General features: G+C 61.7%; 54 protein-coding genes and 1 pseudogene (1 of these 55 running past the window's edge). 26 read left to right on the top strand and 29 right to left on the bottom strand.

Annotated elements, in window-relative coordinates:
- The 8 genes from HX899_RS24570 to HX899_RS24535 form a co-directional block, all read left to right on the top strand.
- A protein-coding gene (locus HX899_RS24570; protein WP_138388306.1) for a hypothetical protein crosses the window boundary here: on the top strand, window positions 1-21 show its 3' portion. It extends 282 nt beyond the left edge of the window; 21 of the gene's 303 nt are visible here — the last part of the coding sequence; its start codon lies beyond the left edge, outside the window; the stop codon is at window positions 19-21.
- Window positions 22-353: 332 nt separating this feature from the next.
- Window positions 354-1,025 (top strand): class I SAM-dependent methyltransferase, encoded by a 672-nt coding sequence (locus HX899_RS24565; protein WP_181293628.1) that lies wholly within the window; start codon window positions 354-356, stop codon window positions 1,023-1,025.
- 19 nt (window positions 1,026-1,044) lie between these two features.
- Window positions 1,045-1,680, top strand: coding sequence for a TetR family transcriptional regulator (locus HX899_RS24560; protein ID WP_181293627.1), 636 nt, complete (start codon window positions 1,045-1,047; stop codon window positions 1,678-1,680).
- A 308-nt stretch (window positions 1,681-1,988) separates the two neighbouring features.
- Window positions 1,989-2,870: an aldo/keto reductase gene (locus tag HX899_RS24555; RefSeq protein WP_180194565.1), complete on the top strand. Its 882-nt coding sequence runs from the start codon at window positions 1,989-1,991 to the stop codon at window positions 2,868-2,870.
- 696 nt (window positions 2,871-3,566) lie between these two features.
- The gene (locus HX899_RS24550) at window positions 3,567-4,844 is read left to right on the top strand and encodes an alpha/beta hydrolase (protein ID WP_180194566.1); all 1,278 of its coding nucleotides are present in this window, start codon (window positions 3,567-3,569) and stop codon (window positions 4,842-4,844) included.
- A 181-nt stretch (window positions 4,845-5,025) separates the two neighbouring features.
- Window positions 5,026-6,276, top strand: a complete 1,251-nt coding sequence (locus HX899_RS24545; protein ID WP_181293626.1) for an FAD-binding oxidoreductase — start codon at window positions 5,026-5,028, stop codon at window positions 6,274-6,276.
- A gap of 9 nt (window positions 6,277-6,285) precedes the next feature.
- Entirely contained in the window at window positions 6,286-6,996 is a 711-nt protein-coding gene (locus tag HX899_RS24540) for an SDR family oxidoreductase (RefSeq protein ID WP_180194568.1), read from the top strand.
- Window positions 6,997-7,011: 15 nt separating this feature from the next.
- A complete protein-coding gene (locus HX899_RS24535) occupies window positions 7,012-8,049 on the top strand; it encodes a 4-hydroxyproline epimerase (protein WP_180194569.1) in 1,038 nt (345 codons plus the stop codon).
- Window positions 8,050-8,291: 242 nt separating this feature from the next.
- Here the strand turns inward: HX899_RS24535 and HX899_RS24530 are convergent, their stop codons facing one another.
- Window positions 8,292-8,954, bottom strand: a complete 663-nt coding sequence (locus tag HX899_RS24530) for a TetR/AcrR family transcriptional regulator (protein WP_180194570.1) — start codon at window positions 8,952-8,954, stop codon at window positions 8,292-8,294.
- An 81-nt stretch (window positions 8,955-9,035) separates the two neighbouring features.
- Here HX899_RS24530 and HX899_RS24525 point away from each other — a divergent pair, with 81 nt between their 5' ends.
- Window positions 9,036-9,776 (top strand): SDR family NAD(P)-dependent oxidoreductase, encoded by a 741-nt coding sequence (locus HX899_RS24525; protein ID WP_180194571.1) that lies wholly within the window; start codon window positions 9,036-9,038, stop codon window positions 9,774-9,776.
- 146 nt (window positions 9,777-9,922) lie between these two features.
- Here the strand turns inward: HX899_RS24525 and HX899_RS24520 are convergent, their stop codons facing one another.
- Window positions 9,923-10,738: an oxidoreductase gene (locus HX899_RS24520; RefSeq protein WP_180194572.1), complete on the bottom strand. Its 816-nt coding sequence runs from the start codon at window positions 10,736-10,738 to the stop codon at window positions 9,923-9,925.
- Between the two features lie 488 nt (window positions 10,739-11,226).
- Here HX899_RS24520 and HX899_RS24515 point away from each other — a divergent pair, with 488 nt between their 5' ends.
- The gene (locus HX899_RS24515) at window positions 11,227-11,859 is read left to right on the top strand and encodes a TetR/AcrR family transcriptional regulator (RefSeq protein ID WP_171599790.1); all 633 of its coding nucleotides are present in this window, start codon (window positions 11,227-11,229) and stop codon (window positions 11,857-11,859) included.
- A gap of 62 nt (window positions 11,860-11,921) precedes the next feature.
- Here HX899_RS24515 and HX899_RS24510 read toward each other — a convergent pair whose 3' ends face one another.
- The 6 genes from HX899_RS24510 to HX899_RS24485 all read right to left on the bottom strand — a co-directional run bounded on the left by HX899_RS24510 (window position 11,922) and on the right by HX899_RS24485 (window position 17,601).
- Window positions 11,922-12,218: a YciI family protein gene (locus HX899_RS24510; protein WP_138388285.1), complete on the bottom strand. Its 297-nt coding sequence runs from the start codon at window positions 12,216-12,218 to the stop codon at window positions 11,922-11,924.
- A 242-nt stretch (window positions 12,219-12,460) separates the two neighbouring features.
- The gene (locus HX899_RS24505; protein ID WP_246697176.1) at window positions 12,461-12,943 is read right to left on the bottom strand and encodes a TetR family transcriptional regulator C-terminal domain-containing protein; all 483 of its coding nucleotides are present in this window, start codon (window positions 12,941-12,943) and stop codon (window positions 12,461-12,463) included.
- Window positions 12,944-12,956: 13 nt separating this feature from the next.
- Complete coding sequence (locus tag HX899_RS24500; RefSeq protein ID WP_181293625.1) at window positions 12,957-14,501, bottom strand: bifunctional diguanylate cyclase/phosphodiesterase; 1,545 nt, start codon at window positions 14,499-14,501, stop codon at window positions 12,957-12,959.
- Window positions 14,502-14,967: 466 nt separating this feature from the next.
- The gene (locus HX899_RS24495; RefSeq protein WP_181293624.1) at window positions 14,968-15,642 is read right to left on the bottom strand and encodes a hypothetical protein; all 675 of its coding nucleotides are present in this window, start codon (window positions 15,640-15,642) and stop codon (window positions 14,968-14,970) included.
- A gap of 251 nt (window positions 15,643-15,893) precedes the next feature.
- Entirely contained in the window at window positions 15,894-16,370 is a 477-nt protein-coding gene (locus tag HX899_RS24490) for an RbsD/FucU family protein (RefSeq protein WP_181293623.1), read from the bottom strand.
- Complete coding sequence (locus HX899_RS24485) at window positions 16,354-17,601, bottom strand: ROK family transcriptional regulator (RefSeq protein WP_181293622.1); 1,248 nt, start codon at window positions 17,599-17,601, stop codon at window positions 16,354-16,356. The genes HX899_RS24490 and HX899_RS24485 overlap by 17 nt, the downstream gene beginning before the upstream one ends.
- A gap of 228 nt (window positions 17,602-17,829) precedes the next feature.
- On the opposite strand from HX899_RS24485, the gene HX899_RS24480 reads away from it, so the two are divergent.
- From HX899_RS24480 to HX899_RS35225, 8 genes and pseudogenes are all read left to right on the top strand, one after another.
- Window positions 17,830-18,849 carry a sugar ABC transporter substrate-binding protein gene (locus HX899_RS24480; protein ID WP_017958798.1) on the top strand — a complete coding sequence of 340 codons (1,020 nt, stop codon included), beginning with the start codon at window positions 17,830-17,832 and terminating at the stop codon, window positions 18,847-18,849.
- A gap of 155 nt (window positions 18,850-19,004) precedes the next feature.
- Window positions 19,005-20,069, top strand: a complete 1,065-nt coding sequence (locus HX899_RS24475) for an ABC transporter permease (protein WP_138388278.1) — start codon at window positions 19,005-19,007, stop codon at window positions 20,067-20,069.
- 2 nt (window positions 20,070-20,071) lie between these two features.
- Window positions 20,072-20,854 carry an ATP-binding cassette domain-containing protein gene (locus tag HX899_RS24470; RefSeq protein ID WP_062945140.1) on the top strand — a complete coding sequence of 261 codons (783 nt, stop codon included), beginning with the start codon at window positions 20,072-20,074 and terminating at the stop codon, window positions 20,852-20,854.
- The gene (locus tag HX899_RS24465) at window positions 20,851-21,483 is read left to right on the top strand and encodes a nucleoside triphosphate hydrolase (RefSeq protein WP_181293621.1); all 633 of its coding nucleotides are present in this window, start codon (window positions 20,851-20,853) and stop codon (window positions 21,481-21,483) included. Before HX899_RS24470 ends, HX899_RS24465 begins: the two co-directional genes overlap by 4 nt.
- A 72-nt stretch (window positions 21,484-21,555) precedes the next feature.
- Entirely contained in the window at window positions 21,556-22,602 is a 1,047-nt protein-coding gene (gene pyrC / locus HX899_RS24460; RefSeq protein ID WP_138332377.1) for a dihydroorotase, read from the top strand.
- Between the two features lie 179 nt (window positions 22,603-22,781).
- On the top strand, window positions 22,782-23,960 hold the full coding sequence (locus HX899_RS24455; protein ID WP_171599784.1) for a GGDEF domain-containing protein: 1,179 nt from the start codon (window positions 22,782-22,784) through the stop codon (window positions 23,958-23,960).
- Window positions 23,961-24,150: 190 nt separating this feature from the next.
- Window positions 24,151-24,687, top strand: coding sequence for a glyoxalase superfamily protein (locus HX899_RS35230; RefSeq protein ID WP_246697175.1), 537 nt, complete (start codon window positions 24,151-24,153; stop codon window positions 24,685-24,687).
- A 29-nt stretch (window positions 24,688-24,716) separates the two neighbouring features.
- Window positions 24,717-24,916 (top strand): annotated as a pseudogene (locus tag HX899_RS35225) (diguanylate cyclase domain-containing protein); the annotation flags it as partial.
- A 7-nt stretch (window positions 24,917-24,923) separates the two neighbouring features.
- Here HX899_RS35225 and HX899_RS24445 read toward each other — a convergent pair.
- From HX899_RS24445 to HX899_RS24435, 3 genes are all read right to left on the bottom strand, one after another.
- Window positions 24,924-25,484: a hypothetical protein gene (locus HX899_RS24445; protein WP_138332379.1), complete on the bottom strand. Its 561-nt coding sequence runs from the start codon at window positions 25,482-25,484 to the stop codon at window positions 24,924-24,926.
- A gap of 537 nt (window positions 25,485-26,021) precedes the next feature.
- Window positions 26,022-26,519, bottom strand: a complete 498-nt coding sequence (locus HX899_RS24440) for a DUF1772 domain-containing protein (protein ID WP_171599782.1) — start codon at window positions 26,517-26,519, stop codon at window positions 26,022-26,024.
- Window positions 26,507-27,331: an NmrA family NAD(P)-binding protein gene (locus HX899_RS24435; protein WP_181293620.1), complete on the bottom strand. Its 825-nt coding sequence runs from the start codon at window positions 27,329-27,331 to the stop codon at window positions 26,507-26,509. The genes HX899_RS24440 and HX899_RS24435 overlap by 13 nt, the downstream gene beginning before the upstream one ends.
- A gap of 100 nt (window positions 27,332-27,431) precedes the next feature.
- On the opposite strand from HX899_RS24435, the gene HX899_RS24430 reads away from it, so the two are divergent.
- From HX899_RS24430 to HX899_RS24420, 3 genes are all read left to right on the top strand, one after another.
- On the top strand, window positions 27,432-28,088 hold the full coding sequence (locus tag HX899_RS24430) for a TetR/AcrR family transcriptional regulator (protein ID WP_171599780.1): 657 nt from the start codon (window positions 27,432-27,434) through the stop codon (window positions 28,086-28,088).
- 71 nt (window positions 28,089-28,159) lie between these two features.
- The gene (locus HX899_RS24425; RefSeq protein ID WP_138388265.1) at window positions 28,160-28,849 is read left to right on the top strand and encodes an orotate phosphoribosyltransferase; all 690 of its coding nucleotides are present in this window, start codon (window positions 28,160-28,162) and stop codon (window positions 28,847-28,849) included.
- A 62-nt stretch (window positions 28,850-28,911) separates the two neighbouring features.
- Window positions 28,912-29,838, top strand: a complete 927-nt coding sequence (locus HX899_RS24420; RefSeq protein WP_138388264.1) for a carbohydrate kinase — start codon at window positions 28,912-28,914, stop codon at window positions 29,836-29,838.
- Between the two features lie 250 nt (window positions 29,839-30,088).
- Here HX899_RS24420 and HX899_RS24415 read toward each other — a convergent pair whose 3' ends face one another.
- Entirely contained in the window at window positions 30,089-30,448 is a 360-nt protein-coding gene (locus HX899_RS24415) for a metalloregulator ArsR/SmtB family transcription factor (RefSeq protein ID WP_181293619.1), read from the bottom strand.
- 169 nt (window positions 30,449-30,617) lie between these two features.
- Between HX899_RS24415 and HX899_RS24410 the strand changes: the two genes are divergently transcribed.
- Window positions 30,618-31,580 carry an acyl-CoA desaturase gene (locus HX899_RS24410; protein ID WP_181293618.1) on the top strand — a complete coding sequence of 321 codons (963 nt, stop codon included), beginning with the start codon at window positions 30,618-30,620 and terminating at the stop codon, window positions 31,578-31,580.
- A gap of 74 nt (window positions 31,581-31,654) precedes the next feature.
- Here HX899_RS24410 and otsA read toward each other — a convergent pair whose 3' ends face one another.
- The 3 genes from otsA to HX899_RS24395 form a co-directional block, all read right to left on the bottom strand.
- Window positions 31,655-33,070 (bottom strand): alpha,alpha-trehalose-phosphate synthase (UDP-forming), encoded by a 1,416-nt coding sequence (gene otsA / locus HX899_RS24405; protein WP_181293617.1) that lies wholly within the window; start codon window positions 33,068-33,070, stop codon window positions 31,655-31,657.
- 549 nt (window positions 33,071-33,619) lie between these two features.
- On the bottom strand, window positions 33,620-35,245 hold the full coding sequence (gene pgi, locus HX899_RS24400; protein ID WP_138332386.1) for a glucose-6-phosphate isomerase: 1,626 nt from the start codon (window positions 35,243-35,245) through the stop codon (window positions 33,620-33,622).
- A gap of 151 nt (window positions 35,246-35,396) precedes the next feature.
- On the bottom strand, window positions 35,397-37,097 hold the full coding sequence (locus HX899_RS24395) for a long-chain fatty acid--CoA ligase (protein ID WP_138332387.1): 1,701 nt from the start codon (window positions 37,095-37,097) through the stop codon (window positions 35,397-35,399).
- Window positions 37,098-37,343: 246 nt separating this feature from the next.
- On the opposite strand from HX899_RS24395, the gene HX899_RS24390 reads away from it, so the two are divergent.
- Window positions 37,344-37,736 (top strand): PRC-barrel domain-containing protein, encoded by a 393-nt coding sequence (locus HX899_RS24390; protein ID WP_011650296.1) that lies wholly within the window; start codon window positions 37,344-37,346, stop codon window positions 37,734-37,736.
- Between the two features lie 213 nt (window positions 37,737-37,949).
- Here HX899_RS24390 and HX899_RS24385 read toward each other — a convergent pair whose 3' ends face one another.
- The 7 genes from HX899_RS24385 to HX899_RS24355 form a co-directional block, all read right to left on the bottom strand.
- The gene (locus tag HX899_RS24385) at window positions 37,950-40,409 is read right to left on the bottom strand and encodes a glycoside hydrolase family 2 protein (RefSeq protein ID WP_181293616.1); all 2,460 of its coding nucleotides are present in this window, start codon (window positions 40,407-40,409) and stop codon (window positions 37,950-37,952) included.
- Between the two features lie 80 nt (window positions 40,410-40,489).
- Window positions 40,490-40,885: a VOC family protein gene (locus HX899_RS24380; protein WP_138332389.1), complete on the bottom strand. Its 396-nt coding sequence runs from the start codon at window positions 40,883-40,885 to the stop codon at window positions 40,490-40,492.
- 56 nt (window positions 40,886-40,941) lie between these two features.
- Window positions 40,942-41,691, bottom strand: a complete 750-nt coding sequence (locus HX899_RS24375) for an ABC transporter permease (protein WP_138332390.1) — start codon at window positions 41,689-41,691, stop codon at window positions 40,942-40,944.
- Window positions 41,688-42,632: an ABC transporter ATP-binding protein gene (locus HX899_RS24370; RefSeq protein ID WP_138388258.1), complete on the bottom strand. Its 945-nt coding sequence runs from the start codon at window positions 42,630-42,632 to the stop codon at window positions 41,688-41,690. The genes HX899_RS24375 and HX899_RS24370 overlap by 4 nt, the downstream gene beginning before the upstream one ends.
- Window positions 42,629-43,795 carry an ABC transporter permease gene (locus HX899_RS24365; protein WP_171599775.1) on the bottom strand — a complete coding sequence of 389 codons (1,167 nt, stop codon included), beginning with the start codon at window positions 43,793-43,795 and terminating at the stop codon, window positions 42,629-42,631. The genes HX899_RS24370 and HX899_RS24365 overlap by 4 nt, the downstream gene beginning before the upstream one ends.
- 87 nt (window positions 43,796-43,882) lie before the next feature.
- A complete protein-coding gene (locus tag HX899_RS24360) occupies window positions 43,883-44,791 on the bottom strand; it encodes an ABC transporter substrate-binding protein (protein ID WP_138388254.1) in 909 nt (302 codons plus the stop codon).
- A 285-nt stretch (window positions 44,792-45,076) separates the two neighbouring features.
- Window positions 45,077-45,262 carry an acetyltransferase gene (locus HX899_RS24355; RefSeq protein ID WP_210273837.1) on the bottom strand — a complete coding sequence of 62 codons (186 nt, stop codon included), beginning with the start codon at window positions 45,260-45,262 and terminating at the stop codon, window positions 45,077-45,079.
- 49 nt (window positions 45,263-45,311) lie between these two features.
- Between HX899_RS24355 and HX899_RS24350 the strand changes: the two genes are divergently transcribed.
- The gene (locus HX899_RS24350; protein WP_181293615.1) at window positions 45,312-46,532 is read left to right on the top strand and encodes a LysR family transcriptional regulator; all 1,221 of its coding nucleotides are present in this window, start codon (window positions 45,312-45,314) and stop codon (window positions 46,530-46,532) included.
- Window positions 46,533-46,560: 28 nt separating this feature from the next.
- Window positions 46,561-47,286, top strand: a complete 726-nt coding sequence (locus tag HX899_RS24345) for a copper homeostasis protein CutC (protein WP_181293614.1) — start codon at window positions 46,561-46,563, stop codon at window positions 47,284-47,286.
- Window positions 47,287-47,700: 414 nt separating this feature from the next.
- Here the strand turns inward: HX899_RS24345 and HX899_RS24340 are convergent, their stop codons facing one another.
- The 7 genes from HX899_RS24340 to HX899_RS24310 form a co-directional block, all read right to left on the bottom strand.
- Complete coding sequence (locus tag HX899_RS24340) at window positions 47,701-48,720, bottom strand: zinc-binding alcohol dehydrogenase family protein (protein WP_181293613.1); 1,020 nt, start codon at window positions 48,718-48,720, stop codon at window positions 47,701-47,703.
- A 63-nt stretch (window positions 48,721-48,783) separates the two neighbouring features.
- Complete coding sequence (locus tag HX899_RS24335; protein WP_138332396.1) at window positions 48,784-49,758, bottom strand: ABC transporter permease; 975 nt, start codon at window positions 49,756-49,758, stop codon at window positions 48,784-48,786.
- A gap of 27 nt (window positions 49,759-49,785) precedes the next feature.
- Entirely contained in the window at window positions 49,786-51,339 is a 1,554-nt protein-coding gene (locus HX899_RS24330; RefSeq protein ID WP_181293612.1) for a sugar ABC transporter ATP-binding protein, read from the bottom strand.
- A 107-nt stretch (window positions 51,340-51,446) separates the two neighbouring features.
- Window positions 51,447-52,436: an ABC transporter substrate-binding protein gene (locus tag HX899_RS24325; protein ID WP_181293611.1), complete on the bottom strand. Its 990-nt coding sequence runs from the start codon at window positions 52,434-52,436 to the stop codon at window positions 51,447-51,449.
- A 208-nt stretch (window positions 52,437-52,644) separates the two neighbouring features.
- Entirely contained in the window at window positions 52,645-53,091 is a 447-nt protein-coding gene (locus tag HX899_RS24320; RefSeq protein WP_138388242.1) for an RbsD/FucU family protein, read from the bottom strand.
- A 9-nt stretch (window positions 53,092-53,100) separates the two neighbouring features.
- Window positions 53,101-54,120, bottom strand: a complete 1,020-nt coding sequence (locus HX899_RS24315) for an aldo/keto reductase (RefSeq protein ID WP_138388240.1) — start codon at window positions 54,118-54,120, stop codon at window positions 53,101-53,103.
- A 44-nt stretch (window positions 54,121-54,164) separates the two neighbouring features.
- Window positions 54,165-55,667, bottom strand: a complete 1,503-nt coding sequence (locus HX899_RS24310; protein ID WP_062940023.1) for a UxaA family hydrolase — start codon at window positions 55,665-55,667, stop codon at window positions 54,165-54,167.
- Between the two features lie 341 nt (window positions 55,668-56,008).
- On the opposite strand from HX899_RS24310, the gene HX899_RS24305 reads away from it, so the two are divergent.
- Window positions 56,009-56,908 carry a GntR family transcriptional regulator gene (locus HX899_RS24305; protein ID WP_181293610.1) on the top strand — a complete coding sequence of 300 codons (900 nt, stop codon included), beginning with the start codon at window positions 56,009-56,011 and terminating at the stop codon, window positions 56,906-56,908.
- Window positions 56,909-57,026 lie beyond the last annotated feature (118 nt).

The raw sequence follows: 57,026 nt of genomic DNA, 5'->3' as shown, positions 1-57,026 counted from the left end.
AGCTCCAGCTGCAATTACTGACGAGACGCTCGGCCGTTCGCAACCACGAGCGGCCCCGTCTGAGCTGAAGGGCGGCCTCCGAGCCGCCCTCAGTTTGTTAGCAGACCTCGCTTTTCCCTCGGCGCCATCCTCGGCCTTGCCAGCGGGATACGGCATGTCCTTCCCCAATTGTCGTTCGTACGATGTTGCATCGAATGCAAAAATGCAATAAGTACAAAATCAGCAAGCTGTTGACGGTGGGTGTTGCGAAAAGCCGCAGCGACGAGCGATTGACGCCTCTGCCTTGGAATTGCCATGCTCGCCGCGATGGTCGCTTTTCACAATCAATCGAATTTCAGACGGGTGGGATAGTCATGACTGCAAAGGCCGCATGCTCCGATTTCCTGCATTTTTTCCGCTCCTGGGTCAGCAACCCGCTTCGGGTCGCGGCCATCGCGCCGTCGGGGGATTCGCTTGCCAGGATCATGACCAGTGAAATTGCCGCACTCGACGGGCCGATCATCGAGCTCGGCCCGGGAACCGGTGTCTTCACCCGGGCGCTGCTGGCGCGAGGGGTCAGCGAAGCGGATCTGACCCTGATCGAGTACGGTCCGGAGTTCATCACCTCGCTGCAGGCGCGTTTTCCGACGGCGCGCGTGTTGCAGATGGATGCCGCCCATCTCGCCCATGCCGATATTTTCGAAGGCGAACCGGTCGGCGCGGTTGTCAGCGGCCTGCCGCTGCTCTCCATGTCGCCGCGCAAGATCGCCTCGATCCTGGCCGGCGCCTTCGCCTATATGCGCCCGGGCGGCGCCGTCTATCAGTTCACCTACGGTCCGCGCTGCCCGGTGCCGCGGCCGATCCTTGACCGTCTCGGCCTGAAGGCGGTGCGCATCGGCGGCACGGTCCGCAACCTGCCGCCGGCCTCCGTCTACCGGATTTCGCGCCGCAAGCCGCTGGAACTGTCGCGCGAGCGCTTCAGCTATCGCGCGGGCGCGGCTGACATCGACGATGTCGCCGCCTTTTCCAACGAAACCGGCGGCTGAACGATGATGCCGGGCCGGAATGGCTGAGAACAAGCGGACGGAAACGACGGAAGGCAGGCGGGAACGCAAGCGGCGGCAGACGCGCGAGCGCATCGAGCAGGCGGCGATGACCCTCTTCCTGCAGCGCGGCTTCGAGGCCACGACGATCGAGGACATCACCGAGGCGGCCGATGTCTCCAAACGCAGTTTCTTCGATTATTTCCCCTCCAAGGAAGAGGTTGTCTTCGCCTGGCAGGATGCCTTCGCCGATCGCCTGATGGCGGCAATCGCTGCAAGGCCGGCGGACGAATCCTCCGTCACCGCGGTCGAGGCGGCGATCACCGCAACCGTCATCGCTTCCGTCGACGAGCCTGGTCTGGCGCGTGGGGACCTCATCCATCGCACGCCGGCGCTGAAGGCCCGCGACCAGCTGAAATATGCCAAGCTCGAACAGAAGCTCGCCGAGGCGCTACTTCTGCGCAAGGAAGGTGATCCGCTTGAACGGCCCCGCATGCGCGTCCTTGCGGCCATCGTCATCGGTGCGCTGCGCGTCGGGGCTGAGCTCTGGCAGCAGCGCCCGCCAAGTGCTTCGCCGCAGGATTTCGCCCGGGAGATTTTCACCGACCTCTGGAAGATGCTGGCGGAATTCGGCGACGAGGCAAAGACCAGGCGTTGACGCGGGACCGCCTGCGCCTCCGTGCGCACTTTCAACGACATCGGCTCGATGTCAATGTTTCCGCTCATCCCTGTCATCAGGCCCTGTTATCGGAACCGGGCCGTCCTATATCTGCAAGCGTCGCAGCGGCCACATTCTGATGATCCCGCGATAGGCGGATCATCACCATGCCGGGCATCGCTTTCGATCAGGGCAGACATTCGCGCTCGAAGGCATCTCCGAAAGCCTCGGCATCCGTGCCGCGGCTGTTCAACCGCCTCCGACCGTTCCACCGATTTCAATGATTGATTGATAAGAGAGGAAAGACCATGTCCAGTTACAACGCAGCCAAATCAGGTACCTTCAAGATCGGCGGCGATATCGAGATCAATCGTCTCGGTTTCGGCGCCATGCGCGTCACCGGCAAGGGCATCTGGGGCGAGCCTTCCGATCATGCCGAATCCATCCGCACGCTGAAGCGCCTGCCGGAACTCGGCGTCAACTTCATCGATACGGCCGACTCCTACGGCCCCGATGTCTCCGAATGGCTGATCAAGGAAGCGCTGCATCCCTATGGCGGCAAGTCGGTCATCGCCACCAAGGGCGGCCTGACCCGCCACGGCCCCGATATCTGGCTGCCCGTCGGCCGTCCGGAATATCTGATCCAGCAGGCGCATAAGAGCCTGCGCAATCTGGGCGTCGAGCAGATCGATCTCTGGCAGCTGCATCGGATCGATCAGAAGGTGCCGGCCAAGGAACAATTCGATGCGATCAAATCGCTGCTCGATAGCGGCCTCATCCGCCATGCGGGTCTGAGCGAAGTGTCGGTTGCCGACATCGAGGCCGCCTCGAAGCATTTCAAGGTCGCGACCGTCCAGAACCGCTACAATCTCGTCGACCGCACCAGCGAGGACGTGCTCGACTATTGCGCCAAGCACAATATCGGCTTCATCCCGTGGTATCCGCTGGCCGCCGGCGACCTCGCCAAGCCCGGCTCGCTGCTGGATACCATCGCCAAAAAGCACAATGCAGCACCAAGCCAGATCGCGCTCGCCTGGGTGCTGAGGCGCAGCCCGGTCATGCTGCCGATCCCCGGCACCTCCAAGGTCAAGCATCTCGAGGAAAACGTCGCGGCCGTCGACATCACCCTCTCAAACGAGGAATTCTCGGCCCTCGACGCAGAGGGAAGCAAGGTCTTCAAGGCTGCTTGACGGGCAAACCCAAGGCTTTCCGGTTTGCGCTAGTCGCTGCCCCTCACCCTAACCCTCTCCCCGTAAAAGATGGGGAGAGGGGACGTGCCCTGCGATGGGTGGGTGGGGAACGGAGAGGGTGCGGCATACCCCCTTCGCCCCGCGAGCGGGGCGAAGGTGCCGGCAGGCGGATGAGGGGCAACGCCGACGATCCAGGCCGAGGCCGCAATTTTCGGCATAAATTTGACCATCCGGTCAAACATGCTGCAAAATGAGGCGGCGGCCTGTTATTTTGAGGGCAAGCATTGCGTCCAGCGCATTGCTGCATTGCGGTATTTTCGCTATTCCGAATCAAAAGAATTGGCTATTACTATCTTCGTAAGCAGCGCACTCCTCCTCCCAGCGCTCTTACATCGGACTGACAACACTCCTCCTCCCAGTTGTCAGTCAGGATCAAGAGCCCGGCGCACCTCCTCCCGCGTCGGGCTTTTTTCTTTTCCCCCCAAGTCTTTCCCCACCAAGTCTTTCCCCACCAAGTCTCCTCGCCCTAAGTCGAAATCGACCAATTACCGATCCGGGCAACGCCGGTCCTGCGGTTTTCACGAGGGATTGCGCAAAACAAAGGCTTCCACGTCGGGCGGTTTGACTCGGCAAGCCTCGTCGGACTATTTGAACGGGCGCCGCCTGTCCGGTGCGTGAACCGATTGGAGTTTGGTCATGATCGGCAAAAGACGCGGCTTGCCCGCGGCTCTGACAGGTCTTCTGGTTGCAACGATGGTGCTTTCCGGCTGCGGCGGTAGGCCGGTCGGTGTCATGCAGGCGGCTGGCACCGCGGCCCCTGGCACCTCCAAGGTCGACCTGCTCGTCGCGACGACGCGCGCTGCCGACGACAATCCCGCCGTGCTTTTCTCCGGCGAACGCGGCACCGGGCTCGCCGTCAATGCCGTCGATGTCTCGATCCCGCCGGAAGCCAATCGCAAGGTCGGCCAGGTGCAATGGCCAAGCCGTCTGCCGGCCGATCCGTTGCGCAATTTCGTCACCGTTTCGGTCGATCCGCTGGAAGGCGAGCGAGCCGGCGAGACCTGGCTGAAGACCCATATGCCGAAGAGCCGCCGGGTGCTCGTCTTCGTGCACGGATTCAACAATCGTTATGAGGACGCCGTCTACCGCTTTGCGCAGATCGTCCACGATTCGCATGCCGACGTCGCCCCCGTCGTCTTCACCTGGCCGTCGCGCGGCAGCATCTTCGATTATAATTACGACAAGGAAAGCACCAACTATTCCCGCGACGCGCTGGAGGAACTGCTGACCCGCACCGCCGCCAATCCCGCTGTCAGCGACATCACCATCATGGCGCATTCGATGGGCACCTGGCTGACGGTCGAAGCGCTCAGGCAGATGGCGATCCGCAACGGCCACGTCGCTCCGAAGATCAACAATGTCATCCTCGCCTCGCCGGATCTCGATGTCGATGTTTTCGGCCGCCAGTTCGCAAGCCTCGGCAAGGAAAGGCCGCACTTCACCATCTTCGTCTCGCAGGACGATCGGGCTCTGGCGCTGTCGCGGCGCATCTCCGGCAATGTCGACCGGCTCGGCCAGATCGATCCTTCCGTCGAACCCTATCGCAGCAAGCTCGAGGCGGCCGGCATCACCGTGCTCGATCTCACCAAGCTCAAGGGCGGCGACCGGCTGAACCACGGCAAGTTCGCCGAAAGCCCCGAGGTGGTGAAGCTGATCGGCGACCGGCTGATTGCCGGCCAGACGATCACCGATTCCAATGTCGGGCTCGGCGAGGCCGTCGGTGCGGTGGCGATGGGCGCTGCCCAGACCGCCGGAAGTGCCGTCAGTGTCGCCGTCAGCACGCCGATCGCGATCTTCGATCCGCGCACCCGGCGCAACTACGACGCCCAGCTGAAGCGTCTCGGCCAGTCGATGAACAACACCGTCGGTTCGGTCGGCGACAGCGTCGGCGCCGGCCTGCCGGAAAGCCAGTAAAAATTCCACAGAGCAATTCCAGCAAAGTGCATAGCGGTTTTGCGTTTCGGAATTGCGAAAAACAAAGAGGTAGGGAATTTCCGTAATTCGGAGAAAACGGAAATTCTCTAGGCATCGCATCTTGATGTGATATATCAGATTCACGACGGCAATTCTGTCTGCCGTGCGATGGGTTGATGGCATGGCGGATGAGATGAAGAAGAGGGTAGCGGTCGTCGGCGCGGGCGTGATCGGCGCCTCGATCGCTTTCGAGCTGCAGCGGCGCGGCCTTGAAGTGACACTGATCGACAAGGGCGAGCCCGGCCGCGGCACCTCTTTCGGCAATATGGCAAGCATCGCGCTTGATTTTGCCGCCGGCTCCGGCCCTTCGACCTGGAAGAAGATCCCCGGCTGGCTGCTCGATCCGGAAGGCCCGGTCTGGCTGCGGCCTTCCTACGCCGCCAGGATGCTGCCCTGGTTCCTGCGCTTCCTCGCCGCCGGCCGGCCCTCGCGTCTCCGAGAGATCGAGGATGCCGGCATGAGCCTATCGAACCGCGCGCTCGGCGATTTCAGGCAGATGCTCGAAGCGATCGGCGCACCCGACTTGATGACCGAGGAAGGATGTCTGGCGATCTATGAGACGGAGGCGGAATTTGCCGCCGATCGCGGCCATCTCGCCATGATGCAGCGCTACGGCCTCGAATTCGAGGTCTTGAGCAACGGCGCCATCCAATATTACGAACCCACTTTGTCGCCGGCGATCGCCAAAGCCGTGCTGCTCCCCGACAACAAGTCGATCCGCGACCCCTACAAGCTGGTGGTGAAACTCACCGACGCCGCAAAGGCTGTGGGCACGACCTTCGTCTCCGGCACTGTGCGGAATATCGAGCGCCGGGGCGATGGCACCGCCGTCGTTCTCCTCGAGGATGGCAGGCGGATCGAGGCGGATTCGGTCGTGCTTGCCGCCGGCGTCCACACCCGTTTCCTTGCCGAAAAGCTCGGCGAGCCGATCCCGCTCGAAACCGAGCGCGGCTATCACACGCAGATCATGAAGCCCGGCATATCCATGCGCTATTCGGTGATCTGGCCGCATCGCGCTTTCATGGTGACGCCGACGGCGGGCGGCATCCGGGTCGGCGGCAATGTCGAACTCGCTGGCCTCGATGCCGCACCGGATTTCCGCCGTCCGCGGGTGCTGGTGCGCCACGCCCAGCGCGCGCTGCCCGGCCTGAAGGTCGAGGAGACGACGGAATGGATGGGGCATCGTCCGGCGCTGCCCGATACGATCCCGATCATCTCGCCGTCGCGGAAAATGCCCGGCGTTTTTTATGCGACCGGCCATGGCCATCTCGGACTGACCTTTTCGGCAACGACAGCGCTGGTGATCGCCGATATGGTGACGGGGCTCAAACCATCCCTCGATATGACCCCGTTCCGCATAGACCGCTATTAGGAGGCCCCGATGTCCGATACCACGAAACCCGTAGCGCTAATCACCGGCGGCGGCCGCGGCATGGGCGAGGCAATCGCCCGCGAGCTCTCGGCGCAGGGCTATCAGCTGGCGCTGATGTCGCCGTCCGAAAGCTGCGAGAAGCTGGCGGCCGAACTTGGCGGCGTCGCCGCGCGCGGCGTGGCCGAAAAGGCCGAGGATCTGAAGGCGATCTTCGACCTGACGATGAAGACCTATGGCCGCATCGACGCCGTCGTCAACCTGAGCGGCCATCCGCCGAAGGGCGACCTGCTCGATATTTCGGACGAGAACTGGACGCTCGGTTCCGACATGATGATCCTGTCGCTGGTGCGCATGGCCCGCCTGGTGACGCCGGTCATGCTGAAACAGGGCAAGGGCGCCTTCGTCAACATCACCACTTTCGCCGCCTACGAGCCGACGCTGGTCTTCCCGGTTTCCTGCACCTATCGCGCCGCTGCCGGCGCCTTCACCAAGCTCTATTCCGATCGTTATGCGGCCGATAATATCCGCATGAACTGCATCCTGCCCGGCTATATCGATAGCCTGAACCACAAGCCCGGGACCGCCGAGACGGTGCCGATGAAGCGCATCGGCCATGTGGAGGAGATCGCCAAGACCGCGGCCTTCCTGCTGTCCGACGGCGCGGGTTATATCACCGGCCAGAATATCCGCGTCGATGGCGGCGTCACCCGTCACGTTTGATCTGGAGTTTTCGATATGAGATGGAAGCGCACGATCCAGCTGCTGGATGTCCATGCCGAAGGCGAGATCGGCCGCGTCGCGATCGGCGGCGTGCCGAAGATCCCCGGCGATACCATCGCCGCCCAGCTGCATTGGCTGAACACCGATCCGAAGGGTGATGAGCTTCGCCGCTTCCTTTGCCTGGAACCGCGCGGTGCGCCGATCGGCTCGGTCAACCTGCTGCTGCCGGCGCGCCACCCGGAGGCGGACGCCGCCTTCATCATCCTGCAGCCCGATCAGGCGCATGCGAGTTCCGGCTCGAACTCGATCTGCGTCACCACTGCCTTGCTCGAATCCGGCATCGTCGAGATGAAAGAGCCGGAGACGATCGTGACGCTCGAAACTGCCGCCGGCCTCGTCAAGGCGACGGCGACCTGCCGCGACGGGCGCTGCGAGAAGGTGAAGCTCACCATGGTGCCCTCCTTCGTGCATGAGCTCGATGTCGGGATCGACACGCCGCATTGGGGAAGGATCAAGGCCGATATCTGCTATGGCGGCATCTTCTATGCCCTGGTCGATGTCGGTCAGATCGGTCTGACGATCGAGAAGGCCAATGCCGCCGGCCTCGTCCAGGCCGGCATGATCCTCAAGGAGCTGATCAACCGCGACATCAAGGTCGTCCATCCCGAGATCCCGGCGATCTCGGGCGTCGCCTATGTGATGTTCCGCGATACCGAAGCCGACGGCACGGTGCGCACCTGCACCACCATGTGGCCAGGCCGGGCCGACCGCTCGCCCTGCGGCACCGGAAATTCCGCCAATCTCGCCACGCTCTATGCCCGCGGCAAGGCCAAGGTCGGCGACGTTTTCACCTCGAAATCGATCATCGGCTCCGAATTCGAAGTCGGCCTCCAGGCGGTAACCGAAGTGGCCGGCCGCCCCGCCGTCATCCCCACCATCACCGGCCGCGGCTTCACCTTCGGCCTGACCCAGGTAGCGCTCGACCCCTTTGACCCGCATCCGAACGGTTTTGCGCTGACAGATGTCTGGGGGCCATCGGCTGGGGAGATTTGACTGCGAGAAGCATGATTCGCGCCGATGGCTGCCCCTCACCCTAGCCCTCTCCCCGTAAAAACGGGGAGAGGGGACGTGCCATGCGAGAGGCCAATGGGGAACGGAAAGGGCGCGGCATATCCCCTTCGCCCCGCGAGCGGGGAGAGGTGGCGGCAGCCGGATGAGGGGCAGCGGCACGCTCCAACGATCCCGCGAAGCTTCCGCGACCGACTGCCTAAAGGTTACGCATGATCGGCGTAAGTCTACCTGCGCTCAGCATCCCCGGTTCGAGTGTCCCAACCCAGCATGGCCAGCTCGGCCACGGCCTCCAGTTCGCCACGGGTCGCTCCGTCGCGGGCCAGGATCGACATGCCGTTCTGAACGGTCTGGACGAAACGAGAGAGTGCGTGGACGTCGGTCGAGACTGGAATTTCGCCTGCTGATATCGCCTGGTTCAGGCGCGCCTTCAGGCGCTCGAGCGTGACGGCGCGGGCGGCTCGCACGAGTTCGCCGAGTTCCACATGGCCCTCGCTGCCGACCGAAGAGAGCGCCACCATGCAGCCGCGGGGAATATCGACGACACAGCCGGTCAGGGCAGCGGCCGAGTCCATCAGAAATGACCTCACCGCGTCACGGGCCGTGTCTGCGGAAAAGAACCCTGCCCAGACGAGCGCCTCGTTGTTGTCGCGATAGTGGCGCAACGCCTCGGCATAGAGCGCCTCCTTCGAACCGAATGCCGCGTAAAGGCTCGGCGATCCGATCCCCATCGCCTCGGTGAGGTCGGCGATCGAGGTCGCCTCGAAGCCCTTGATCCAGAACAGCCGGGTCGCTTGCGCCAAGGCTGCCTCCCGGTCGAAGGCCCGCGGCCGCCCGCGACTGCGGGCAGGGGTTTCGTTGACGTTCGACATCTCATCCGATTTTTGCATCGATCATTATATAAACCCATTGACACCCCATCGCAACGTGCCTAGCTATTTATGTGTCGATCACTACAGAAAGAGAAGATCATGACAGAACTGGCTGGAAAGCGTGCCCTCGTCACAGGTGGCTCGCGTGGCATTGGCGCCGCCATCGCATTGGCGCTTGCCGACAAGGGCGCAGATGTCGCCATCACCTATGAGCGTTCGGCCGCTCGCGCCGCCGAAGTCGTCCGGGCGATCGAGGGCAAGGGCCGCAAAGCGCTTGCCATCCAGGCCGACAGCGCCGATCCGGCGGCGGTGAAGCGCTCGGTCGACGAGGCGGCCCAGGCACTTGGCGGTCTCGACATTCTCGTCAACAATGCTGCAATCGCGCTTTACGGTGCGATCGCCGACGTCAGCGTCGAGCAGATCGATGCGCTGCTTGATGTCAATGTGCGGTCGCCTCTGCTCGCTTCGCAGGCGGCCATTCCCTATCTGCAGGCGGGAAGCCGCGTCATCACGATCGGCTCGGTCGGCGCCGAACGCATCGTCGGCGACACCGGTACGGTCTATTACATGACAAAATCCGCGCTCCACTCGTTTACCCGCGGCCTCGCACGCGAACTCGGATCTCGCGATATCACCGTAAATCTGGTCCAGCCGGGTTCGACCGACACCGAAATGAATCCCGCCAATGGCGACTTCGCCGATTTCCAGCGTGCCCTGATCCCACTTGGACGTTACGGCGAGCCAGAAGATGTGGCCGCCGCTGTGGCTTTCCTCGCAAGCCCTGCAGCAAAGCACATCACAGGCACTATCCTCACAGTGGATGGCGGCTTGAACACCTGAATCGGGATCTGTTGCCTACGAACGGCAGAAGACAGGGGATCGACGGAGGTCGGTCCCTTCGAATGCGAGCCGATCGCCTATTAGTGTCTTGCCTGCGTCTCATGCCGGATACCGGCATGAGACGCATTGTTGAGCCGCAGGCTGTGTCAGACTGGCAGCTTCATCTGCTTGCGCAGGCTCTTGTCGAATGCACTGGCGGGAACGAAGCGGCGCAGGAAGTGCAATTGACGGGCGGCTTTGCTGGCGGGATAGCGCAGTTTCGGCGATTTCGCGGTGGCTGCCTTGACGACCGCTTCGCCAACCACTTCGGGCGCATCGCCTGCCTTGATCGCGCTGTTCCAGACAGCTTCTGTCGTCTTGCGGCCGCCGTCGTAGACACCAGTCATGCGGTCGGGCTGCGTCGAGTTATGGTCGAGAGCTGTGCGGGTAAATGCAGGTTCGACGAGCAGGACGCGGATCCCCAACGTGCGGACTTCGTGATCGAGCGATTCGGAATAACCTTCGACAGCATGTTTCGTCGCAGTGTAGAGCGCGCTGAACGGGCTCGGAATGAAGCCGACGACCGAACTGATGTTGATGATGCGGCCGTTGCGCTGGTTGCGCATGATCGGCAACACCTCGTTCGTAACACGAATGATCCCGAAGACATTCAGGTCGAAAAGTGCCTGAGCCTGTTCGATCGAGGACTCTTCCGCTCCGCCGATCAGTGCGCCACCGGCATTGTTGACGAGAACGTCGATGCGGCCAGCCTGTTTGATGACCTCGGCGATCATGCCCGCGACCGATTGACTGTCCGTCACGTCGCAGGTCAACATCGTGATGCCATTGGCAGACCCGGCTGTCGCCTTGCGGCTGGTTCCAAAGACGCGGTAGCCCGCGGTTACCAGAGCCTTTGCCGTGGCGCGGCCGATACCGGCCGCTGCACCTGTGACGACGGCGACGCCGCGGTTGTTGTTGCTCATTTCAATTTTCCTTCGGATCGTGCCGCCAACGGCAATGGGGTTGTGGGATATTACGGTCGTCGTTTTGGGTCGGGTGGCCTCGTGGGACCGCCCGGTCGGAACCTGATGTTGAAAGGGATTGCTGGTGTGACTTAGTTCAGCACGCCAGTGCCGGGGCGGAGTTCAAGCACACGACCGGTCCCCCGCGAAAATCTCTTGAGTGATCGCCGTGGCGAGATGCAAACTCGACGGAACCACCGATGCAGCGCGTAGGGGATTTGCGATCCAACCCACCCTCGAAAGAAGTCGATCTGTTCGGACGAGCGCAGACCTGCGAGGCCATTTGCTCTTCCTGGCCGATAAGGGCGACTGATATACTCATGGATGCAAATCCCTGAAGTTTCGGTTATGCGTGGACTGGACAGGCATGATCTATACACTGCATAAATCCCGTGTAAAGGGGAATTTATGCAGTGTATAGATTTCGGTGCAATTTTTGAGGAATTAACGTGAGCGTGACAATCCGGGAAAACTACCATCACGGCGAACTTCGCTCGGCTTTGATCGCGGCCTCGGATGAGATCATCCGGGAAAGCGGCGTCGAGGGATTTTCGTTGCGGGAGGCAGCCCGCCGGGCCGGCGTGTCACCCGGCGCGCCGAAACACCATTTTGGCAGCATCGTCGGCCTGCTCACCGAGGTGGCGATCGCGGCCTATGGGCAACTAGCTCGGTATTTGTCCGATGCTCTCGTTGCGAATCAAACTGCTGAGCAGAAGCTCCAGTCGCTCGGGACGGCCTATGTCAGATACGCCCTCGACAATCCCGGTCATTTCCGCCTGATCTGCCGCAGGGATCTGGTCAACCGCCATCACCCCGACTTCGAGCCTGCCGTCTATTCCGCCATGACTGGCTTCGTCCTTACCGCCGCAGAATATTATGGATCGACTTTTCCACCTGAAACGGACCAAGCCGTGCATCCCGGCATCGTCGCGGCTGTGTCGACGATCCATGGGATTGCCCACATGGCAATCGAAGACAAATTCTCCTTCGTGCTCAGAAGCGACGAGCCGGAAGCCGAGCTGCTGGGCACCTTGCTGCCGTCGATGTTGAACTTCCATTGGCCGGTGAGAGATCCGCAATGAGCCGGTCAACAGCTCGCTGAGAAAGTGCTCCCTCTCGGGCTGGCAACAGTGCCGATGCGACGTCAGCCACGCGCCTTCAGATGAAGCATTGGATGATGCTCATAATGGCCGGCGCCGTTCTTCACGATCGGATCTTCCGACGTGATCGCCTGAATGTCTTGATCATCGCCAATCTGGTAGAGCGATACGCCGTAGCCGCCGGCAGGATCCATCACCGGACCATGCGCGACGATCTTTCCTTCCTGGAGGCGCATATCGAGGAAAACCCCGTGCTGCTTCATCCATTCCTGCTCGTCGGCAGACATGGTCGCCAGAAAGTCTGGGCGGGGCGGAATGTATTTGCACAGGTAGTATTTCATATCTGACTCCTGAGTTGCCGGAACACTGAAGACGGTCCTACGCCCCCCACAGCTGAGCCTTGCCTCTTTCAGGCCGTCTTCTGCGATGGAACATCGACCCGCATTTGGTTACTATCAATTTAAGACTAAGTCACTATCAAAAAGATATCGATACGAAGAATCTTCGCGGGCCGAACGACCGTCGTCGCAGGCGCTTTGCTCGATGGTGAGCGCGGCGAAGGGCAGCACCCGTCGCTTGAGGTTTAGGGTGAATTTTCGGAGAGCGTGGAACGGTCGGTCGGCCAGGTGGACAGCGCTTGCTCGGCAACGGCCTCCAGCATCTCGCGGCTGAATCCGGCTTTGGCCAGCACCGCCATGCCATGCGTGAGAGCCATCACGAAGGCTGCAAGGGCATCGGCTTTTGCCGTCTCCGGCAAGTCGCCCTCGGCCTTCGCCCGTTCGAAGCGTTCACGAAGCTGCGCCTGGCCGGCCGCACGAAAATCGATCAACGCTTGCCGCACGGGTTCCGCTTCATCCGATCCCGCCACGGCGCCATTGATGCCGAGACATCCCGTATGGTCGGGATAACGCGTATTGAGATCGGCTGCATTGAAGAGGATATGGGCAGCAACCTGACGCGCTGTGGGGAGCTGAAGCGCCTCCAGAATGTAGTGCAGGAATCGTTCGGAATAGCGATCGAGCGCTAAGTCGGTAAGCTCGTATCGGCTCTGATTCAGAGCCGACATACCGCGGCCCCCATCAACCGCGTTGCAAAATTCTGGCGCTGACCTGACCTGTGGCAAGCTCCGCGGCCGGCGCTGGCCTACCAAGCAGATATCCTTGGCCGATGTCGCAACCCAGATCCTGAAGCCGCTGAAGTTGGCTCTCCTCTTCGATACCCTCGGCGGTTATCGTCACGCCAAGTCCGACGCCGAGAGCGATGATGGCCTTGATCACCTTGTCCTGCTTGTCATTGGTTTCGAATGTAGAGACGAAACTCCTGTCGATCTTGATCTTGTCGAACCGGTAGTTGGAGAGTTGTGAGAGGCTGGAATAGCCTGTTCCAAAATCGTCGAGAGCAATCCTGACCCCAGCGTTCACCAGATCGTCGAGCACGATTCGTGCAGTGACGGCGTCCTGGATGATGGCGCTCTCCGTCACTTCCAGCTCGACCCTGTGCGCCGGCAGACCGACATCGCCCAATATCTTGAGAATTCTGAGCCCCAGCAACCGATCGCTCAGCTGGATCGGAGAAAGGTTGAATGACAGGACGAGCTCACTTGGCCAGGAAAGCGCATCGGTGCAGGCGTGGCGAAGCAGTTGGTCCGTCAATTCGACGATCAGCCCGGCTTCCTCCGCCACCGGAATGAATTCGTTTGGCGGGATGAATTCGCCGGAGGCCGTCTTCCAGCGTGCCAGCGCCTCAAAGCCGATAATCTTGTTCGTCTTCAGGTCCACGAGCGGTTGATAGTAGGGAACGATCTCAGCCTTCCTGATGGCTGCTCTTAGATCGGCTTCCACCCGAATCCGTTTCGCCAACTCATCCTGCATCGAAGGGACGAAGGGCTTCACCAGATTGCGCCCCTGCTTTTTGGCGACATACATCGCACAGTCCGAATGTCGGATGACCTGGCTCAGGTCATCTCCGTTCTCCGGATAAAGTGCGAAGCCGACACTGGCGCCGAGATCGACGGCGACGCCATTGAATGTGAAGGGTTTGCCGATCACGCTCACGATGCGGTTCCCCAACGCGGCAAGATCGGGATTTCCAGTGCGCCGCGCCAGAACGACAAACTCGTCTCCGCCAAGACGAAAAACGTGCTCACGGGGAAAGAGGGAAGAGAGCCGCTGAGCGACAGTCTTCAGCACCGCATCACCGTGATCGTGTCCCAGGAGATCATTGACCTTCTTGAAGCCGTCGAGATCGATGCTGAAGACGGCGTAGGTTTCTTCCCTTTGATCGCTCATCGCCTGCGCGCAGATGGAATCCAGAAACCTGCGGTTCGGCAGTTCGGTCAGCGTGTCGTGACAGGCAATCCAGTCTACGTTCTTTTCGGCCTGCAGCCTGCGATGAACCTCCCTCGAAAGATCGCGGATCCTCAGCGCGGAATAAATCAGCCCGAGAAACCCGGAGATATTAAGGGCAAGGAGCGCGTGGTCGAGCGGATAGTCATGATGCTTCTCGATGAACGCATCCAGCCCCTCATGCCAGTCGAAGGACCACGATAGGCAGAAGAGAAGCAGGAAGGCCGCGAGCCAGACAACGATCTCCACCTGGGGTCTGGTCGGTTGGATGCGAGGCATATAACAGGCTCCTGTTGTGTGACGAGCCGTCATGGCCAGTTTGGAGAACCGCATCGTCCCCGACATGTTTTCAATCAACAGCCGACATGGCTGATGCTCGTATCACCGAATGCCGGGTCGGGCATTGCAGTCGTTGCAAGCTGCGCAGCACCGACAAGTCCGTAAGATTGTCTGACCTTCGAAGGTTAATGGCGGGTTGCATTGATGAAGGTGCGGGCGTTTCGCTGCGTGAATTGGATATCTTTCCCGTAAATCGGATCGGGCCTCGATTCCATGGTGTCTGCCGGTCGCCGCTATCTCCCATTCTTCGAACGGCTGAAGAACCCGCCGGAGGATTAAGTAGTCCTTGAAAAGGAATGGGTGTGATGGGTTTACAGCGCCCCCGCGTCTTTTCAGCATCTGCGCGTCGCCGGCGACCGCGGAGCGCTCGGCAGTCTCGCCAGGGTAGGGCGCATCCCCGAGCCGATCAATCTGCCAGCATCGTATCTCCCAGGCTGTAGCAGTGGCTCGCCTGATAGGCGTTCCGACCTCGGTTCATATGCGTCACATTGAAAGTCCGAATGGCGCACAAGATGCGGCGCTCCGCGAGGAATTTGCGGATCGAGGCCGAGCCCCGCACAGTGATGCCGAAAATGTCCTCGCCGCGCGGAAAAAAATAACCGACGTCTTCGGGCGTCGTGACGCAGTGCTCGAGAAAAGCCTCGTCGACATCGCCCTGCGCGGGTGAATGGTCGGTGGTGAAATGCGAAAGATGCACCAGGAATCGTGCACGCAGGCCCTCGCTGTCGGCATAGAGCGTGAAAAGCTCCATCCAGCTCGCATTAACGCGGATGAGCGGCTTGTCGGAAGTCGAGGGCAGACATGAAACCGACCAGTAGTGACGCTCGGTCGTGCGCGGGATGGGGATGCAGGTCTGCCCGTATACTCCGAGAATTTCCAGAACGTCTTGCGCCTGCGGGCGACGAAGCAGCTTCTCGAAGCGTGCGACGTACTTGAACCGCTGTTCCAGGGACTCCGAGCGCTCTTCGGCGTCGATCAACTCCGCCTCGCCTTCAATCCAATCGCGCTGCTGCTCAGGATCCAGAAACTTGCGCAGACCGGTGGTGCTGCGACGAGGAGGCGCGCTCATGTCAGGTGCCATGTGAAATCCGTGTCCTCATCGCTTCACTGACCTGATCCCGCGCGTGTCTATGCAGCTGCTCGACGTCCGCTCCTGGTGGTGAGGCGCCCGTTCGCAGCACTTGGCTTAGCAAGCTGTTTGCCGGCGCGGCGGACCAACCCACCGGCCGCACAGTAACATCCATCCAACGAATGGCGAAAGACCGACCTTCAGCCGGACCGAAAGCCAAAGCCTACCGACGACCAAACAGCTGCGCGTTTTTGCTGGAATTGCTAGTAGACGAACGGATCCACCTCGGCCGTCGCATGGGCGTCCGCTTCCTTGGGGTAGATCACGCCCTTGCGCAGGATGATGTTGGCATAGAGCCTCGGCTCGCCGGTCTGGATCACCGCATGGGCAGCCTTCACCCGTCCGTAGAAATCCTGGCCGATCAGCGGCACCACCTGCCGGTGCGGCTCGTGGCGGGCGCAGCAGTCGATCATCTCCTCATGCACGGATTCGAGCTTGTCGCGCTCGGCCTTGACGGTCGAGCGGAAGATCGCTTCCGCCACGAAATCGTCGATCGGCAACACGCTGAGCACGGCGTTGAGAACCGGGATGAGGCGGTGGCCGTCGAGCCGGATCAGCCGGCGGGCATGTTCGACGCCCGGATAATTGCCGTCGACGATGGCGATCTCGTCGCCGTGGCCCATGGCGCGAAGCGTCAAAAGCAGCTCCGGGCTCAACAGCGGATCAAGTCCTTTCAGCATGGTCTACCTCCTTGAAGAGTACGTTCTGGTCGGTGAGGTAACGCGCGAAGATCGGCAGGCTGGCGCCGCCGATGGCGCGCGCCTGCGCGCCGACCGCGCCCTCGATGATTTCGGGCATGACGACGCCCTGTAGGTCGAGCTTGGCCGCTTCGTCGATGGTGGCCTGCACCACGCGGCTGCGCACCCAGCTGGGAAAGCCGCCGTCGATCACAGCCGCGCTGAAATCGACGATCGAGGCGGCGGCGACGATCGCCTGCGCCAGCGCCTTGGCGCTATCCTGGATCCAGGCTTCCATCGGCTCGCCGAAATCCACCCAGTCGTCGGCCGAATACCAGAGCGGCTCGGGATCGATGCCGCGCTCGCGCAGCATGTTTTCGAGCACGAAGATCGAGGCGATTTCGAGCAACTGCTTCGTCTCGCCGTTCTTGCCGCGCACAGGCAGCGGCCCGATCGCGCCTGCCGTGCCGGTACGGCCGGAAAAGATCGCCGAATTGAGCACGATGCCGCCGCCGATAAAGGAGCCGATGAAGAAATAGACAAAATCCGGGTAGGACGGCCCGACGCCGAAGACCAGTTCGGCGCCGCAGGCGCTGGTCGCATCGTTCTGCATGAAGACCGGATGCGAGACGCGCGCGGCGATGTCGGCCTGCAGGTCGACGTCGCGCCAGACCTCCATGGCGCCAGCCGGCGCGCCCACCTCTTCGGCCCAATTCCAGAGCTCGAAAGGCGCGGCGATGCCGAGGCCGGCGATACGGCCGCGCTGCTTGTCGTCGAGCCGCTCTTCGAGTTCCCGGATGCCCGAGGTGACGAAGGCGAGGATTTCATCCGGCAGCGGATAGGCATAGGTCCGGTGCAACTGCATGCGGATGCGGCCGACGAAATCCATCAGCACCAGATCGGCGCTGCGCCGGCCCATCTTCAGGCCGAAAGAATAGACAGCATCGGGATTGATATGCATCGGGATCGACGGCTGGCCGACACGGCCGCGCACCGGTTCCCCGCGCGACAACAGCCCTTCCTTTTCCAGCACCCGCATGATGACGGAGACGGTCTGCGCCGACAGCCCGCTGCGGCGCGCGATATCGGCCTTCGACAATGCGCCGTAGAGACGCACCAGCGACAGCACGAGCCGTTCGTTATAGGCTCGCACCCTGACCTGGTTCGCACCTCCGGCCGGATTCAGAATTGGTGGCGGGACCGGCGTGTGTTCCGGTCCATCCAAGGACGACATGGCCGCTCCTCCCGATTGTTGGCCTATGCCCTAATTCGATCGAGCATGCCACATCGAATTAATAATTCAATTGGATTTATTTATTGACAAGCCAATTTCTTTTCGCTCTTAATTGCCGTCGTCAAGGGCACGGGACCGCTGGGAGGCATTAGCGATCCACGGCGAAGTGTCATATCTTAAGCTTCCGGCCCCGCAGGGGCGGCGCCGGCAAACTCTGGGAGGAGTTCCATGAAGAAATCTGTTCTCGCTTTCGGCGCGCTCGCGCTTGGTGTCACCTTTTCCGCTCCTGTCATGGCGGCTGACGTTGCTGCCTGCCTCATCACCAAGACCGACACCAACCCCTTCTTCGTCAAGATGAAGGAAGGTGCGACCGCCAAGGCCAAGGAACTCGGCGTCTCGCTGAAGTCCTATGCCGGCAAGGTCGACGGTGACAGCGAAAGCCAGGTGGCCGCGATCGAAAGCTGCATTGCCGATGGCGCAAAGGGCATCCTGATTGCTGCTTCCGACACCAAGGGCATCGTGTCTTCGGTCAAGAAGGCGCGTGAAGCCGGCCTGCTGGTCATCGCTCTCGACACGCCGCTCGAGCCGGCCGATGCCGCCGACGCCACCTTCGCCACCGACAACCTGCTCGCCGGCAAGCTGATCGGCCAGTGGGCCAAGGAAACGATGGGCGACAAGGCCAAGGATGCCAAGGTCGGCTTCCTCGACCTGACCCCGTCGCAGCCGACGGTCGACGTTCTGCGCGACCAGGGCTTCATGATGGGCTTCGGCATCGATCCGAAGGACCCGAACAAGATCGGCGACGAGGACGATGCTCGTATCGTCGGTCATGACGTGACCAACGGCAATGAAGAAGGCGGCCGCAAGGCCATGGAAAACCTTCTGCAGAAGGATCCGAGCATCAACGTCATCCACACCATCAACGAGCCGGCCGCTGTCGGCGCCTATCAGGCGCTGAAGGCCGTCGGCATGGAAAAGAACGTGCTGATCGTCTCGGTCGACGGCGGTTGCCCGGGTGTGAAGTCGGTCAAGGAAGGCGTCATCGGCGCCACCTCGCAGCAATATCCGCTGATGATGGCAGCCCTTGGCGTCGAAGCGATCAAGAAGTTCGCCGACAATGGTGAAAAGCCGAAGCCGACCGAAGGCAAGTCCTTCTACGACACCGGCGTCTCGCTCGTCACCGACAAGCCGGTTTCCGGCGTCAAGTCGATCGACACCAAGGAAGGCACGGACAAGTGCTGGGGCTGAGCCCTGATTGTTGAAAGCAGACCGGCCGGGGCTTGATCCCCGGCCGTTTTCGACGGACGATGTTCCGTCGCCTCACGAACCGGCTAATCAAAGACCGGATGGATATCGGTGACGGCCCCCGCGCGAGTTCGGCGCGCGGATGCGGAGGAGGAACCATGACCGGAACACAGGAATTCGAACGTGTCCTCGACGGCAGCGACAAGAGCGTTGCCTCCTTCGAGCACGAGAAAGTCTCGCTGATCAAGCGCGCGCAGCATTTTCTGCACTCGACGCCGGCCGCCGTGCCGCTGATCGTGCTGGTGCTGGCGATCGTCATCTTCGGGATGACGATCGGCGGACGGTTCTTCTCGTCCTATACGCTGACGCTGATCCTGCAGCAGATCGCCATCGTCGGTATTCTCGGCGCCGCCCAGACGCTGGTCATCCTGACGGCCGGCATCGATCTTTCGATCGGCGTCATCATGGTGATCTCGGCCGTCGTCATGGGCAATGTCGCGATCACCTACGGCATACCGACGCCGATCGCGGTCGCAGCCGGCATGCTTGTCGGCGGCCTTTGCGGATTGCTGAACGGCTTCCTCGTCGCCTACATGAAGCTGCCGCCCTTCATCGTCACGCTCGGCACCTGGAACATCGTCATGGCGACGAATTTCATCTATTCCGCCAATGAGACGATCCGCGACACCGACGTCGACGAAAAGGCGCCGCTGCTGCATCTTTTCGCCGTGAGCTTCAAGCTCGGCAGCGCCGTGCTCACCCTCGGCGTCATCGCCATGGTGCTGCTCGTCCTGGTGCTCTGGTATGTTCTCAATCACACCGCCTGGGGCCGGCATGTCTATGCCGTCGGCGATGATCCGGAGGCGGCCAAGCTCTCCGGCATTCAGACCAAGAAGGTGCTGCTGACCGTTTACGCCATCTCGGGCGTCATTGCCGGCTTGGCGGCCTGGGTCTCGATCGGCCGCAACGGCTCGATCTCGCCGTCCTCTGCCGTCACCGATTTTAACCTCCAGGCGATCACCGCGACTGTGATCGGCGGCATCTCGCTGTTCGGCGGCCGCGGCTCCATTCTCGGCACGCTCTTCGGTGCCATGATCGTCGGCGTCGTCTCGATGGGCCTCAACATGCTCGGCGCCGACCCGCAATGGAAAGTCCTTTTGACAGGCGTGCTGATCATTGCCGCCGTCGCCATCGATCAGTGGATCAGAAAGGTTTCGGTGTAATCATGGCTCGCGAACCCCTTCTCACCGCCCGCGGTCTCGTCAAGCGTTATGGCCGCGTGACCGCGCTCGATAATGCCGATTTCGACCTCTATCCGGGTGAAATCCTCGCCGTCATCGGCGATAACGGCGCCGGCAAGTCCTCGCTGATCAAGGCGATATCGGGCGCCGTCACCCCGGACGAGGGGGTGATCACGCTCGAAGGCCGGCAGGTGCAGTTCCGCTCGCCGATGGAGGCGCGCGACGCCGGCATCGAGACCGTCTATCAGAATCTCGCCTTGTCGCCGGCGCTGTCGATCGCCGACAACATGTTCCTCGGCCGCGAGATCCGCAAACCTGGCCTGCTCGGCTCGATGTTCCGCATGCTCGACCGGCCGGCCATGGAAAAGCTGGCGCGCAACAAGCTCACCGAACTCGGCCTGATGACCATCCAGAACATCAACCAGGCGGTGGAAACGCTCTCCGGCGGTCAGCGCCAGGGTGTTGCGGTCGCCCGCGCCGCCGCCTTCGGCTCGAAGGTCATCATCATGGACGAACCGACGGCGGCCCTCGGCGTCAAGGAAAGCCGCCGCGTGCTGGAACTGATCCTCGACGTCAGGGCCCGCGGCCTGCCGATCGTGCTGATCTCCCACAACATGCCGCATGTCTTCGAGGTGGCCGACCGGATCCACATTCACCGCCTCGGCCGGCGGCTGACGGTGATCGATCCGAAGGAATACACCATGTCCGACGCCGTCGCCTTCATGACCGGCGCCAAGGCGGTGCCGACGGAGCCCGTCGCCGCATGAACGCACGCATCGATGAAATCGCCGGCGAGGTGCTTGACCGCGCCGGCCATTCCAGGCGTTTCCTGGTCGCCATCGCCGGACCGCCGGGTGCCGGCAAATCGACCATGGCCGACAATCTGGCCAACGCCCTGAAGGCGAAAGGCGAGAGTGTCGCGGTGCTGCCCATGGATGGTTTCCACATGGACAATGCCATTCTCATTGAACGTGGCCTGCTTGCCCGCAAGGGTATTCCCGAAACCTTCGATGTGCGTGGCTTCCTGGATATAGTTCGCGCGGTTCGCCCCGCAGATCAGGAAGTTCTCGTCCCCGTCTTCGACCGCTCGCGCGAGCTTGCGATTGCCTCTGCCCGCCCGATCGCTCCCGGGGATCGTTTCATCATCATCGAAGGCAACTATCTGCTCTTCACGCAGGGCAAATGGGCTGAACTTGACGGCATATTCGACTACACGATCATGCTCGCCCCACCAATCGAGGTGCTGGAAGAGCGCCTTTGGGATCGCTGGCGCGGTTATAATCTGACCGAGGAAGCTGCCAACGCCAAGGTCTACGGCAACGACCTGCCGAACGGCCGGCTGATCCTCGAAAACCGCCGCCCTGCCGACGTGACGCTGGAGATCGCGCTGGCGTGATGCCGCGGCGATTGTTTTCATGTAAAAGATAGTGCTATCGAGGCTGCAGACGCATCGCTTCGGAGGCCTGCCATGCAATCGATCACCATCCGCCGTCCTGATGACTGGCACCTGCATCTGCGCGACGGCGCCATGCTGGAAGGCGTGATCGCCGATACGAGCCGCACCTTCGCCCGCGCCATTATCATGCCCAATCTCGTGCCGCCGGTCGTCACGTCAGCTGACGCCAAGGCCTATCGCGAGCGTATCCTCAAGGCCTTGCCGGACGGTCATCGCTTCCGGCCGCTGATGACGCTTTATCTCACCGAACATACCAGCCCCGATGACGTAGAGGAGGGGAAGAACAGCGGCCTCATCACCGCCGTCAAGCTTTATCCGGCTGGCGCCACGACCAATTCGCATGGCGGCGTGCGCGACATGGAAAAGGCGATGCCGGTGCTGGAGCGCATGGCAAAGATCGGCCTGCCGCTTTGCGTCCATGGCGAGGTGACGACGCCGGAGGTCGATATCTTCGATCGCGAGGCCGTCTTCATCGAGACCGTGCTCGATCCGCTGCGGCAGCGCCTGCCGGAGCTGAAGGTGACGATGGAGCATGTGACGACATCCGATGGCGTCGATTACATCAAGGCGGCCAGGGGCAATCTCGCCGGCTCGATCACCACCCACCATCTGATCATCAACCGCAACGCCATCCTCGTCGGCGGCATCCGCCCGCATTATTATTGCCTGCCGGTCGCCAAGCGTGAAAACCACCGGCTGGCCCTGCGTGCGGCGGCCGTCAGCGGTGACCCGCGCTTCTTCCTCGGCACGGATTCCGCGCCGCATGTCGATCCGCTGAAGGAATGCGCCTGCGGCTGCGCCGGCATCTATACCTCGGTCAATACGATGAGCTGCCTCGCCCATGTCTTCGAACAGGAAAGCGCGCTGGAGCGGCTCGAAGCCTTCGTGTCGCTGAACGGGCCGGCCTGGTACGGGCTACAGCCGAACGAGGAGCGCATCACCCTGTCGAGGCAGGCCGAGCCGGTTGTCTTTCCCGCGAGGATTGAAACTGGCGCCGGTCCCGTGACGGTGTTCGATCCGATGTTTCCCCTGCATTGGCAGGTGGTGCAGCAGGCGTAATCTTTCAGATTTCAATTTTAAATAGATTTTTGATCCTAAATTCCGGCGTAACGTTAAACGCGTAACATTTGTATTGTGCGGTGCATCATTTGTTAACGGATGCATAAGACATTCCTCAGCACCGACCCCATGAGCTGCCGACATCATCCGGCGCGGCTGCAGTCGCGGAGACTGAAAGCATGATGCTTGACTATAACTCCCTCTTGTTGGCGCTCGGCGTCTCCGCGGCCTGCCTGGCGGTGACGCTGATGGGCAGTTGGCTTGTCCGTCGCGCAGAAACCGTGCTGTTGACCGCCACTGTCGGCCTTGTCCTCGTCGTCAGCGGCATTTTCGTCTATAGCGCTTATGTCAATACGCCGGAGAAATGGCTGGGCGTCGCCAATTTCGTGCTGTTTCATGCCGGTTTTGCCACCATCTGGGGCGCCGGCAAACAATTCCTCACCGGCCGGGTGTCTCTCCTCGCCATCGCGATCCGCGCGCTTGCGGCGATGGTCTTCTCCGTCGTGCCGATGCTGTCAGGCTATGACGGCCTGGCCTTCATCGCCGACAATCTCGCCATCGCCCTTTTGCTCTTTGCCACCGCCCGGCAATATTGGCTCGCCCGTGCCGAAGCACCGGCGCCGCTTCTCGGCATCACAGCGCTCTATACGTTGACGGCGATCTCCTTCTTTCTCTGCGCCGCGGTGCTGATATCAGACGGCAAGCTGGTGCTCGGCAAAGCCCCCAGCAACTGGGCCGAAGATCTGAGCCTTGCCGTCTGCATCGCCGGCATGACCGGGATCGGCGCGCTGTCGCTGGCGCTGCATCAATGGCGGCTCGCTGCCCGCCATCGCCTCGATGCGATCACCGATCCGCTGACCGGCCTGCTCAACCGCCGCGCCCTTTTCGACCAATACGGCACGCGCCCGATGGGAACGACCACGGCCGTCATCGTCTTCGATATCGACCATTTCAAATCCGTCAACGATCGCTTCGGCCATGCCACCGGCGACCGCGTCCTCAATGTCTTTGCCGGCGAACTTTCGGCCCATTGCCGCACCGGCGACACCGCTGCCCGGCTCGGCGGCGAGGAATTCGTGCTGGTGCTGAAGGAGATCATGCCCGGCCGGGCGGAACTCACGGCCGAGCGTATCCGCCGGGCATTCGAGGCGCGCGAGATCCATATCGACGACGAGGTGCTGACATGCACGGTCAGCGTCGGCGTCGCCCCCGGCCGTTCGAAGAACTTGGATTTCGACACCATGCTGAGTGCCGCCGACAAGGCGCTCTACGTCGCCAAGCGCGCCGGCCGCAACCGGGTCGAGCTTGCCAGCTACCTCAAGGCGGTTCCCGTCGAGGCAACGCGCACTGCGTCTTGATTCCTGACCGGCCCTCTCATAATATTGTCCTCGGCCGGATGCGGCCAGCCGCCCCGCGACGCTTCTGCGTTATGGTGAATGCATCCAGACAACATCCTTCACATCCCTTGCCGTTTGGCGATCGATGGCGAACGGGTCAGCAGACGCGGGCACTGATCTTCCTGTTTGCCGCCAACGGAAGGATGACATCATGCGCGATTTTCGCGATGCCAAGCTCATGGCAAAGACATTGCGGCAGGCCCTTGCCGACCGCGACATTTCGCTCACCCACAGCGAGGCGCTCGAAATCGTCGCCCGGCAGTTCGGGCTCGATCAATGGAATATCCTCTCGGCAAAGATCGATGCGGCAGGGGCTAACCCCTCTGCCATCGGCATCGAGCCGCCGATGCCGATCTTCCGCATCTTCTCGGTCGAAAAGGCCATGGAGTTCTATTGCGGCTTTCTCGGCTTCCATCTCGATTGGGAGCACCGCTTCGGCGAAAACTTCCCGCTCTATTGCCAGGTCTCGCGCGACGGCATGGCGCTGCACCTCAGCGAACATTCCGGCGACGCCAGCCCCGGCGCCAAGGCCTTCGTCCGCGTCGCCAATGTGCGGGCCTATCACGCCGAACTCTCAGGCAAGGACTACCGCTACATGAAGCCCGGCGTCGAGCAAGCGCCGTGGGGACTGGAGATGACCGTCACCGACCCCTTCAGCAACCGCATCGCCTTTTGCGAGCAGACGTAGTCGTCAGCGCAGCTTGGCTTATAGGTGACAAATCGATCAACGACCGCTATGGCCAGGCCGCCGGCGACCGCGTGCTCCAGGTCTTCGCCGATGAACTGACGGCCCGTTGCCGCCCCGGCGATACCGCGGCCGGCTCGGCGGCGAAGAGTTTGCGCTGGTGCTGACGGAGATCATGCCCCGCCGGGCCGAGCTCGCCGCCGAGCTCATCCGGAAAGCCTTCGAGGCGCGGCGTTTCTTCAATCTACCCGGCGCAGACTTTCCACAAAGACACCCCGACTGGTGCCTCGGCCCGAAACGGCGATCCGCTGTCCCGGTCCAAGTTCTCGCCTGATGTTCTCAGGGACACGGCAAATTTCGTCGAATAGCATCGGAACCCCTTCGACCTGAACCGGTGACCGACATTTTTTGCTACCCCTTTCATGGGCGTCGACGACGGTGAAAGAAAGCTCCACCAGATGGCCAGCGATAAAGGCGAATAGCATCGGCACTGCGATGATGACGAGATGCTTTCCGAAGAAATAACCAGCGATCGGAGCGATTAGCAGGCCGAAACCTTTCCTCACGCCGTCGATCTCGCGCCTGCTCTTCAAAATGAGCCAAAACGGCAATGCCGCAGAGACCACGCCGACGGCGAGAGCAGGAAGGGCCGCCTTGGAGATCCACTCGTTTGACGGCAGAAAGTTAAAGCCGGATATCTGGACGAAAATGGAAAGTACACCCGGCAAAAGCAACATGGTCAGAAGGATCCGGCCCGGTTTGCCGAGCGGCCATTTGACACTCTCTTCCTTCGACCCCATGGACAACGTACCGCTCTTTACATCGCAACCTGTCAATCACTCTGTGGCACATTTCGGCTAGCGGCTTCAAGGGGGCACGATCAGGGCAGAAAAAACCATTTTGGCTGCGTCTAAGAGGTCGCGGAACCCCTTTATACACCAACGACAAACTACAATGATGGCGCTCCCATGGATGTCGGCGCTTGCATCTCCGTCCTTGGAACTTACAGTCACACCATCTACGTTGTTTCAATGGAAATGAGTCCTGGTCGGCAGGGTGGGAACCGGATGAAATGTGTTTCGGTCCTGATTTTAGCGTTTCTGTCGATTTTTTTCGGATGGTTATTCTATGAAAGGTACTGGAAGTTCCGGGATTGCATATCGCAGACCCTATCCAGTTGCCTCACTCCCGACGGTAACAACCTGACGCAAGGCGGCTCTCTGTGGGCTGGTTTGGCAGGGCTGTTCTTGTTGCTCGCTGTGATCTCAGCCTGGCGCTCTTTCCGGAGCCGGGATGCTGGCAAATAAGCTGGAGCGGCCAGCTCTTCCGCTTGCTTCTCAAACGATTATCAACGCCCGCACGAAGGCCACCGAGGCGAGTAGCGAGGCGATGGTCCGCACATGGTTCCACCACGTCCAGTCCCTGACATAGGTGGCCCAGAGCTGAACCGCTTCCGTCCCATTGCCGCCGACCTTTGCCAGCGCATCGTTCATCGGCACGTTGAAGACGATGGTCGAGACGAAAGAGGCAAAGACATAGAGGGCTGCACCCGCCAGCATCAGAAAGGATGCCCCGCCGCGCCAGTCGATCAGGGCGAGCACGGCGATGATGATGCAGAGGATCGCCGTCGGCACGAAGAGGCCCATGAAGGACGAGCGAACGATCGTCACGTTGATCGAGTTCATCGCCGCGATGCCTTGCTCTGCCGGAATCCGCGAGAAGGCGGTCATGATGAAGGTCGAGAAGGCGAAGAAGATGCCGGCGACGAGGCCGCTGCCGATCGCCGCGGCGACGAGGGAGAGGATGAGAATGATCTGCATGGTCAGGCGCTCCATATTCCGGTTGCCGCGGTCCGGTGGGCATATTCGCCGAAATCGGTGGCGGGGCGGCCGAGAATTTCGGCGACACCGCCCATGGTGCCGGAGTTGCGCCCATCGAGCACCTGGCCGAAAAGCTCCTCCAGAAGTTCGATCAGGCCCTGCGGCAGGCCGGCCGCCGCAAGCCCGCCGGTGAAATCCGCCATCGACACCTGCTCATATTCGATCGGCCGCCCGGCGGCCTGAGCGATCTCGGCGACCGCCTGGCGGAAGGTCAGCGCCCGCGGGCCGGTCAGTTCGTAAATCTTGTTGCGGTGGCCGGGATCGGTCAGGGCGGCGACCGCCGCATCGGCAATATCGTCGGCATCGATGAAAGGTTCGCTGATCTCGCCCGCCGGCAATTGTAGGCGGTCGCTAAGGATCTGCTCGACAAAGGCGCCCTCGCTGAAATTCTGGCAGAACCAGGAAGCGCGCAGGATGGTGGTGTTTATGCCGGACGCTTTCAGCGCCGCCTCGCTGCGCTGCGCGCCCTCTTCGCCGCGGCCGGAAAGCAGCACGATATGCTCAAGGCCACATTCCACCGCGACCTTGGCGAGCGCTTCGATCGCCTCCGCCGCCCAGGCGACTGCAAGGTCGGGCTGGAAGGCGACATAGGCGCTCGACGCGCCGTCAAGCGCGCCGCGCCAGGTCGACCTGTCCTCCCAATCGAAGGGCCGTGCGCTGGAGCGCGATGCGGCGCGGACGGTGAGGCCGCGCGCTTCCAGGCGCTTGATGATGCGGCCGCCGGTCTTTCCCGATCCACCGACGAGGACGATTTCGGAAGTCTGCATGTCAAAACTCCTCCCAAACTTGAAAACAAGAGAAACTCTCTCATTTGCAAAATGAGATAATCTCTCTTATTTTGTTTGTCAACGTGGAAAAGGAGAGAGCATGTCGGAACAGCCGGTCGCAACGCGCAGGCGCCAGCAGGAGTCCACCGGCCAACTGCGCCGCATCCCCAGCCAGCAGCGCGGCCGCGAGCGCTTCGAAAAGATCCTCGCCGTTGCCTCGCAACTGATCGAAAGCCATGGCAGCGACGGCTTGAAGATGAGCGAGATCGTCGAAAAGGCCGGTCTCTCCTTCGGCGCCCTCTACCAATATTTCCCCGACAAGACTTCGATCATCCGCACATTGGCCGAGCGCTTCAACGAAGAGGGCAGGCGGTGCGTCGAAGAGGAGCTGGCGAAGGTGACCGACGCTACGGCCCTGCAGGGGGCGCTCGCCAATATCGTCGACGAATATTACGCCTTCTTCCGCCGCGAGCCTGTCATGCGCGACATCTGGCATGCGACCCATACCGACAAGCTGCTGCAACAGGTCGATGCTGAGGACATGGAATTTCATGCCCAGGCATTTCTCGCCGTACTTATCCGCCTGTGGCCGGTTCGCGACCGCAAGGAACTGCTCGTGATCGCGCGGCTGACGATGCAGTTGCTTGCCGCCGCCGTGCGTTATGCCGTTTCGCTGGACGCCGAGGAGGGCGCTCAGGCAGTCGCACTATTCAAGAAGATGCAGATCGTTGATATCGGCCGCCTGCTACAGCAATAGCCCGCCTTTCGTCTGGAAACCGCGGGCTCTTGCTGCTATTCCCGCAAGGATCCAAGCCGAAGGAGAGCCGCATGATCCAGACCACATTTCCCGACCGCGCCGTGATGGCCGAATTGCTGGCCAAGATGCTCTGGGAAATCAAAGCGGTGCATTTCAATGCCGCCCAGCCCTATAAACTCTCCTCCGGCATGGCGAGCCCTGTTTATATCGATTGCCGCAAGCTGCTCTCCTTCCCGCGCATCCGCTCGACGGTGATGGATTTCGCCGCCAGCACCCTGCTGCGCGATGCCGGCTTCGAGCAGTTCGATTGCATCGCCGGCGGCGAGACAGCCGGCATCCCCTTCGCCGCCCTGCTGGCAGATCGTCTCGGGCTGCCGATGATCTATGTCCGCAAGCAGCCTAAGGGCCATGGCCGCAATGCCCAGATCGAAGGCAACATGCCGGAAGGGTCGCGCGTGCTTGTTATCGAAGACCTGACGACAGCCGGCGGCAGCATGTTCAAATTCATCGAAGCGGTCCGCGCCGCCGGCGGCATCGTCGATCACGGCATCGCGCTGTTCTTCTACGGCATATTCGGTGAACAGCGCTTTGCCGACGGCAAAGTCAGGCTGCATCACATCGCCACCTGGCGTAATGTTCTGGCCGTCGCCAAGGCGCAGAAGCTCTTCGACGACAAGACGCTGTCGGAAGTCGAGGCCTTCCTCGATGCGCCGCTGGCCTGGTCGGGAAGGAATGGTGGGGTTAGTGAGCTTTCGCTCTAGCCAGTTGACAAAAGCTCGCTTAATCGGTTGATGAACGCATAAGTGCTGTTGGGAGGAATACGATGATTTTGTGCTGCGGCGAAGCCTTGATCGACATGCTGCCGAGGGACACGACGCTGGGCGAAAAGGGCTTTTCGCCCTATGCCGGCGGCGCGATCTTCAACACCGCGATCGCGCTAGGCCGCCTTGGCATTCCCACCGCCTTCTTCACCGGCATCGCCGATGACATGATGGGCGAAATCCTGCTGGAGACGCTGAAGGCGAGCAATGTCGATTACAGCCCGTGCGCCATCACACCACGTCCCTCGACCATCGCCTTCGTCAAGCTGGTGAACGGCCAGGCGACCTATGCCTTCTACGACGAGGGCACGGCCGGCCGGATGATCACCACGGCCGACCTGCCGGATCTCGGTGATGATTGCGAGGCGCTGCATTTCGGCGCAATCAGCCTCATCCCCAGCCCCTGCGGCGAAACCTACGAAGCCCTGCTCGACCGCGAAGCCGCTCGCCGCGTCATCTCGCTCGATCCGAATATCCGTCCGGGTTTCATCAAGGACAAGCCGTCGCATATGGCCCGCATCAAGCGCATGGCCGCGAAAGCCGACATCGTGAAATTCTCCGACGAGGATCTCGAATGGTTCGGCCTGCAGGGCGACCATGATGCGCTCGCCGCCCACTGGCTGAACCACGGCGCCAAGCTCGTCGTCATCACCAAAGGCGCGGAAGGCGCGTCCGGTTATACCAAGGATCGCAAGGTGACGGTGCCGAGCGAACGCGTCACCGTCGTCGACACAGTCGGCGCCGGCGATACCTTCGATGCCGGCATCCTGGCGTCGCTGAAGATGGATAATCTGCTGACCAAGCGCCAAGTCGCTTCGCTGGATGAGCAGGCGCTGCGCAACGCCCTGGCGCTGGGTGCGAAGGCGGCGGCCGTCACCGTCTCCCGCGCCGGCGCCAATCCACCCTGGGCACGTGAGATCGGCCTCTAAGACTTAAGCCAGCTTCGCCCCTCATCCGGCTGCCGCCACCTTCTCCCCGCTCGCGGGGCGAAGGGGTATGCCCGCGGCCTCTCAATCTCCATTGACGTTGCGTTGGCCACGTCCCCTCGCCCCGTTTACGGGGAGAGGGTTAGGGTGAGGGGCAACTTTCGAGCGAGGGTCCCGGGCTTCGACCGGGCCGGCATCGTATTGACATCATGCTCTGACGCCACGCCAGCCCGGGATTTGCCCTTGCTCAAGCCTATTCTTTCGCGCGGGTGCGCGCCTGGCTTTCCTTCTTGATCGGCCGACCGACCGGGCAGACCTCCTGCACGAAGCCGTTAAGCGTGTTGACAAGATTGTTCTCGATCAGGGAGTAGTGGACGAACTGGCCCTGTTTCTCTCGTCTGATCAGACCCGCAGCTTCGAGGATGGAAAGATGCTGCGAAACGGCTGGCTTGGACATGCTGAAGCGGTCAGCGATCTCACCAGCGGTCAGACCCGATGCCGAGAGATAGGCGAGGATCTTCCGGCGCGGCGCACTGGAAAGCGCGTGGAATACCCGCTGGGCGGCGCTGACGGTGCGGCCTTCTACGGCATCATCGAAAGTCTCTTCGTCCAAGTCCGGTCTCCGTGCCAGCGGCATCATCGCCTTGATCCGTTAATCAATTAAGGAATTAATGCATTGCTTAATTGCTTCCATTCGCGCAAGGTAATTAGGTAATTTCCTAAATAATGAATTGGTAGGCGATCTTCAAGTAGAGAATGCGCCCGATGGGAAGGAGTTTGTCATGAGCAGTATTTCCACTGGACGAATGATCGACAACGGGAGCGATCCGGTGAAGGGCAGAGCGGTCTGGATGCCCGCAAAGTCGATCTGGATCACCGCCATGACCTTGATTGCCATCATTGGTGGCCCGCTGACCTTCACCTGGAGCGCCTTTGCCCTCTTTATCCTCTTGACCGCCATCACGATCTGCCTTGGTCATTCGGTAGGCATGCATCGGCTGCTGATCCATCGCTCATTCAGCACTCATATCTGGATCGAGCATTTTCTCGTCTATCTCGGTACGCTGGTCGGCATGGCCGGCCCCTTCGGTATGATCTACGCGCACGACATTCGCGACTGGGCGCAACGGCAGCCAGACTGCCATGACCTCTATGCCCATCGGCGGTCTTTCTTCGTCGATGCCTTCTGGCAGATGCATTGCATAGTGATGCTTGATCATCCGCCGCGTTTCATCCTCGAGGAGCGCGAGCGGCGCGACCACTTCTATCGCTTCCTGGAGGCGACATGGATGGCGCAACAGATTCCCTTGGGACTCGCGCTCTTCACACTCGGCGGACTGCCATGGGTGGTTTGGGGTATTGCTGTGCGGATATCGGTGTCGCTGACCGGACACTGGCTGGTCGGTCATTTCGCGCATCGAGCCGGCCATCAGGGCTGGAGTGTCGATGATGTCGCGGTGCAGGGCTATAACCTGCCGCGTTTCGGGCTGGTGACCTTCGGCGAGAGCTTCCACGGCAACCATCACGCCTTTCCGGAATCGGCGCGGCTCGGCATCGAGCCGGGGCAATTGGATCTCGGCTGGTATTTCATCCGGCTGCTGGCAAGGCTCGGTCTGGCTTCGGCGATCAAGCTCCCGCACACGATCGTGCAACGGCGAGGGTTGAGACGCATCGACGCAACTGAAACGGCGGGTGACAGTCATCCGCCACATCACGCAGCAGGTCACGCGGAATCTCGCCCGTAAGTGCCTCCTCCTTGCTGCTACGTCTCGATTCCTCTTCTTCCCTCGGGTCCGAAGGACGGGTCGACGTCGATCGATCAGGAGCCTATCCGGGAGTCACGCTCCGGTTGAAGCTCGGGAGCAAGTACCAAGTCCCGCAAGAAGTTTTCGCACCAAAGTGAGACGTCGTGGGTTAGCAGATGCTCCATCATCATGCTCCAGCGGTCGCGACGCTCCTCCAGCGACATGGCAAGGCCCTTGGCGATGGCATTGGCAGTGCCTTCGACATCGTAAGGATTGACCAGCAGCGCACCCTTCAACTCGCGAGCCGCGCCGGCGAAGCGCGATAGCACCAATACGCCTGGGCGATCGGGATCCTGAGCGGCGACATATTCCTTGGCGACGAGGTTCATGCCGTCGCGCAACGGCGTGACCAGCCCGATCGTCGCCAGCCGGTAGAGGCCGGCAAGCACGTTGCGGCTGATCGATCGGTTGACATAGCGAATCGGCACCCAGTCGACCGTTCCGATGGCGCCGTTGACGCGGCCGGCCTGTTCGGCGACCATCTTCTGCATATGCTCGTATTCGGGAACTTCCGATCGCGATTTTGGCGTGACCTGCAGATAGGTGACCTTGTTCTGGTAGGCAGGATTGCTGGTGAGGAAGGTTTCGAACGCTTCCAGCCGCTGAATGATGCCCTTCGAATAATCGAGGCGGTCGACACCGATGATCATGTCCCGGCCTTCAACGCTGCGCCGGGTCTTCTGTACCATGATATGGTTTGCGGCCCTCTCGGCGAACTCGGCGAAACCGGCAGTTTCGATCCCGATCGGATAGGCGCCGGCCTTGAATATCCGTCCATGGGAATCGAACAATCCATTTCCGAGGTCGTCGCCAATTCCCTCCCTTCTGAGATACCCGGCAAAGTTCTGGAGGTCGTAGTCGGTCTGGAAGCCGACGACATCGTAATGCGAGAGCCCGCGCATGATTTCCTCATGGACGGGCATCGTGACGAGAATGTCGGCCGGCGGCCAGGGAATGTGCAGGAAGAAGCCGATCCGGTTTTTCAGCCCCATTTGGCGGAGTTCGGCCGCCAGCGGAATGAGGTGGTAATCATGAACCCAGATGATGTCGTCCGGCTCGATCATCGGCGCCAACCTATGTGCGAAGAAGCGGTTGACGCGGAAATAGCCGGCCATTTCCTTCCGGCCATATTCGGCGAGGTCCAGGCGATAATGGCAGATGGGCCAGAGAACGCGGTTTGCGAAGCCACGATAATATTCCTCGACATCGGTGTCGGTGAGATCGGTCAGCGCATAGGTGATGTTGCCCTTCTGCAGTTGCGACAACGGGCCAGGTTCCCTGTCCCCGCTCGATTCTCCCGACCACCCCATCCAGATGCCGCCACGCTCTTGCAGGGCTGCCTGCAGCGCGACGGCCAGGCCGCCGGCAGCGGCGCTCCCATCTTTTGCCGGCATGGGAACACGATTGGAAACGACGACAAGACGGCTCATGAGCTTCCTTTAATGAAGATGGGACATGAAAACGCTGTGTGACGAGCGTCTTGAGGCATCTCCTGAACTTGGGCAGGGACCATGCAGTGAAAGCGCCGACATCGACAGAGCCGACCCGGACGCGAGCGGCCCGGTGCAGATGCCAACAAGAACAACGAACGGAGCATTTTCCGCACAGATTTTGCTTGAATCTAGGGCGATTCCAACGAATTGAAAGAATTCATTCTACAATTTTTTGATTAGAAGAACGTTCATCCGGTTTCGTACGACGAAGCCCATCGTGCGGATGCCCCAGGCCCGCTGATATCAGTTCATCATTTGCGGCCGCAATGACGATGTTGGCGCCAATCCGCCCCGGCGCGTGAGATTGGTTTGTAAGGTTGGAGCCAGCGTCAGCCCCTCATCCGCCTGCCGGCACCTTCTCCCCGTTCTGACGGGGAGAAGGGAATATGCCGTGACCTCTCCGTTCCTCACTCGCCTCTCGCAGGGCACGTCCCCTCTCCCCGTCAGAACGGGGAGAGGGTTAGGGTGAGGGGCAATCTCGATCGCTTACTTCGCAAGCTTCGCCAGCGCCGCAACCAGGCCCTGTGTCGAGGAGTCGTGCGATGCTGCACTTTCCTTGCCTTCGACAACCGGCAGCAGGCCCGTCGCCAGTTCCTTGCCGAGCTCGACGCCCCACTGGTCGAAGGAATTGATGCGGAAGAGCACGCCTTCGACGAAGACGCGGTGTTCGTAAAGCGCGATCAGCCGGCCGAGCGCATAAGGGGTCAGCTTGTCATAGACGAAGGTGATCGACGGACGGTTGCCGGTAAAGACGCGGTGCGGGGCGATGAAATCGGCCTTCTTGTCGTCCATGCCCTTGTCGGTCAGCTGCTTCTTGGCTTCCGCGAAGGTGCGGCCCTTCATCAGTGCTTCCGACTGGGCGAGAACGTTGGAGATCAAGAGCTGATGCTGATGCCGCAGCTCCGGCTCGAAGGCGTTGGCGGCGATCATGAATTCGGCCGGGATGATGCTCGTGCCCTGATGGATCAGCTGGTAGAAGGCATGCTGGCCGTTGGTGCCGGGTTCGCCCCAGACGACAGGGCCGGAATTGCCTTCGACCGGCGTGCCGTCGATGGTGACGCCCTTGCCGTTCGATTCCATGTCGAGCTGCTGCAGATAGGCCGGGAAGCGCGACAGGCGCTGGTCGTAGGGCAGGATGGCGCGGGTGGGGTAACCAAGCACATTGCGATGGTAGAAACCGATCAGGCCGAGCAGCATCGGCAGGTTTTCGGTAATCGGCGCCTTACGGAAATGATTGTCGACGGCATGGGCGCCGTCGAGGAACTTGCCGAAATTCTCCGGCCCGACGGCGATCATCAACGGCAGGCCGATCGCCGACCAGATCGAGTAACGCCCGCCGACCCAGTCCCAGAAGCCGAAGACGCGGGCGCTATCGATGCCGAAGGCGGCGACCTTGTCGAGCGCCGTCGAGACGGCGGCGAAGTGGTGCTGCACGGCGGCTTCGCCGAGCGCCTTGGCGATGAAATTGCGCGCCGTCTGCGCATTGGTCATCGTCTCGACGGTGGTGAAGGTCTTCGAGGCGACGATGAACAGCGTCGTTTCCGGCTGCACCAGCTTCAGGATGTCGGCGATATGGGCGCCGTCGATGTTGGAGACGAAATGCGCGCGCGGGCCGTCATGGAAGGGGGCAAGCGCCAGCGTCGCCATGACAGGCCCGAGATCCGAGCCGCCGATGCCGATATTGATGACGTCGGTGATCGCCTTGCCGGTCGCGCCCTTCAGCGCACCGGAGCGGACGTCGTCGGCAAACTTGCCCATGGCGGCAAGCACCGCATTGACGTCGGGCATGACGTCCTTGCCGTCGACCAGCACCGGCGTGTTGGAACGGTTGCGCAGCGCGGTGTGCAGAACGGCACGGTCCTCGGTGAAATTGATCGCCTTGCCGGAGAACATTTCCTCGCGCTTCTTTTCGACGCCGCCGTCTTCGGCAAGCTTCACCAAGAGCTTGAGGATGTCGTCATTCACCGCTGTCTTGGAAAAATCCATCAGCAGGTCGTCAAGCGCGACGGAGAAGCGCGAAAAGCGCTGCGAATCGGCGGCGAAGGCGGCGCGGATATCTGTCGCCTTGGTGGCATCAGCGGTGCTTTTCAGCTGTTCGACGATGGCGTTCATGGGAGGCTCCTTTGGAGGCGGAAAGGTTGCGGAAACTATTCGCTTTCTCACCCGCAAATCAAGTTCAGCCGCCTGTCGAAATGGAAAAAAGCCACCCGCGGCAAGCGGATGGCCCCTTCAGGAAAGCCTCTAATTCATCAAATCGTCAAATTCAGCCGCGCAGGTCCTTGCGCAGGATCTTGCCGACCGGCGACTTCGGCAGCTCGGTGCGGAATTCGATGAAGCGCGGGCGTTTGTAGTTGGTGAGGTTGGCGATGCAATGGGCTTTCACCTCGGCTTCCGTCAGGTTCGGATCCTTCCTGACCACGAAGAGTTTTACCGCTTCGCCCGAATGTCCGTCCGGCACGCCGATGGCCGCGGCCTCGAGGATGCCGGCGTGCATGGCGGCGACCTCCTCGATCTCGTTCGGATAGACGTTGAAGCCCGAGACCAGGATCATGTCCTTCTTGCGGTCGACGATCTTGGTATAGCCGCGCTCGTCCATGAAACCCATGTCGCCCGAGCGGAAGTAGCCGTCGTCGGTCATCACCCGCGCCGTCTCTTCCGGCTTCTGCCAGTAGCCGGCCATCACCTGCGGCCCGCGGATGCAGATTTCACCGACCTGGCCGAGCGGCAGCGAATTGCCGTCCTCGTCGCGGATATCGAGGTCGGTGGAGGGAAGCGGCAGGCCGATCGTGCCGGTGAACTCAGGCGAATCGAAGCGGTTGGCAGTGGCAACGGGCGATGTCTCGGAAAGGCCGTAGCCTTCCGTCACCGCCGTGCCCGTCATCTTCAGCCAGCGTTCGGCGACCGGACGCTGCACGGCCATGCCGCCGCCGAGCGACATGATCAGCGACGAGAAATCGAGCTTGGCGAAATCGGCATTGTTCATCAGCGCATTGAACAGCGTGTTGAGGCCGGGGAAGATATGCACCTTCGATTTTTCGAATTCCTTGACGAGACCGGGAATGTCGCGCGGATTGGCGATCAGGATATTGTGGGCGCCATGCGACATGCCCATCAGCGAATTCACCGTCAGCGCGAAGATGTGGTAGAGCGGCAGGGCGCAGAGGAAATTCAGCACCTCCGGCTCTTTCTTGCGCTCGAAGGCCGATCGCAGCCAGAGGGACAGCTGCAGCTTGTTGGCGAGCAGGTTTTCATGCGTCAGCACCGCGCCCTTGGCGACGCCCGTCGTGCCGCCGGTATATTGCAGGAAGGCGATGTCGCTGCCCGTCAGCGTGACCGGCTGGAGCTTTTTTCCCGCACCTTCGCGCAGCACCTGGCCGAAGCTCTTGTGCTGAGGGATCGACCAGGAGGGAACGAGCTTCTTCACCTTGCGCACGACGAAATTGACGATCAGCCCCTTCGGCCCCAGCATTTCCCCAAGCGAGGTGACGACGACATGGCGGAGATCGGTCTTGTTGAGGACCTGCTCCACCGTGCGGGCAAAATTCTCCAGCACGAAGATCGCCTTGGCGCCGGAATCCCGCAACTGATGTTCGAGCTCGCGCGGCGTATAGAGCGGGTTGACGTTCACGACGACGAGGCCGGCGCGCAGGATGGCGTAGGTCGCGATCGGGTTCTGCAGCACGTTCGGCATCATCACGGCGACGCGGTCGCCCTTCTGAAGGCCGGTGCTTTGCAGCCAGGCGGCGAGTTTGCGCGTCTGGCTCTCTAGCTCGCGGTAACGCATCGCCTTGCCCATGCTGGAAAAGGCGGTCCGGTCGGCGTAACGGGCGCAGGATTTTTCGAGCAGTTCGGCAAGCGAGGCATATTCCAGCGGCGGAATCTCTGCCGGAACGATATCGGGATAGGCCGCAAGCCAGGGCTTGTCGGGCTTGGCTCCGTTCGGATGGACGGAAATGCTGTTCATCTGTCTCTCTCCCCTGCGGCCGCCGCGCCGACATCATTCGGCAGATAACCAGAAAGATCCTCCATCTTCCAGTGCGGCAGCTTATGCCATTGCCTGAATGGTTCAAGCCGAATGAAGCTATACTAACCTTGACGTAAACGTCAACATTCCGCCAGCGCACGATCATGGAAAGATGGGGAACTTTGAGTCCGCCATCACGTTGATCTTGCATACTCATCATGAGGAAACACCAAAAGGAGGTGCACAATGTTGAACCAGGATACCGACGCCACCCGCCGTGACCCGAATGTCAAGAGCACCCACTCGCTAATCGCCAGCGACCGCGTCGAGGGCACCCGTGTCTATGGGGCAGATGGCAAGCATATCGGCTCGATCGAACGCCTGATCATCGGAAAGCTCGACGGCCGTGTTGCCTATGCCGTGCTGAGCTTCGGCGGCTTCCTGGGTATCGGTCACGATCACTATCCGCTTCCCTGGGAAAAGCTGAACTACGACACCCAGTTGGATGGCTATCGCATCGACCTGACCAAGGAGCAGATCGAAGGCGCCCCGAGCTATTCGGACGATGACGACACCTGGTACAACGACAATGGCCGCCGGGTCTATGATTACTACGGCGTGCCGCCCTACTGGATGTAACGTCGTCCGATAGCCGAGCTGGAAGGGCCCCGCGGATGCGGGGCCTTTTGGTGTTTGGCGACTGGCTCGCGCCCCTCATCCGGCTGCCGCCACCTTCTCCCCGTAAACGGGGCGAAGGGACCATGCCGTAAGCTCTCCGTCCCTCGCCAGCCTCTTGCATGGCACGTCCCCTCTCCCGTTTTACGGGGAGAGGGTTAGGGTGAGGAGCAGCCGCTACCGCGAGCCGACAACAAGATCGTTGGCCGATCGCAGAACGGCGCCGACGACAATGGCGTCTGCGGTAATCGCCTTTGCCGTCTTCACAGCAAACACATGGCTCTCGCCCGGCAACAGCGTCACCAGCATCGAATCGACAACGGCATCCGGATCCAGCCGGTCTGCCATCAGGCAAAGATCCTTGAGGAAATTTTGCGCCGTCACCTTGACCTGATACCCGCCGTCGATCCCGACGACATGGATAGTCAGCCGCGGTGCCGGCAAGGCAAGCTCGATATCCTCGACGAAATAATGGAAGGCGCGCCGGTCGAGCATCTGCACGACGATCACCTCGTCCTTCGGTAAGTCGGGAGTGACGATATCCTTGGGCAGCGGAAATTCCTTTGCCTCGAAGCGGTCGCACAGCAGCCGCCAGAATTCGAATTCGGCAAGCACGGTGCCGTCGAGCTTCATGCGTTTGCCGCTGATCTTCGCCCGCCAGAACAGCGTTCGTTCATTGACGGCCACCGCCGCAAGCCCGCCGCCGCGCGGCTGGATCGTCAGCAGGCGCGGATCATAGGCCGCCTTCAGCGCATACCAGAGCGGTTTGCGGCGACCGGCCGAATCGAGGGCCGCCCACGAGGTCACCGGCCAGCAATCGTTGAACTGCCAGACCACCGCACCCTTGCAGATATGCCGATGCGAGCGCATGTGTTCGACGCCGAAGCGGATGGCGCGCGCCTGGTTGAGCTGGGTGGCGAAGTGCCAGTCATCCATTGTCCGTGGCTCCGGCAGATGGCCGGATAGGCCGCGGATCAGCTTGTCATTGCCATCAGTTGCCTTCTGATGGTGAAAGACGCCGTTCGATTGCGGCGTCAGCGGCGCGTCGTGCACGCTTTCTTCGATCGTTGCCCAGGCTGCAGGCGCCTGCCAGCCGAATTCAGAGCAGAAGCGCGGGATATAATTGCGGTAGACCTCGTAGCCGACATCGTTCCACACGTCCCAGATATGTTTGCAGCCATGTGCGTCGGCATTCGGTTCGATTTCCATTGAGCCGGAATAGGGACTGCCGGGATAATAGGGCCGGTCCGGATCGAGTTCGATGCAGAGTTTCGGCAGCAGGTCGAGATAATAACCCAGCCCCCAGCTTTCGCCCGCCTTGATGATCGGCCGCCAGCCCCATTCGTCGAAGCCCCAGATATTCTCATTATTGCCGTTCCAGAGCACCAGCGAGGCATGCGGCATCAACCGCACGACATTGTCGCGCACCTCCGCCTCGACCTCGCTTCTGAGCGGCTCTTCTTCCGGATAGGCGGCGCAGGCAAAGAGGAAATCCTGCCAGACCAGCATACCGGCGCGGTCGCAGGCCTCATAGAATTCGTCGGCCTCGAAAATACCGCCGCCCCAGACGCGCAGCATGTGGATATTGGCGGCCTTTGCCTCCTCGATCCGAGCGGCATAACGCTCGGCCGTCACCCGCGGGGGGAAACAATCGTCCGGAATCCAGTTCGCCCCGCAGATGAAGAGCGGCACGTCGTTGATGACGAAGGTAAAGGCCGAGCCATGCTCGTCGGCGGAGGTATCGAGCCGCAGCGAGCGGAAACCGAGTTCGCGCTCGTGAGCGTCGAGCAGATCGTCACTGGCCTCGCCGATCAGCCTGAGCGTCAGCGGATAAAGCGGCTGCGCGCCGAGATGGTGCGGCCACCAGAGCTGCGGCGAGGGGAGGGTAAGCTCGAAGGAAACCTCGTCTTCGCCGGCGCCGATCACCACCGTCTTGGTCACGCCGCCGCCAATTTCGGCGATGAGCTTGCATGGCGCCTTATCGCCATGCCGCGCCAGCCTGGCATGCACTTTTACCAGCCCGTCGCCGCCGGCAAGTGTCGCCGACACCCGCGTTTCGGCAAGCCGCGCCCGATCCCAGCTTTCCAGCCGGACGGGCTTCCAGACGCCCGCCGTCACCAGCGTCGGCCCCCAGTCCCAGCCGAAATTGCAGGCCATCTTGCGCATCAGGTTGCCCGGTCCCGGATAGTTGTTGGGACGGTAGCCGTAATGCTTTTCCATCTCCGCACCATAGGCGTAAGCCGAGCGGAAGGTGACGGTGAGTTCGTTCTGGCCAGCCTTCAGCAGCCGGGAAACATCGAAACGATAGGTACGGTGCATGTTGAAGGTGCGGCCGATCTCTTCGCCGTTGAGGGATATCACCGCGACGGTATCGAGCCCGTCGAAGACGAGCTCCTGCACCTTGCCATCATCCGGCATCGCCTCGAAGCTGCAGCGATAGGTCCAGTCGGTCTTGCCGATCCAGTCACTGGTGATCTCGTTGACGTCGATATAGGGATCGGGGATCAGCCGGTTGGCGAGAAGGTCGAGATGCACGCAGCCCGGCACCGTCGCGGGTATCGCAGCCGGCAGGCCGGGTCTTGCTGTATCGTTACAGGAGAGCGTCCAGCCGGAATTGAGCGCAGTCTTTTCGATCATGGCGGGCTCCTGATGCATGCCGCTTGAAGCTGTGGGATTATCTGTGGTTGGACCGTATCGGTGGTTCGGCGTCAGATGCCTCAGAGAAACCGGCCGTGGCGCTGCAGCACCTCGATCTTGTAGCCATCGGGATCGCTGATGAAGAAGAACAGGCCGAAGAGCTTGCCGTCGCGGTTGAGCTCCACCAGTTCACCGGGCTTGAGCCCAAGCTTCGACAGCCGCTCGCGCTCGACCGCCACCTCTTCGACCGAGACGGCGAGATGGCCATAGGCATTGCCGAGGTCATAGGGCGCGGTCCGGCCCTTGTTGACGGTCAGTTCCAGCTCGAAGCCGGTCTCGGCATTGCTCATATAGATCAACGTGAAGGTTTCGAAATCGACGCGGTCGGCGACCGAAAGGCCGAAGGCCCTCTCGTAGAAACCGACGGAGCGCGCCTCATCGAGAACGCGGATCATGGAGTGGATCATCTTCGCCAAGTCTGCCTCCCATTGCACTACAGCGCCGCAGTTACGGCATCTTGGTACTCGCCCTCCTACGCCGCGCGCAAGCCGATTCTTCGGGTAATCGCCGCTTCGACCAAGCCCATGGCATCATAGATCAGCACCGCCATGAGGCCGACGATCAGGCCGCCCTGCAGGATGAAGGCGGTGTTGTCGGAAATCAGCCCGGCGATGATGACCTCACCGAGACCCTTTGCCGCAACCGTCGAGCCGATCGTCGCCGTGCCGATATTGATCACGGTCGCGACCTTCAGCCCTTCGAGGATCAGCGGCAAGGCAAGCGGCAGCTCGACCCGCAGCAGCCGCTGCGTGCCGTTCATGCCCATGCCGTCGGCAGCATCGAGAACCTGCGGCGAAACCTGCTTCAAGCCGGCGACGGTGTTTTCGAAGATCGGCAACAGGCCGTAGAGAAAGAGCGCAATCAGCGTCGGCATGGCGCCGAAGCCGGTGGCGGGAACCGCGAGCGCCAGCACCGCGACCGGCGGAAAGGTCTGCCCGGCATTGGCGATGGCGCGCGACAGCGGCAGGAAGTCAGCCCCGCTTTCCCGCGTCACGAAGATGCCGCCGACAACGGCAAGCACGGCGCTGCAGACGATCGATCCGATCACCAGCTGCAGATGGCCGGCGGCGAGCGAAGCAAGGCTGTTCTGCGTATAGACGGCAGGCGCATTGTTGCTGGTCAGCGGCACCAGCATGAAGGAAAGCCACTCCGTCCTGAACAGCAGGATGAGCAGCAAAGCCAGCGCCGCCAGGCGGAAGAGATTGGCGACGACGAGCTTCATGCCTTGCGGCCCAGTTCGAGAAGCCGCGTCATCGAGATCGATCCCACCGGCTCCTTCTCGCCGTCCTGCACGGCCGCCTCATCGACCCCCTGCCAGATCATCTCGGCCAGTGCATCACGCAGGCTGAGCGACTGCGGCAGGGCATAGGCGAGACCGGTCTTGGCCGGCTCCATGCTCTCCTTCAGCGGCAGCAGCGACATCAGCTTCAGCGCCCGGTCGGAGGTGCCGGTCAATTGCTGCACGAAGGGATCGGCGGGTTCGGTGAGGATCTTTTCCGGCGTCGAGCATTGCAGCAATCTGCCCTCGCTCATCACCGCGATCTGATTGCCGAGATGGAAAGCCTCGTCCATGTCGTGGGTGACGAGAATGACCGTCGTGCCAAACTGCTTCTGGATCGCCAGCAGATCGTCCTGCGCCTTGCCGCGGATGACGGGATCGAGCGCGCCGAAGGGCTCGTCCATCAACAGCAGTTCCGGTTCGGCCGCCAGCGCCCGGGCCACACCGACGCGCTGCTGCTGGCCGCCGGAGAGCTGATGCGGATATTTGTCGGCAAATGTTGCCGGATCGAGATTGAAGAGCCCGAGCAGTTCCTCGACCCGCTTGGAGATGCGGGCGGAATCCCAATCGAGAAGCTGCGGCACGGTGGCGATATTCTGCGCCACGGTCCGGTGCGGAAACAGGCCGTGGCCCTGGATCGCATAGCCGATCTTGCGGCGAAGCTCGGTCACCTCAACGTCCATCACATTCTGTCCGCCGACGAAGATCTCGCCTTCGGTGATCGGCACCAGCCGGTTGATCATCCGCATCAGCGTCGATTTGCCCGAGCCAGACGTGCCGACGATGACGGTGATCTCGCCTTTCTCGACGCTCATCGAGACGTTGTCGACGACGGTGGCCACGCCGTAGCGCTTGGTGACGTTCCTGATCTCGATCATGGTCATGCGGCGGATCCCCGGATGCTGTCGATGACCGCATCGAGGATGACGGCCGATGAGAAGGCGAAGAAGACGGTCGGTACGGCGCCGAGCAGGACGAGATCCATGGCCGTCTGGCCGAGCCCCTGGAAGATGAAGATGCCGAAGCCGCCGCCGCCGATCAGTGCGGCGATCGTCACCATGCCGATCGCCTGCACCAGCACGATGCGGATGCCGGTGAGGATGACCGGGAAGGCGAGCGGCATGTCGATTCCAACAAGGATCTGTAAGCGCGTCAGCCCCATGCCGGCCGCAGCATCGCGCACCGAAGGGTCGACGCCCTGCAGGCCGACGACGGTGTTGGCGACGATCGGCAGCAGCGAATAGAGCACCAGCGCAATCAAGGCAGGCGCCGTGCCGATGCCGCGGATGCCGATCGCGGCAGCGAGCGGCACATGGGTGGCGAGGTAGCCGAGCGGCAGCATCAACAAGCCGAAGAGCGCCAGACTCGGGATCGTCTGAATGAGGCTCAGCCCCTGCAGCACGGCGGCGCGCAGCTTAGGCACCCAGAAGCAGAGGATGCCGAGCGGCAGGCCGAGAACAATGGCGATGGCAAGCGAGCCGAACGCCAAGAGCAGATGCGAGATCGCTTCGGTCTCGAATTGCGGGGCCCGGGTCGAGAATTCCTTCATGATCGAAAGGCTGTCGAGCAGACCGGAGGAGAGCGAGATGAAGAGCAGCGCCGTATAGGCTGCAAGGGCTGCGACCCGCATCCACGGCGCCAGCCGGATTTTGACAAGCGCATCTGATATGACCAGGCCGATCACGGCAAACAGTACCCAGAAACCGCCGCCAGGCGTCATGCGCGCCACCGTGCTGCCGGGGGGCGTTGCCGCCGTCGAGACCAGGCCGATCGCAACGATCAGCGCCGCAAGGCAGAGTGTGCCGATGATAAGCCGCGCTATCGCATTAGTGAGGAACAGCGTGGCGAAAGCGGTGAGAAGGAGGAGCACGGTCAGGATGATGACCGAAGGCTGGGGAAGAAGCTGCATCAGCAGCATCGGCTTGCCGGCGGCGATGCGGTTTGCCTTCACGTAGATGAAGGGCATCAGTGCTGTCGCCGCGATGCCGCCGGCCACCAGAACCACGCCGAGCCGGTCCAGCCTGCGGACCGCTAAGGTTTCTGCCATTCAAATCAACCCTGTCTGGCCAACCCTGTCAGCCCAACCCTATCAGCAAAGGAGGCTCCGCCCTTAATCGGGCGGAGCGGGCTATCACTACTTCAGGAAGCCTTTTTCCTTGAGATAGGCTTCGGCGACGGACTTTGCCGGCTCGCCGTCGACCTGGATCTTGGCGTTGAGCTTGCGCAGCTCGTCGGCGGTCAGGCTTTTGAAGATCGGCGAGAGCACTTCTTCGATCTTCGGATTGGCCTTCAACACCTCTTCGCGGATGATCGGCGTCGGGGCATAGACCTGCTGCACGTTTTTGTCGTCTTCGAGAACGGTGAGTTCGGCCGCTTCGATCGCGCCGTCGGTGCCGTAGACCATGGCGGTGTTGACGCCGTTCGTCTGGTCGGCGGCCGCCTTGATCGTTGCCGCCGTGTCGCCGCCGGAAAGAACGACCATCTGGTCGGGCTTCAGCTGGAAGCCATAGGTCGTCTGGAAGGCGGGAAGCGCGCCGGCCGAATTGACAAATTCGGCGGAGGCCGCAAGCTTGGCGGCACCGCCGCCGGCAACCCATTTGCCGAAGTCCGTGAGGCTCTTCAGCTTGTTCGGGCCGGCGACGTCGCTGCGCACGGCGAGCGCCCAGGTGTTGTTGGCAGGCGACGGCGTCAGCCAGACGATCTTGTTGGCGTCGAAATCGAGCTTCTTCGCCAGCTCATAGCCCTGGTCGATGTTTTTCCAGGCGGCGTCATCGGCCTTGTTGAAGAAGAAGCCGGCATTGCCGGTATATTCGGGATAGATGTCGATTTCGCCGGCGGTGATCGCCTTGCGCACGACGGGTGTCGCGCCAAGCGCGATGCGGTCCTGCGTCTTGATGCCATTGGCTTCGAGAGCGAGCGCAATGACGTTGCCGAGCAGCGTGCCTTCCGTGTCGATCTTCGACGAGACGACGACGTCGGCGGCATGGGCCGCACCCACCGCGAAGGCGGAGAGCGAAACGGCAAGTGCGAGTTTCTTCAGCATGGAATATCCCCTTGTTAAACACCGTTGACCTACAGCGCCGCACGTCTTTCAGACGTGCAAGGACGCTGTAGCACTTTGAATTTCTGCATAATTTATCCTGAAATCGGCTCCGACTTCAGGAATTATGCAGTTGCCCAAGCCCTTGGCGGGAGGCCTGCGCATAGGAAATCCGCCGGCGAAGGCGACCAAGTCGCCATCATGCCGGAATTGCGTGCGTCATGGAAATAGCGTTCATGCCCGAAAAATCGATGCAAGCCCCCTCCAGTATTTGCGGTCGCGGCACGATTATGGCGGCGAATGCACCTCCGCGCGCGGAAACGCATTCCCTTTTCCAAGGCCGGCGCGATTTGTTTTTGTCCCCTTGCGTGTTTCCACGATATTCCCAGGCTCTGTTGCGGATTCCCGCCGCCGAGATTTTTTATGACGGGAACGATAGCCCGCCTCTCCGGAGGCAGGGATATCTTTTTTCATGAACACATCATATCGTCCGGTTTTTCCAGCGCTTTCCGGAGGTGGCCGTTTGCATCTTGGTGCCTTGTTCATCGCCAGCCATGTCCTGACCTCCGGTTCGGTCCGCGAGACCGCGCGGCGCTTCCAGCTGTCGCCCTCCACCGTCTCGACGGCAATCCACAATCTCGAGACCGAACTGGCGATGAAGCTGACGGAACGCGCCTCCGGCGAGCTGGCGACGCTGATTGCGAGCGGCAGGGTGCTGGAAGGCCTGGAGCCGATCATGGCTGCGATCGCTGAACTCGGCCAATGGGCCGGTCACGACGGCGCCGGCGCCGAGATCGACGAGACCTGGACATCCCGCATTCCCGTCAAGATCGTCACGATGGAGCGTTTTCTCGAAGTTGCCGACCAGGGCAGCATCAACCGGGCCGCCCGCCGCCTTCGCCTCGGTCAGCCGCAGCTTTCGCTTCAGCTTGCCAATCTTGAGAAATTTCTTAAGCACCGCCTGTTCGAACGGCAGGCGCAGGGCTCGGTGCTGACGGAGGAGGGCAGGCGCGCCTACCAGATCTTCATGGCGATCAGCCAGGCGTGGAACGATCTCAAATCGTCGGCCGACGAGCGTTATCGGCGCACCGCCCGGTCGCTGCGCATCGGCTCGATCATCCCGACCGGATCGGAAAGTTGGGTAGCGCGCTGCCTGGGCGCGCTGGTCTCCGAATGGAATCTCCGCCGCAACAACAATGCGATTTCGCTGGTCTCGATGACCGCCGACGATCTGCGCGAGGCGCTGAAGAGCGGCCGAATCGATGTCGCGATCCTGGATTCGGTCTTCGGGCTGGAAAGCTTCCGCCATCGCGAATTGCTGCAGACCGAGATGGTGGTGATCGCCCCGCCTGATAGCACCGAGACAAGCGTCGCCGATCTCGTCGCCGGCCACCCGATCTGCATGCCGAGCCCGCGCACCGGCCTCGGCCATGCGGCCATGGCCTTCAGCTATGAACGCGCGCCCAACCGGCGCCTGCGCGGCCAGGATATCACGGCGGCGGATTCGCTGCCTGTCATCGTCGACCTCGTCACCAATCACGGCTACGTCTCCTTCCTCGGCCGCGTCAGCGCCATGCCGATCGCCGACAAGGTACGCATCGTCGATCTCGACGAGCATCTGCCGATGTCCTATCACGTCGCCTTCAACCATCGCAAAGCCGCCGCCGATGCCTGCACTGTCATCATCGAGGCGGCGGCGAGAATTACGTCGGAAGCGGTCGTCAAAACCGCAGCCGTGGCTTAAGCCGCGGCGGAGCCAGGGAGACTGCAGCGTGACGATCTTGCTCGAAGTGTGTGTGGACAGCGCCGAAGGCCTTGCCGCCGCGATCGAGGGTGGCGCCGGGCGCATCGAGCTCTGCTCGGCGCTGGAGCTCGGCGGCCTGACGCCGCTGCCGAGCTTGATGCGGATCGCCGCCCGGGCGCCCATTCCGGTCTATGCGATGATCCGCCCTCATGCCGGGCCCTTCGTCTTCGACGGGGCAGACGAGGAAGCGATGATGATCGATATCGATGCCGTGCGTGCCGCAGGCCTTGCCGGTGTCGTCATTGGCGCCAACCGGTCGGACGGCACGCTCGACATGCCGTTGATCCACCGGTTGAAGGCGCATGCGGCCGGCCTCGGCTCGACGCTGCATCGCTCTTTTGATCTGGTGCCGGATGCCGACCAGGCGCTGGAACAGGCGGTCGAGCTCGGCTGTGAACGCGTCCTGACCTCCGGCTGCGCACTGAAGGCCGCCGACGGCGTCGACACGCTGAAGCGCATTTCGGCAAAGGCCGCCGGCCGCATCGCCATCATGCCCGGCAGCGGCATTCGCCCGGCAAATGTCGGCGAGATATTGAAGGCGACCGGCGCCCGCGAGGTCCACGGCTCCTGCAGTTCACCGGTCGAAAGCGCCGATCCGCGCGCGGTTGCTTTTGGTTTCGAGGCGAGAAGCACGAACAAGACGGATGTCGCGATTGTCAGGCAGATGCGTAGGGCAATTGAGGCGGCGGGTTAGACTTGTAGCCTGGGTCGAGCCACAGGTCTTGACCCGTCCTTCGGACAGACATGCCGTGACCTCTCGACTCCCTCTTCTCCCCAGCGGGGAGAAGGTGCCCGTAGGGCGGATGAGGGGGCCGGCGAAGCCGGTCTTTCCCAACGTCCATGCGGGTTTCACCGGCTCGCGTTGTCTCAGGGCGTTGCCGTCGGCGTCGCGGGACAGGTTATGAGAGGAGGGGGTGTGCCATGTGGCCCCCTCATCCGCCTGCCGGCACCTTCTCCCCGAGGGGAGAAGAGATTTGCCGCGTCCTCGCCGTTCCCTCACGCTGTTGCATGGCAGGCCCCGGTAGGGTGAGGGGCAGCCACAAGCGCAAACCGGACAGCCGTGGTATTGAACAGAACTCAGCCGCTTCTGACTGTTCCCGAAATTGCCCTAACCACCAATACTGATCACAGCCTTGATCAGCCCATTCTTCTCATGCGCCCAGCGCGCGAGATCGCGCGGCGCATCGGCAAGCGTCGTGCGGTGGGTGATGAGTTTGTCCACCGGCACCAGCCCTTTGGCGATCGAATCTGCGACATGCTCGAAATCGACGCGGGTGGCGTTGCGGCTGCCGATTACCATCATCTCGCGCTTGTGGAATTCGGGATCGGAGAAGCGGATATCGTCCTTGACAACGCTGACCAGCACCAGTGCGCCGCCATGGGCGACGAAGGAGAAGGCCTTTTCCATCGAAGGGCCGTAACCCGTCGCGTCGAAGACCACGTCGAAACCGTCGCCATTGGTTTTGTCGCGCACGGCGTCAGCCGTTTGCTCGTTGGCAACGATGCCGGAGGTGAAGCCGAAGCGCTCGGACGCCATCTGCAGCCGCTCGGTGCTGGTATCGAGCAGCGTCACCTCATGGCCTGCGATGCGCGAGAAGATCGCCGCCCCGAGGCCGATCGGCCCGGCGCCGATGACGAGCGCCCGTGCTCCCGCACCGGTCATCGAACGGCGAACCGCATGGGCGCCGATCGCCAGAAACTCGGTCGTCGCCGCCGCTTTGAGGCTTAAGCCTTGGGCGGCATAGAGGTTCTCAGCCGGAACCGAGATCTCCTCGCAAAAGGCGCCATCCGTATGGACGCCGAGCACCTTGATATTGGTGCAGCAATTCGGCTTGCCCTGACGGCAGGCGACACATTGCCCGCAAGAGAGATAGGGATTGACGATGACGGGCGTGCCGACCGCCATAGCAACGCCGTCGCCCGCTTCCAGCACCGTTGCCGAGATCTCATGCCCCATCACCCGGGGATATTCGAGGAAGGGATGTTTGCCCTCGAAGATGTGGTAATCGGTGCCGCAAATGCCGACATGGCTGACGGCAAGCCGCACCCAGCCGGCGGCGGGAGCCGCTGGCGAAGGACGCTCGACGATCTCTAGCACGCCGGGCTCCCGGCAAAGAACTGCTTTCATGACGGGTCTCGCATTCCTGGAATGGAGGAAGCCGGCCTGTTCAGGCCGGCTGTCTCTTGTCGCTCAATTGCTCCGGCGGCGGCGCAGCTGGTCGAAGAACACGATCACGATGATCAGCAGACCGGTGATGATGCGCTGCCAGAAGGAGTTGACGTTCAGAAGGTTGGCGCCGTTGTTGATGGTGGCGAGAATGAAGGCGCCGATCAGCGGGCCATGCACCGAGCCGACCGCACCGAACAGGCTGGTGCCGCCGATGACGGAGGAGGCGATCGCCTGCAGTTCCCAGCCGTCGGCCTGCGTCGCATTGCCGATGGCGATGCGTGAGGCGAGCAGCACGCCGACGAAGGCGGCGAAGGAGGCAGACAGGATATAGGCAAGGTAGATCATGCCCTTGACGTTGACGCCGGAAAGGCGCGCCGCCTCGGCGTTCGAACCGACCGCGAAGAGATAGCGGCCCCACCGGCTCAGATGCAGGAAGATGAAGGAGGGCACCGCCACCAGGATGACCATCCAGAACAGACTCGGAATACTGAGCAGATCGGCGCGGGCGAAATTGCTGAAGCCCTCATTGGTGATGTTGATCGTCGAACCGTTGGTGATCAGCAGGCCGATGCCGCGCAGCGATGTCAGGGTTGCCAGCGTGATGATGAACGGCGGCAGGCCCATATGCACGATGCCGAAGCCATGGAAGGCGCCGATCGCCACACCCATGAGCAGCGTCAGCGCGATCGCACCCCAGACCGGCACGCCCGCCTGCAGCAGCCAGGCGATGATCACGGTGCAGAAGCCGACGATGGCGCCGACCGAAAGGTCGATGCCGGCGGTGATGATGACGAAGGTCTGGCCGAGCGCGAGGATCGCCGTCATCGCGCCCTGACGCAGCAGGTTCGAAATGTTGAGCGGTGTCCAGAAGCTCGGGGTGACAAGGCCGAGCACGATCCAGAGGAAGATCAGCAGGCCGATCAGCGTCAGGCCGAACAGGATGTTCATTTTCCGGCGCGGCGGCGGTGCGACGATTTCAGTGGGGGTGGCAGTCATGAATTTTCTCCCTCTTATTCTTTTGGCTCAGACGCCGATCGCTTCGCTGAGCACTTCTTCATGCGTCGCCGCGTGATAGTCATGGCTCGCGACGATTTTGCCGGCGCGGAAGACGTGCAGCCGGTCGGCCAGTTCGTAGACCTCGGGCAGATAGGAGGAGATCAGGATGATGCCCGCGCCGTCCTTCAGAAGCTTGGCGAAGAGCCGGTAGATTTCCGCCTTGGTGCCGACGTCGACGCCGACGGTCGGCTCGTCGAAGATGAAAAGCCGGGCGCCATGGCTCAGCCACTTGCCGATGACGATCTTCTGCTGGTTGCCGCCCGACATGCTGGAGGCCGGAACGCGCCGGCTCGGCGTCTTGATGCTGAGATTGCGGATCTGCTGGTCGGCATTGGCCGATTCGCGCGTGTGATTGATCACCGGCCCGTGGCTCAGCCGCCCGAAGACCGGCAGGTTGATGTTGAGGCCGATCGGCAGGTTGAGGCAAAGTCCCTGGTCGCGCCGGCTTTCCGGCGCCAGCGCAATGCCGAGCTCCATGGCGGTGCGTTCGTTGCGGATGTCGACACGCTTGCCCATCCATTCGACATCGCCCGATGTCGTCGGCTGGCGGCCGTAGAGCCCGAGCGCGAATTCGCTGCGCCCTGCGCCGATCAGGCCGTAGAGGCCGACGATCTGTCCCGCCTTGACGCTCAGCGACACATCTTCGAAGCCCGGGCCGGAGAGGCCGTTGACCGTGAGGATCGTCTCGCCGATCGCAATCTTTTCCTTGTGGTAGATCTGTTCGATCGAGCGGTTGATCATCAGCGAGATCAGTTCGGCATCGTTGGTCTCGCCGATCAGGCGCGTGCCGACATGCGTGCCGTCGCGCAGCACCGAGACACGGTCGGCAAGCTCGAACACTTCCTCCATGCGGTGGCTGATATAGACGATGGTGACGCCTTCGCCCTGCAGCCGGCGGATCAGCTTGAAGAGCTGCGCCGATTCCTGGCGGGTGAGATAGGCAGTCGGTTCGTCGAAGATGAGGAATTGGGTGCCGCGCATCGCCGCGCGCGCCGTTGCCACCAGCTGCTGCTGGCCGATCGTCAGCGAGCTCAACAGCGCACCGGCCGGCAGGCCGAAGCCGAGATCGTCGAGCACGGCCTGCGCCATCTTCTCCATCTGCTTCTTGCGCATCAGGCCGAAGCGGTTGACCTCGTCGCCGAGAAAGAGATTGGCGGCGACCGTCAGGTGCCGGCAGAGCACGACTTCCTGGTGCACGGCGTTGATGCCGCGGGCGATCGCCTCGTTCGGCGTCGCCAGCGCCACCGGCTGGCCGCACCACAGCACTTCGCCCGCCGTGCGGGTGATGACGCCGGTCAGTAATTTGATGAGGGTGGATTTGCCGGCGCCGTTTTCGCCGACGATGGCGTGGATTTCACCGGCGAGAAAGGTCAGCGTCGCTGGCTTCAGCGCCTGCACATGACCGTAATTTTTCTGCAGGCCCTTGAGTTCGAGGATAGGCGATCCGGCGGGAATTCGATTGGCTTCTTTCAGCGTCGCGCTGTCATCATGGCGATGACTGACCTCTTCCAGTCCGATCATGGACCTCTCCTCCTTGTGTCGCCTCTGCTCTCCATCCCGCGCAAAACATAGCACGGATGGAAAAGGCCGCGCCGGTTTTTGAAGCCGGCGCGGCCTGTCTGTCTTTGTTACTTGATCTTCGGGTTCAGCAGCGCGTCGATCTTCGGATCGGCCATATTCGCCTTGGTGACGAGGTTTGCGCCGGTGTCGACATTCTCTTCGACCTTCTCGCCCTTGGAGACGGCAAGCGCGGTCTTCACGCCGTCATAGCCCATGCGGTAGGGGTCCTGCACGACGAGGCCGGCGATCGCACCATCCTTGAGGAAGCCGACCGTCTTGTCGTCGCTGTCGAAGCCGATGACCTTGATCTTCTCGCCGAGCTTGTTTTCGGCGATTGCCTGGCCAACGCCCTGCGCCATGATCAGGTTCGAGGCGAAGATGCCGACGAGGTTCGGGTTTGCCGTGATCAGGTCGGTCATCATGTTGAGGCCGGTCGTTGCCTGGCCGTCGCCGTACTTGTCGGCAATGACCTTCAGGCCGGGATACTTGGTCTTCACCTGATCCAGGAAGCCTTCGCGGCGCTGTTCCAGCGAGCCGACGCCCGGAAGATTGGTGAGGATGACGATTTCGCCCTCTTCCTTGCCGGTGGCGCCCTTGATAGCGGCGGCCAGGCCGTCAGCGGCGATGCGGCCGCCCTGAACGTTGTCGGTCGTCAGGAACGACTTGAACGCCTTGGAGTCGGCGCCCGAGTCGATGCCGATGATCGGAACCGACTTGGCCGCTTCATCGATCGGCTTGCCGAGCGCCTTGAATTCGGTCGGCGAAATGACGACGGCGGCCGGCTTGCCGGCAACGGCGTTCTCCAGAATGCTGATCTGGCCGTTGACGTCGGATTCGGCCTGTGCGCCGAGTTCCGGCACGTTGACGCCGAGATCCTGACCGGCCTTGCGGGCGCCGGCCAGAACGATCTGCCAGTAGAAGGACGTCGTGTCCTTGACGATGATCGGGATCGTCACGTCGGCGGCAAACGATGGTGCCGGCATCGCCGTGGCGATGACTGCGGCGCCTGCAAGCGCGGTAAAGGCGCGGCGGGACAGAAGGGATTTCACGAAACTCATAAGGGTTCTCCTCTCAGGGTGCGTTCTCCTCCGAATAAATCGGCCGCTGAACGCAGGCGGACGATTTTTATCGATAAAAAACATTTGCCAGGTGAAGCTAGCCGAGGCGCAATCAAATTGCAAGAGCGCCAAACCGGCTTTTTTGCTTTGGTAAACTCCCGCCAAGCAACTGATTTTATTCCAATACAACGATACCCTAAAATAGGGATCAGGCCTTGTCGACCTCGTGCGGATGCACAACGCCCTTTTTCAAAATCAGGTTGCCGTACAGCCGGAATTCCGTCGTTGCGACGATGTAGGTGGCCTTGCGGGCCATCGCGTAGAAAGCAAAACGCTCCACCGGCACGATGCGGAAATCGCCGGCGTGCTTGGAAACGATCTGCTGGAACTCGGTGCAGACCTCGGGCATCGCATCGGGATCGCCGACCACCTCCATCCGCCACGCCGCTTCCGGCACGAACGTGTCGAGCGGCATATGCGTCAGGATGGCCTCGGCCATGTCAGTGGCGCTGACGCCGTCGGCGCGAATGACCGGCGGGCCCATCGAGCCCGAGGGAAAATTGGCGTCCGATATGACGATGTCGTCGCCATGCCCCATGGTCTTCAGTGCATGAAGCAGGTCGGGGCCAAGCAGCGGATGAATACCCTTGAGCATAGTCTCTCCTCAGACTCGGACGGCTTCGGCGCCGAGCGGCGGCGCGACCAGCGTATAGGGTTCGAATTCGGCATAGATCTCGTCGGCAAGCCGCGGCTCGACGATCTCCATATTGCGCGTCAGGCTCGAGGGCTTCGCCGTGCCGATCAGCACCGATGCGACGATCGGTTCGCGCAGCGGAAACTGCAGGGCGGGCGCTGCCAGCGGCACGCCATGGCTCTTGGCGATCGCCTCCATGGCGCCGACCTTGGCAAGCACGTCGTCATCAGCCGGCATATAGTCGAAATGCGAACCCGGCACCGGGCCGGTGGCGAGAATGCCGGAGTTGAAGACGCCGCCGACGACGAGCGAGGTGCCCTTCTGACGGCAGAGCGGCAGCAGTTCGGCGACGGCGGAGCGGTCGAGCAGCGTGTATCGGCCGGCCATCAGGATGCAGTCGAGATCGGAATGGCGCATGACGTCGAGGCAGACGGGCACTTCGTTGACGCCGAGGCCGAAGGCGGAGATCGCGCCAGACGACTTGAGTTCCTCCAGCGCCTTCACGCCGGAATCGAGAAACTGCTTCTGGTGGACCGCGTTCTTCGCTGCGCCATGCGTGTAGACGCCGAGATCGTGCACATAGAGAATATCGATGCGGTTGAGGCCGAGGCGCGCATAGCTGAATTCGACCGAGCGCATGATGCCGTCATAGGAATAGTCGTAATCGGCATCGAAGGAGAGCGGGTCGACATAGCTGTAATCAGGCACGGTGCCTGTCGGCACCGGCCGAAGCAGCCGGCCGACCTTGGTGGAAAGCACGTAACTGCCATCCGGCTGGTCGCGCAGGAAATCGCCGACCCGCCGCTCGGCAAGGCCGAGCCCATACCAGGGCGCCACGTCGAAATAGCGGATGCCGCTGTCCCAGGCCGCCTGCAGCGTGTCCATCGCCACCTCGCGCGGACAGGCGCGGTAGAGACCGCCGAGAGCGGCGGCACCGAAACTGATTTCGGTCACCTCCAGCTTGGTCTTGCCGATCCGTCTCGTCTTCATCATGCCTCCTCGCGAAGAACTTGAATTTTTGGTAAAAACAAAGATTACAGCGTCGCACCCAGATGCCACGGCACGAATTCATTGTCGCCGTAGCCGAAGAGCTCGCTCTTGGTCTTCTTGCCTGATGCCGTATCGACGATGAGGTCGAAGATCTCGCGGCCCTTGCCGCTGATCGTCGCGTCACCCGTGGCGATCGTGCCGCAATCGATGTCCATATCCTCTTCCATCGAGGCAAAGAGCGCCGAATTGCTGGAAAGCTTCAGCGACGGCGCCGGCCGGCAACCGAAGCAGCTGCCGCGGCCCGTGGTAAAGGCGATCATGTTTGCCCCGCCCGCCACCTGGCCGGTCGCCGAGACCGGGTCGTAGCCGGGCGTGTCCATGAAGACGAGACCGGGGGCCGTGACCCGCTCGGCATAACCATAGACTGCCGTCAGCGGCGAACGCCCGCCCTTGGCGACGGCGCCGAGCGACTTTTCGAGGATGGTGGTCAGCCCGCCGCGCTTGTTGCCGGGCGACGGGTTGTTGTCGAGAGAGGCGCCGTGCAGGGCGACGTAATCTTCCCACCAGGCGATCTTGTCGTCGAGCTTCTTTGCCACCTCGTCACTGACGGCGCGGCTGCGCAGCAGATGTTCGGCGCCATAGATTTCGGAGGTTTCCGACAGGATCGCCGTGCCGCCGGCCGCCGCCAGCAGGTCGGCCGCGACACCCAGCGCCGGATTGGCGGTGATGCCGGAAAAGCCGTCCGAGCCACCGCATTGCAGGCCGATGATGATCTCCCCGATCGACATCGGCACGCGCTTTTCCTTGCCGACATCGGCGGCGATTTCGCGCAGCATGCCCATGGCGCGCTCGACCGCGCGGCGCGAACCGCCGGCATCCTGGATGTTGAAATGCCGCTTCGAGGCGCCGGCACCGCTCTGGCCATACAGCGTCAGCTGATTGACCTCGCAGCCGAGGCCGATCATCAGCACGCCGCCGAAATTCACATGTCTTGTATAGCCGGCAAGTGTGCGGTGCAGCACGTTCATGCCATCGCCGGTCGAGCTCATGCCGCAGCCCTGGTCGTGAACGATCGGCACGAAACCGTCGATGCCCTCGTAATGCGGCAGGATCGTCCGGTTCGCCTCGTCGGCGATTGCCCGGCAGACCGTGGTGGAACAGTTCACGCTGGCGATGATGCCGATATAGTTGCGTGTCGCTGCCCGCCCGTCGGCGCGGCGATAGCCCATGAAGGTGCGCCCCACGTCGTCGGCCGTTGCCGTTTCCGGCGCCGAATTGGCGGTCGCCGCCAGCCGGTCGTTTTCGAAATGCAGGTTGTGGCTGTGCACATGGTCGCCGGCCTTGACCTCGGCCGTCGTGCGGCCGATCGCCTGTCCGTATTTGACCACGGGTGACCCGAGCGGAATATCCGCAATCGCCACCTTGTGGCCGGGGTCGATCTTCTCACGGGTCTGAATGCCGGCAACCGTCGAACCCGGCGCGATTGCCGCCGTTGCGACCGCGACATTGTCGCCGGCCGAAAGGATGATCCAAGGCAGTTTGTCCAAGTCTCTATCTCCCTAAAGCATGATACCGAAAAGTGTCAGCGGTTTTCGGACGACATCATGCTCTAACTCTTTAATTTAGAACAGGATTCAGATTTTTAGGCCATCCCACCTAAAATCATCCTGTTCTAGCGAAAGGCTCGCTACATCGGCGAAAGCGCATTGATTTTGTTTTTTATCTACAATAAACATTTTCAAGTCAACGGGAATATTGATCCTGTGGACGAGGGAGGCAATGAGCCGCAGGCGACCGGAATCAAGCTAAAGGTCGTTTGAAAAGCCCCGGTCTGTTCTGCCCTGCTCTGAAGCGGGACGACGGTCACGAGGGCGGAAAGCGGGGTCTGGTGGCAAGGCAGAATACGGTCTTCAAGGAAGCCTATAACAGGTATGCCGTAGCCCTGCGCACGGATACGGCGCTGCCGTCGGAACCGGAGATCGCCGCCCAGCTCGGCGTCAGCCGCTCGACGGCGCGCGCCATCCTGACGCGGCTCAGCGAAGAAGGCATCATCCGCTGGAACAAACGCCAGAAGATCGTGCTGCGCCAACCCACAGACCATGACCTCTTTCCCTCCGAAGAAACCGACTCCCTGCATGATATCATCGAGCGCAGCTTCATGCAGCGCATCCTGGCCGATGATGCAGCACCCGGCATGCAGATCAACGAGCTGGAGCTTGCCCGCGAGATCGGCACCGGCACCACCAGCGTGCGCGAATTCCTGATCCGCTTCTCCCGCTTCGGCCTCATCGAGAAACGGCCGAACAGCCACTGGACGCTCAAAGGCTTCACCCGTGAATTCGCCCTCGAACTTGCCGATGTGCGCGAGATGTTCGAGCTGCATTCCGCCGCCGAATTCGGCCGGCTTCCCAGGGATAATCAAAGCTGGGCCGATCTTGCCGCTATGCGCGACGAACATCACGCCATGCTTGCCGACATCAACCAGCGCTTCAAGGATTTCTCCGTTCTCGACGAGCGCTTCCACTTGCTGATCCACCGCGCCTCGAAGAACCGCTTCATCGCCGATTTCTACGACGCGATCGCCATCGTCTTCCACTATCACTACCAGTGGAACAAGACTGCCGCCCGCCAGCGCAACGAGCGCGCCATCCACGAACATCTGGATTATATCGCAGCCCTGGAATCCTGCGACCAGGAAGCAATCGAAACCGCCTGCCGCGCCCATCTGCACTCCGCCCGCCAGACCTTGCTGCAATCCCTGCCGCAAGTCGCGACAGAGAACGCCTGAGCGGGGGACATCTCAGCCCAGAGATCGCCGATGCCAGCCCCTCATCCGCCTGCCGGCACCTTTGTAACTTCCCTTTACCCGCTGTTGGCGCTGTAATGCCTATTGCGGTGGTGGATGG

Source organism: Rhizobium sp. WYCCWR 11146, from assembly GCF_013591995.1.
GTDB classification, from domain to species: Bacteria; Pseudomonadota; Alphaproteobacteria; order Rhizobiales; family Rhizobiaceae; genus Rhizobium; species Rhizobium indicum.
This window is presented reverse-complemented; position numbering and strand designations above follow the sequence as displayed.

Coding starts and splice junctions, on each gene's coding strand:
- HX899_RS24565 (WP_181293628.1), top strand. CDS start 354: ATGACTGCAAAGGCCGCATGCTCCGATTTCCTGCATTTTTTCCGCTCC.
- HX899_RS24560 (WP_181293627.1), top strand. CDS start 1,045: ATGGCTGAGAACAAGCGGACGGAAACGACGGAAGGCAGGCGGGAACGC.
- HX899_RS24555 (WP_180194565.1), top strand. CDS start 1,989: ATGTCCAGTTACAACGCAGCCAAATCAGGTACCTTCAAGATCGGCGGC.
- HX899_RS24550 (WP_180194566.1), top strand. CDS start 3,567: ATGATCGGCAAAAGACGCGGCTTGCCCGCGGCTCTGACAGGTCTTCTG.
- HX899_RS24545 (WP_181293626.1), top strand. CDS start 5,026: ATGGCGGATGAGATGAAGAAGAGGGTAGCGGTCGTCGGCGCGGGCGTG.
- HX899_RS24540 (WP_180194568.1), top strand. CDS start 6,286: ATGTCCGATACCACGAAACCCGTAGCGCTAATCACCGGCGGCGGCCGC.
- HX899_RS24535 (WP_180194569.1), top strand. CDS start 7,012: ATGAGATGGAAGCGCACGATCCAGCTGCTGGATGTCCATGCCGAAGGC.
- HX899_RS24530 (WP_180194570.1), bottom strand. CDS start 8,954: ATGCAAAAATCGGATGAGATGTCGAACGTCAACGAAACCCCTGCCCGC.
- HX899_RS24525 (WP_180194571.1), top strand. CDS start 9,036: ATGACAGAACTGGCTGGAAAGCGTGCCCTCGTCACAGGTGGCTCGCGT.
- HX899_RS24520 (WP_180194572.1), bottom strand. CDS start 10,738: ATGAGCAACAACAACCGCGGCGTCGCCGTCGTCACAGGTGCAGCGGCC.
- HX899_RS24510 (WP_138388285.1), bottom strand. CDS start 12,218: ATGAAATACTACCTGTGCAAATACATTCCGCCCCGCCCAGACTTTCTG.
- HX899_RS24505 (WP_246697176.1), bottom strand. CDS start 12,943: ATGTCGGCTCTGAATCAGAGCCGATACGAGCTTACCGACTTAGCGCTC.
- HX899_RS24500 (WP_181293625.1), bottom strand. CDS start 14,501: ATGCCTCGCATCCAACCGACCAGACCCCAGGTGGAGATCGTTGTCTGG.
- HX899_RS24495 (WP_181293624.1), bottom strand. CDS start 15,642: ATGGCACCTGACATGAGCGCGCCTCCTCGTCGCAGCACCACCGGTCTG.
- HX899_RS24490 (WP_181293623.1), bottom strand. CDS start 16,370: ATGCTGAAAGGACTTGATCCGCTGTTGAGCCCGGAGCTGCTTTTGACG.
- HX899_RS24485 (WP_181293622.1), bottom strand. CDS start 17,601: ATGTCGTCCTTGGATGGACCGGAACACACGCCGGTCCCGCCACCAATT.
- HX899_RS24480 (WP_017958798.1), top strand. CDS start 17,830: ATGAAGAAATCTGTTCTCGCTTTCGGCGCGCTCGCGCTTGGTGTCACC.
- HX899_RS24475 (WP_138388278.1), top strand. CDS start 19,005: ATGACCGGAACACAGGAATTCGAACGTGTCCTCGACGGCAGCGACAAG.
- HX899_RS24470 (WP_062945140.1), top strand. CDS start 20,072: ATGGCTCGCGAACCCCTTCTCACCGCCCGCGGTCTCGTCAAGCGTTAT.
- HX899_RS24465 (WP_181293621.1), top strand. CDS start 20,851: ATGAACGCACGCATCGATGAAATCGCCGGCGAGGTGCTTGACCGCGCC.
- pyrC (WP_138332377.1), top strand. CDS start 21,556: ATGCAATCGATCACCATCCGCCGTCCTGATGACTGGCACCTGCATCTG.
- HX899_RS24455 (WP_171599784.1), top strand. CDS start 22,782: ATGATGCTTGACTATAACTCCCTCTTGTTGGCGCTCGGCGTCTCCGCG.
- HX899_RS35230 (WP_246697175.1), top strand. CDS start 24,151: ATGCGCGATTTTCGCGATGCCAAGCTCATGGCAAAGACATTGCGGCAG.
- HX899_RS24445 (WP_138332379.1), bottom strand. CDS start 25,484: ATGGGGTCGAAGGAAGAGAGTGTCAAATGGCCGCTCGGCAAACCGGGC.
- HX899_RS24440 (WP_171599782.1), bottom strand. CDS start 26,519: ATGGAGCGCCTGACCATGCAGATCATTCTCATCCTCTCCCTCGTCGCC.
- HX899_RS24435 (WP_181293620.1), bottom strand. CDS start 27,331: ATGCAGACTTCCGAAATCGTCCTCGTCGGTGGATCGGGAAAGACCGGC.
- HX899_RS24430 (WP_171599780.1), top strand. CDS start 27,432: ATGTCGGAACAGCCGGTCGCAACGCGCAGGCGCCAGCAGGAGTCCACC.
- HX899_RS24425 (WP_138388265.1), top strand. CDS start 28,160: ATGATCCAGACCACATTTCCCGACCGCGCCGTGATGGCCGAATTGCTG.
- HX899_RS24420 (WP_138388264.1), top strand. CDS start 28,912: ATGATTTTGTGCTGCGGCGAAGCCTTGATCGACATGCTGCCGAGGGAC.
- HX899_RS24410 (WP_181293618.1), top strand. CDS start 30,618: ATGAGCAGTATTTCCACTGGACGAATGATCGACAACGGGAGCGATCCG.
- otsA (WP_181293617.1), bottom strand. CDS start 33,070: ATGAGCCGTCTTGTCGTCGTTTCCAATCGTGTTCCCATGCCGGCAAAA.
- pgi (WP_138332386.1), bottom strand. CDS start 35,245: ATGAACGCCATCGTCGAACAGCTGAAAAGCACCGCTGATGCCACCAAG.
- HX899_RS24395 (WP_138332387.1), bottom strand. CDS start 37,097: ATGAACAGCATTTCCGTCCATCCGAACGGAGCCAAGCCCGACAAGCCC.
- HX899_RS24390 (WP_011650296.1), top strand. CDS start 37,344: ATGTTGAACCAGGATACCGACGCCACCCGCCGTGACCCGAATGTCAAG.
- HX899_RS24385 (WP_181293616.1), bottom strand. CDS start 40,409: ATGATCGAAAAGACTGCGCTCAATTCCGGCTGGACGCTCTCCTGTAAC.
- HX899_RS24375 (WP_138332390.1), bottom strand. CDS start 41,691: ATGAAGCTCGTCGTCGCCAATCTCTTCCGCCTGGCGGCGCTGGCTTTG.
- HX899_RS24370 (WP_138388258.1), bottom strand. CDS start 42,632: ATGACCATGATCGAGATCAGGAACGTCACCAAGCGCTACGGCGTGGCC.
- HX899_RS24365 (WP_171599775.1), bottom strand. CDS start 43,795: ATGGCAGAAACCTTAGCGGTCCGCAGGCTGGACCGGCTCGGCGTGGTT.
- HX899_RS24360 (WP_138388254.1), bottom strand. CDS start 44,791: ATGCTGAAGAAACTCGCACTTGCCGTTTCGCTCTCCGCCTTCGCGGTG.
- HX899_RS24355 (WP_210273837.1), bottom strand. CDS start 45,262: ATGAAAAAAGATATCCCTGCCTCCGGAGAGGCGGGCTATCGTTCCCGT.
- HX899_RS24340 (WP_181293613.1), bottom strand. CDS start 48,720: ATGAAAGCAGTTCTTTGCCGGGAGCCCGGCGTGCTAGAGATCGTCGAG.
- HX899_RS24335 (WP_138332396.1), bottom strand. CDS start 49,758: ATGACTGCCACCCCCACTGAAATCGTCGCACCGCCGCCGCGCCGGAAA.
- HX899_RS24330 (WP_181293612.1), bottom strand. CDS start 51,339: ATGATCGGACTGGAAGAGGTCAGTCATCGCCATGATGACAGCGCGACG.
- HX899_RS24325 (WP_181293611.1), bottom strand. CDS start 52,436: ATGAGTTTCGTGAAATCCCTTCTGTCCCGCCGCGCCTTTACCGCGCTT.
- HX899_RS24320 (WP_138388242.1), bottom strand. CDS start 53,091: ATGCTCAAGGGTATTCATCCGCTGCTTGGCCCCGACCTGCTTCATGCA.
- HX899_RS24315 (WP_138388240.1), bottom strand. CDS start 54,120: ATGAAGACGAGACGGATCGGCAAGACCAAGCTGGAGGTGACCGAAATC.